This window comes from Croceicoccus sp. (assembly GCF_983967925.1).
This window is the reverse complement of sequence record NZ_CFETID010000001.1, coordinates 1-55,395: the sequence shown is the minus strand read 5'-3', so window position 1 is coordinate 55,395 and position 55,395 is coordinate 1. Positions and strand designations below refer to the sequence as shown.

At 64.4% G+C, this 55,395-nt stretch carries 61 protein-coding genes (1 of these 61 only partly in view); 19 read left to right on the top strand and 42 right to left on the bottom strand.

Features of this window, described 5'->3' with window-relative positions:
* The 3 genes in view from AC4FIJ_RS00305 to AC4FIJ_RS00295 are tightly spaced (each overlapping or abutting the next) and all read right to left on the bottom strand, a layout consistent with a single transcriptional unit that may run on beyond the window.
* Window positions 1-415: the 5' portion of an NAD-dependent epimerase/dehydratase family protein gene (locus AC4FIJ_RS00305; RefSeq protein WP_490334729.1), read on the bottom strand. It extends 641 nt beyond the left edge of the window; only the first 415 of its 1,056 coding nucleotides appear in the window; the start codon lies at window positions 413-415; its stop codon lies off the left edge, out of view.
* Window positions 339-1,196 (bottom strand): glucose-1-phosphate cytidylyltransferase, encoded by an 858-nt coding sequence (gene rfbF, locus AC4FIJ_RS00300; RefSeq protein WP_490334728.1) that lies wholly within the window; start codon window positions 1,194-1,196, stop codon window positions 339-341. The genes AC4FIJ_RS00305 and rfbF overlap by 77 nt, the downstream gene beginning before the upstream one ends.
* Window positions 1,193-2,200, bottom strand: coding sequence for a glycosyltransferase family 2 protein (locus tag AC4FIJ_RS00295; RefSeq protein WP_490334727.1), 1,008 nt, complete (start codon window positions 2,198-2,200; stop codon window positions 1,193-1,195). Before AC4FIJ_RS00295 ends, rfbF begins: the two co-directional genes overlap by 4 nt.
* Window positions 2,201-2,824: 624 nt before the next feature.
* Between AC4FIJ_RS00295 and AC4FIJ_RS00290 the strand changes: the two genes are divergently transcribed.
* Complete coding sequence (locus AC4FIJ_RS00290; protein ID WP_490334726.1) at window positions 2,825-4,141, top strand: helix-hairpin-helix domain-containing protein; 1,317 nt, start codon at window positions 2,825-2,827, stop codon at window positions 4,139-4,141.
* Window positions 4,142-4,198: 57 nt separating this feature from the next.
* Here the strand turns inward: AC4FIJ_RS00290 and AC4FIJ_RS00285 are convergent, their stop codons facing one another.
* From AC4FIJ_RS00285 to AC4FIJ_RS00200, 18 genes are read right to left on the bottom strand one after another with little or no spacing between them, the layout of a single operon-like run.
* Window positions 4,199-4,594, bottom strand: coding sequence for a flagellar export chaperone FliS (locus AC4FIJ_RS00285; RefSeq protein WP_490334725.1), 396 nt, complete (start codon window positions 4,592-4,594; stop codon window positions 4,199-4,201).
* Entirely contained in the window at window positions 4,573-6,009 is a 1,437-nt protein-coding gene (gene fliD, locus AC4FIJ_RS00280) for a flagellar filament capping protein FliD (protein WP_490334724.1), read from the bottom strand. The genes AC4FIJ_RS00285 and fliD overlap by 22 nt, the downstream gene beginning before the upstream one ends.
* A gap of 30 nt (window positions 6,010-6,039) precedes the next feature.
* Window positions 6,040-7,182, bottom strand: coding sequence for an EscU/YscU/HrcU family type III secretion system export apparatus switch protein (locus tag AC4FIJ_RS00275; protein WP_490334723.1), 1,143 nt, complete (start codon window positions 7,180-7,182; stop codon window positions 6,040-6,042).
* Window positions 7,179-7,955, bottom strand: a complete 777-nt coding sequence (fliR, locus tag AC4FIJ_RS00270) for a flagellar biosynthetic protein FliR (protein ID WP_490334930.1) — start codon at window positions 7,953-7,955, stop codon at window positions 7,179-7,181. The genes AC4FIJ_RS00275 and fliR overlap by 4 nt, the downstream gene beginning before the upstream one ends.
* A gap of 5 nt (window positions 7,956-7,960) precedes the next feature.
* Window positions 7,961-8,236: a flagellar biosynthetic protein FliQ gene (locus AC4FIJ_RS00265; protein WP_490334722.1), complete on the bottom strand. Its 276-nt coding sequence runs from the start codon at window positions 8,234-8,236 to the stop codon at window positions 7,961-7,963.
* Between the two features lie 13 nt (window positions 8,237-8,249).
* Window positions 8,250-9,002, bottom strand: coding sequence for a flagellar type III secretion system pore protein FliP (gene fliP, locus AC4FIJ_RS00260; protein WP_490334721.1), 753 nt, complete (start codon window positions 9,000-9,002; stop codon window positions 8,250-8,252).
* Window positions 8,999-9,277: a flagellar biosynthetic protein FliO gene (locus tag AC4FIJ_RS00255; protein WP_490334720.1), complete on the bottom strand. Its 279-nt coding sequence runs from the start codon at window positions 9,275-9,277 to the stop codon at window positions 8,999-9,001. Before AC4FIJ_RS00255 ends, fliP begins: the two co-directional genes overlap by 4 nt.
* A gap of 5 nt (window positions 9,278-9,282) precedes the next feature.
* A complete protein-coding gene (fliN, locus tag AC4FIJ_RS00250) occupies window positions 9,283-9,561 on the bottom strand; it encodes a flagellar motor switch protein FliN (protein ID WP_490334719.1) in 279 nt (92 codons plus the stop codon).
* A gap of 13 nt (window positions 9,562-9,574) precedes the next feature.
* Window positions 9,575-10,471 carry a FliM/FliN family flagellar motor switch protein gene (locus AC4FIJ_RS00245; RefSeq protein WP_490334718.1) on the bottom strand — a complete coding sequence of 299 codons (897 nt, stop codon included), beginning with the start codon at window positions 10,469-10,471 and terminating at the stop codon, window positions 9,575-9,577.
* A 5-nt stretch (window positions 10,472-10,476) separates the two neighbouring features.
* A complete protein-coding gene (locus AC4FIJ_RS00240; RefSeq protein WP_490334717.1) occupies window positions 10,477-11,040 on the bottom strand; it encodes a flagellar basal body-associated FliL family protein in 564 nt (187 codons plus the stop codon).
* Between the two features lie 41 nt (window positions 11,041-11,081).
* Window positions 11,082-12,260, bottom strand: coding sequence for a hypothetical protein (locus tag AC4FIJ_RS00235; RefSeq protein ID WP_490334716.1), 1,179 nt, complete (start codon window positions 12,258-12,260; stop codon window positions 11,082-11,084).
* Between the two features lie 40 nt (window positions 12,261-12,300).
* Window positions 12,301-12,720 carry a hypothetical protein gene (locus AC4FIJ_RS00230; RefSeq protein WP_490334715.1) on the bottom strand — a complete coding sequence of 140 codons (420 nt, stop codon included), beginning with the start codon at window positions 12,718-12,720 and terminating at the stop codon, window positions 12,301-12,303.
* A complete protein-coding gene (locus AC4FIJ_RS00225) occupies window positions 12,717-14,042 on the bottom strand; it encodes a FliI/YscN family ATPase (RefSeq protein ID WP_490334714.1) in 1,326 nt (441 codons plus the stop codon). Before AC4FIJ_RS00225 ends, AC4FIJ_RS00230 begins: the two co-directional genes overlap by 4 nt.
* Window positions 14,036-14,635 carry a FliH/SctL family protein gene (locus AC4FIJ_RS00220; protein WP_490334713.1) on the bottom strand — a complete coding sequence of 200 codons (600 nt, stop codon included), beginning with the start codon at window positions 14,633-14,635 and terminating at the stop codon, window positions 14,036-14,038. The genes AC4FIJ_RS00225 and AC4FIJ_RS00220 overlap by 7 nt, the downstream gene beginning before the upstream one ends.
* Window positions 14,622-15,638, bottom strand: coding sequence for a flagellar motor switch protein FliG (gene fliG, locus AC4FIJ_RS00215; protein WP_490334712.1), 1,017 nt, complete (start codon window positions 15,636-15,638; stop codon window positions 14,622-14,624). The genes AC4FIJ_RS00220 and fliG overlap by 14 nt, the downstream gene beginning before the upstream one ends.
* Window positions 15,638-17,329, bottom strand: coding sequence for a flagellar basal-body MS-ring/collar protein FliF (gene fliF / locus AC4FIJ_RS00210; RefSeq protein ID WP_490334711.1), 1,692 nt, complete (start codon window positions 17,327-17,329; stop codon window positions 15,638-15,640). Before fliF ends, fliG begins: the two co-directional genes overlap by 1 nt.
* A 3-nt stretch (window positions 17,330-17,332) precedes the next feature.
* Window positions 17,333-17,692, bottom strand: a complete 360-nt coding sequence (gene fliE / locus AC4FIJ_RS00205; protein WP_490334710.1) for a flagellar hook-basal body complex protein FliE — start codon at window positions 17,690-17,692, stop codon at window positions 17,333-17,335.
* Window positions 17,680-19,008 (bottom strand): sigma-54 interaction domain-containing protein, encoded by a 1,329-nt coding sequence (locus tag AC4FIJ_RS00200; RefSeq protein ID WP_490334709.1) that lies wholly within the window; start codon window positions 19,006-19,008, stop codon window positions 17,680-17,682. Before AC4FIJ_RS00200 ends, fliE begins: the two co-directional genes overlap by 13 nt.
* 248 nt (window positions 19,009-19,256) lie before the next feature.
* Between AC4FIJ_RS00200 and AC4FIJ_RS00195 the strand changes: the two genes are divergently transcribed.
* Window positions 19,257-20,081, top strand: coding sequence for a flagellin N-terminal helical domain-containing protein (locus AC4FIJ_RS00195; protein ID WP_490334708.1), 825 nt, complete (start codon window positions 19,257-19,259; stop codon window positions 20,079-20,081).
* A gap of 101 nt (window positions 20,082-20,182) precedes the next feature.
* Here the strand turns inward: AC4FIJ_RS00195 and AC4FIJ_RS00190 are convergent, their stop codons facing one another.
* The 15 genes from AC4FIJ_RS00190 to flgB form a co-directional block, all read right to left on the bottom strand.
* On the bottom strand, window positions 20,183-20,716 hold the full coding sequence (locus tag AC4FIJ_RS00190; protein WP_490334707.1) for a hypothetical protein: 534 nt from the start codon (window positions 20,714-20,716) through the stop codon (window positions 20,183-20,185).
* A gap of 68 nt (window positions 20,717-20,784) precedes the next feature.
* A complete protein-coding gene (locus AC4FIJ_RS00185; RefSeq protein ID WP_490334706.1) occupies window positions 20,785-21,087 on the bottom strand; it encodes a PilZ domain-containing protein in 303 nt (100 codons plus the stop codon).
* Window positions 21,087-21,911, bottom strand: a complete 825-nt coding sequence (locus AC4FIJ_RS00180) for a flagellar motor protein MotB (protein ID WP_490334705.1) — start codon at window positions 21,909-21,911, stop codon at window positions 21,087-21,089. Before AC4FIJ_RS00180 ends, AC4FIJ_RS00185 begins: the two co-directional genes overlap by 1 nt.
* 1 nt (window position 21,912) lies before the next feature.
* Window positions 21,913-22,776: a flagellar motor stator protein MotA gene (gene motA, locus AC4FIJ_RS00175; RefSeq protein WP_490334704.1), complete on the bottom strand. Its 864-nt coding sequence runs from the start codon at window positions 22,774-22,776 to the stop codon at window positions 21,913-21,915.
* A gap of 31 nt (window positions 22,777-22,807) precedes the next feature.
* A complete protein-coding gene (flgL, locus tag AC4FIJ_RS00170) occupies window positions 22,808-23,728 on the bottom strand; it encodes a flagellar hook-associated protein FlgL (RefSeq protein WP_490334703.1) in 921 nt (306 codons plus the stop codon).
* A gap of 7 nt (window positions 23,729-23,735) precedes the next feature.
* The gene (gene flgK / locus AC4FIJ_RS00165) at window positions 23,736-25,073 is read right to left on the bottom strand and encodes a flagellar hook-associated protein FlgK (RefSeq protein ID WP_490334702.1); all 1,338 of its coding nucleotides are present in this window, start codon (window positions 25,071-25,073) and stop codon (window positions 23,736-23,738) included.
* A 5-nt stretch (window positions 25,074-25,078) separates the two neighbouring features.
* The gene (locus tag AC4FIJ_RS00160) at window positions 25,079-25,354 is read right to left on the bottom strand and encodes a rod-binding protein (RefSeq protein ID WP_490334701.1); all 276 of its coding nucleotides are present in this window, start codon (window positions 25,352-25,354) and stop codon (window positions 25,079-25,081) included.
* Window positions 25,351-26,448, bottom strand: coding sequence for a flagellar basal body P-ring protein FlgI (locus tag AC4FIJ_RS00155; RefSeq protein ID WP_490334700.1), 1,098 nt, complete (start codon window positions 26,446-26,448; stop codon window positions 25,351-25,353). Before AC4FIJ_RS00155 ends, AC4FIJ_RS00160 begins: the two co-directional genes overlap by 4 nt.
* Before the next feature lie 11 nt (window positions 26,449-26,459).
* A complete protein-coding gene (locus AC4FIJ_RS00150) occupies window positions 26,460-27,107 on the bottom strand; it encodes a flagellar basal body L-ring protein FlgH (RefSeq protein ID WP_490334929.1) in 648 nt (215 codons plus the stop codon).
* A gap of 2 nt (window positions 27,108-27,109) precedes the next feature.
* Entirely contained in the window at window positions 27,110-27,898 is a 789-nt protein-coding gene (gene flgG, locus AC4FIJ_RS00145) for a flagellar basal-body rod protein FlgG (protein ID WP_490334699.1), read from the bottom strand.
* A 12-nt stretch (window positions 27,899-27,910) separates the two neighbouring features.
* Window positions 27,911-28,651, bottom strand: a complete 741-nt coding sequence (locus AC4FIJ_RS00140; protein ID WP_490334698.1) for a flagellar basal body rod protein FlgF — start codon at window positions 28,649-28,651, stop codon at window positions 27,911-27,913.
* 2 nt (window positions 28,652-28,653) lie between these two features.
* A complete protein-coding gene (locus AC4FIJ_RS00135) occupies window positions 28,654-29,460 on the bottom strand; it encodes a flagellar hook-basal body protein (RefSeq protein ID WP_490334697.1) in 807 nt (268 codons plus the stop codon).
* A 6-nt stretch (window positions 29,461-29,466) separates the two neighbouring features.
* Window positions 29,467-29,736: a flagellar hook assembly protein FlgD gene (locus AC4FIJ_RS00130; protein ID WP_490334696.1), complete on the bottom strand. Its 270-nt coding sequence runs from the start codon at window positions 29,734-29,736 to the stop codon at window positions 29,467-29,469.
* Entirely contained in the window at window positions 29,733-30,140 is a 408-nt protein-coding gene (flgC, locus tag AC4FIJ_RS00125) for a flagellar basal body rod protein FlgC (protein ID WP_490334695.1), read from the bottom strand. The genes AC4FIJ_RS00130 and flgC overlap by 4 nt, the downstream gene beginning before the upstream one ends.
* Before the next feature lie 2 nt (window positions 30,141-30,142).
* Window positions 30,143-30,490, bottom strand: a complete 348-nt coding sequence (gene flgB / locus AC4FIJ_RS00120; RefSeq protein WP_490334694.1) for a flagellar basal body rod protein FlgB — start codon at window positions 30,488-30,490, stop codon at window positions 30,143-30,145.
* A 263-nt stretch (window positions 30,491-30,753) separates the two neighbouring features.
* Here flgB and AC4FIJ_RS00115 point away from each other — a divergent pair, with 263 nt between their 5' ends.
* From AC4FIJ_RS00115 to AC4FIJ_RS00050, 14 genes are all read left to right on the top strand, one after another.
* On the top strand, window positions 30,754-31,407 hold the full coding sequence (locus AC4FIJ_RS00115; protein WP_490334693.1) for a MotA/TolQ/ExbB proton channel family protein: 654 nt from the start codon (window positions 30,754-30,756) through the stop codon (window positions 31,405-31,407).
* Entirely contained in the window at window positions 31,407-31,802 is a 396-nt protein-coding gene (locus AC4FIJ_RS00110) for a hypothetical protein (RefSeq protein WP_490334692.1), read from the top strand. The genes AC4FIJ_RS00115 and AC4FIJ_RS00110 overlap by 1 nt, the downstream gene beginning before the upstream one ends.
* A gap of 258 nt (window positions 31,803-32,060) precedes the next feature.
* Window positions 32,061-32,576 carry a flagella basal body P-ring formation protein FlgA gene (locus AC4FIJ_RS00105; protein ID WP_490334691.1) on the top strand — a complete coding sequence of 172 codons (516 nt, stop codon included), beginning with the start codon at window positions 32,061-32,063 and terminating at the stop codon, window positions 32,574-32,576.
* Between the two features lie 94 nt (window positions 32,577-32,670).
* Window positions 32,671-32,958, top strand: coding sequence for a flagellar biosynthesis anti-sigma factor FlgM (gene flgM, locus AC4FIJ_RS00100; RefSeq protein WP_490334690.1), 288 nt, complete (start codon window positions 32,671-32,673; stop codon window positions 32,956-32,958).
* Window positions 32,955-33,281, top strand: a complete 327-nt coding sequence (locus AC4FIJ_RS00095) for a flagellar protein FlgN (protein ID WP_490334689.1) — start codon at window positions 32,955-32,957, stop codon at window positions 33,279-33,281. Before flgM ends, AC4FIJ_RS00095 begins: the two co-directional genes overlap by 4 nt.
* A 73-nt stretch (window positions 33,282-33,354) precedes the next feature.
* Window positions 33,355-34,185 (top strand): transglycosylase SLT domain-containing protein, encoded by an 831-nt coding sequence (locus tag AC4FIJ_RS00090; RefSeq protein ID WP_490334688.1) that lies wholly within the window; start codon window positions 33,355-33,357, stop codon window positions 34,183-34,185.
* 41 nt (window positions 34,186-34,226) lie between these two features.
* Window positions 34,227-36,290: a flagellar biosynthesis protein FlhA gene (locus tag AC4FIJ_RS00085; RefSeq protein WP_490334928.1), complete on the top strand. Its 2,064-nt coding sequence runs from the start codon at window positions 34,227-34,229 to the stop codon at window positions 36,288-36,290.
* Entirely contained in the window at window positions 36,287-37,030 is a 744-nt protein-coding gene (locus tag AC4FIJ_RS00080; protein ID WP_490334687.1) for a sigma-70 family RNA polymerase sigma factor, read from the top strand. The genes AC4FIJ_RS00085 and AC4FIJ_RS00080 overlap by 4 nt, the downstream gene beginning before the upstream one ends.
* Window positions 37,031-37,536: 506 nt before the next feature.
* Window positions 37,537-38,364 (top strand): glycosyl hydrolase, encoded by an 828-nt coding sequence (locus tag AC4FIJ_RS00075; protein WP_490334686.1) that lies wholly within the window; start codon window positions 37,537-37,539, stop codon window positions 38,362-38,364.
* Window positions 38,365-38,624: 260 nt separating this feature from the next.
* The gene (locus AC4FIJ_RS00070) at window positions 38,625-39,422 is read left to right on the top strand and encodes an aldo/keto reductase (protein WP_490334685.1); all 798 of its coding nucleotides are present in this window, start codon (window positions 38,625-38,627) and stop codon (window positions 39,420-39,422) included.
* On the top strand, window positions 39,416-41,080 hold the full coding sequence (locus tag AC4FIJ_RS00065; RefSeq protein ID WP_490334684.1) for an FAD-dependent oxidoreductase: 1,665 nt from the start codon (window positions 39,416-39,418) through the stop codon (window positions 41,078-41,080). Before AC4FIJ_RS00070 ends, AC4FIJ_RS00065 begins: the two co-directional genes overlap by 7 nt.
* The gene (locus AC4FIJ_RS00060) at window positions 41,077-42,270 is read left to right on the top strand and encodes a glycosyltransferase family 4 protein (RefSeq protein ID WP_490334683.1); all 1,194 of its coding nucleotides are present in this window, start codon (window positions 41,077-41,079) and stop codon (window positions 42,268-42,270) included. The genes AC4FIJ_RS00065 and AC4FIJ_RS00060 overlap by 4 nt, the downstream gene beginning before the upstream one ends.
* Entirely contained in the window at window positions 42,267-43,703 is a 1,437-nt protein-coding gene (locus tag AC4FIJ_RS00055; protein ID WP_490334682.1) for an oligosaccharide flippase family protein, read from the top strand. Before AC4FIJ_RS00060 ends, AC4FIJ_RS00055 begins: the two co-directional genes overlap by 4 nt.
* Window positions 43,704-43,838: 135 nt before the next feature.
* Window positions 43,839-45,089, top strand: coding sequence for a glycosyltransferase family 4 protein (locus tag AC4FIJ_RS00050; protein ID WP_490334681.1), 1,251 nt, complete (start codon window positions 43,839-43,841; stop codon window positions 45,087-45,089).
* Here AC4FIJ_RS00050 and AC4FIJ_RS00045 read toward each other — a convergent pair.
* The 4 genes from AC4FIJ_RS00045 to AC4FIJ_RS00030 form a co-directional block, all read right to left on the bottom strand.
* Window positions 45,070-46,338, bottom strand: coding sequence for a hypothetical protein (locus AC4FIJ_RS00045; RefSeq protein WP_490334680.1), 1,269 nt, complete (start codon window positions 46,336-46,338; stop codon window positions 45,070-45,072). The two genes, AC4FIJ_RS00050 and AC4FIJ_RS00045, sit on opposite strands and share 20 nt — an antisense overlap.
* The gene (locus AC4FIJ_RS00040; RefSeq protein ID WP_490334679.1) at window positions 46,335-47,291 is read right to left on the bottom strand and encodes a hypothetical protein; all 957 of its coding nucleotides are present in this window, start codon (window positions 47,289-47,291) and stop codon (window positions 46,335-46,337) included. Before AC4FIJ_RS00040 ends, AC4FIJ_RS00045 begins: the two co-directional genes overlap by 4 nt.
* Window positions 47,292-47,300: 9 nt before the next feature.
* Window positions 47,301-48,329 carry a glycosyltransferase family 2 protein gene (locus tag AC4FIJ_RS00035; RefSeq protein WP_490334678.1) on the bottom strand — a complete coding sequence of 343 codons (1,029 nt, stop codon included), beginning with the start codon at window positions 48,327-48,329 and terminating at the stop codon, window positions 47,301-47,303.
* A 316-nt stretch (window positions 48,330-48,645) separates the two neighbouring features.
* Complete coding sequence (locus AC4FIJ_RS00030) at window positions 48,646-50,832, bottom strand: GumC family protein (protein WP_490334677.1); 2,187 nt, start codon at window positions 50,830-50,832, stop codon at window positions 48,646-48,648.
* A gap of 456 nt (window positions 50,833-51,288) precedes the next feature.
* Here AC4FIJ_RS00030 and AC4FIJ_RS00025 point away from each other — a divergent pair, with 456 nt between their 5' ends.
* Entirely contained in the window at window positions 51,289-51,759 is a 471-nt protein-coding gene (locus tag AC4FIJ_RS00025) for a MarR family winged helix-turn-helix transcriptional regulator (RefSeq protein WP_490334676.1), read from the top strand.
* A gap of 31 nt (window positions 51,760-51,790) precedes the next feature.
* On the opposite strand, the gene AC4FIJ_RS00020 is transcribed toward AC4FIJ_RS00025, so the two are convergent.
* A complete protein-coding gene (locus AC4FIJ_RS00020; protein WP_490334675.1) occupies window positions 51,791-52,159 on the bottom strand; it encodes a PilZ domain-containing protein in 369 nt (122 codons plus the stop codon).
* A 189-nt stretch (window positions 52,160-52,348) separates the two neighbouring features.
* On the opposite strand from AC4FIJ_RS00020, the gene AC4FIJ_RS00015 reads away from it, so the two are divergent.
* The gene (locus tag AC4FIJ_RS00015) at window positions 52,349-53,812 is read left to right on the top strand and encodes an SLC13 family permease (RefSeq protein ID WP_490334674.1); all 1,464 of its coding nucleotides are present in this window, start codon (window positions 52,349-52,351) and stop codon (window positions 53,810-53,812) included.
* Window positions 53,813-54,256: 444 nt separating this feature from the next.
* Entirely contained in the window at window positions 54,257-54,460 is a 204-nt protein-coding gene (locus tag AC4FIJ_RS00010) for a response regulator (protein WP_490334673.1), read from the top strand.
* A gap of 23 nt (window positions 54,461-54,483) precedes the next feature.
* Here AC4FIJ_RS00010 and AC4FIJ_RS00005 read toward each other — a convergent pair.
* Window positions 54,484-55,395: IS3 family transposase (locus AC4FIJ_RS00005; protein ID WP_490334672.1), on the bottom strand; the 912-nt coding region annotated here is incomplete at its 5' end.

The following is a 55,395-nucleotide window of genomic DNA, read 5'->3' as shown; positions in this document are numbered from 1 at the left end:
TGAACGCCGCGTCCTCGGTAATGTAATCATTGCCCGACGCGCCATAGTTCGAGCAGGACGACGCGAACAGGAACCGCGAAACGCCCGCCTGCTTCGCCAGCCGCGCCAGATCGACCGAGGCGGTGCAATTGATCGCCTCTGTCAGGCCGGGACGGTAATCGCCCAGCGGATCGTTCGACAGGCCCGCCAGATGGATGACCGCGTCGAACCCACGCAGCGCCTCCACCGCGTCGCCGCGCGCCACGAAGTCGCGCAAATCGTGCCCGACCAGCGGCAGTTCGACCGGCGCGCCGCTGAAATCGCAGGCGCCGAAAAGGTCGGAATCCAGCCCGTGAAGATCATGCCCCCGCTGCTGCAGCAGGGGGACGAGGACCGATCCGATGTACCCGAGATGGCCCGTCACCAAGATCTTCATCAACTTCGTCCTTCCAGATTTTCCAGGGCGCGCTGCCCGAATTCCATGCGTCGTTCAGCAGCTGCTTCTCGCGCATCGTGTCCATGCATTGCCAATAGCCTTCGTGCCGATAGGCCATCAGCTCGCCGTCCTGCGCCAGCCGGACCAGCGGGTCCTGTTCGAACATCATCGTGTCGCAGGTGATATATTCCATCACCTCCGGCTCCAGCACGAAGAACGCACCGTTGATCCAGCCTTCGCCGATCTGGGGCTTTTCGGTAAAGCTGGTGATCTTGTCGCCCGACAGTTCCAGATGGCCATAGCGGGCAGGGGGGCGCACCGCCGTCAGCGTGGCCAGCCTGCCGTGCGAGCGGTGGAAGTCGAGCAGGCCTGCAATGTCGATATCCGCCACGCCGTCGCCCCAGGTGATCAGCGCGGTTTCCTCGCCAAGAAAAGGCGCAAGCCGCCTTATGCGCCCGCCCGTGCCCGCGTTCATGCCCGTTTCGATCAGATCGACCGACCAGTCGGGAATTTTGGGCAGCGTGTGGCTTGCCACCATGCCCGACCGTGTCGCGACATTGATCGAACCCGACTGGTTGTGCAGGTCGCGGAACCAGCGCTTGATGTATTCGCCCTTGTATCCCAGCGCGATGCAGAATTCCGACAGGCCGTAATGGGCATAGATCTGCATGATATGCCACAGGATCGGCATGCCGCCGATCTCGACCATGGGCTTGGGCCTGATGTCGGTCTCTTCCGAAAGGCGGGATCCCAGCCCGCCGGCAAGGATCCCCACTTTCATCGGGCCGTCTCCATCGTCTCCTTGACGACAGGGGCAGCGGGCCTTTTCGCTGTCGTCTCCGCGGCGGGAAGGGGACCCTTGTGCCCCCGCGTCACCAGATTGCGCATCGCCCGCGCCGTCCGGGGCGAGGCGAGGCTGGTCGCTTCCAGCACATAGCGGCCCAGCTGCCGAGGCTCGAACGCGCGGCGCAGCACGACGCGCCGCAGCGAAGCGGGCGAGGCGACATCCGCGTGCTGGCGGCAGATTTGCAGCAGGTGGCGCAGCAATTGCCAATGTTCCGCCGCTGCCAGCCTGTTCTTCGCGCCGCCCTGCCATACTGCGCGCTCAAGCTTGTCATCGATGTTCAGCGAGCGCTGCTCATGGTCGCGGTTCCACAGCACCGCATCCTCGATCCGCCGCCAGCGTCCGCGCAGCGCCAGTTCGGCCAGCAGCGCCTGATCGGAACCGTAATAGGAGGGATGAAGATCGGTCCGGGCCAGCGCCGAGCGGCGCATCACGCCGAAAATCGGAAAGCACATCCGTCCGAACAGGCCGACGACCTGCTTGAAACGCGCCGCTGCATCCCCGGCGTCGATGTCGGGCGTGTCCCAGCCTGCCGGCGGCAACCGCCGCCCGTTGGGATCGATGCTGACCGTCTTGCCGAAGGCTAGCGAAAGGTCCGGATCGGCATCCAGCGCGGCCACGCAGTCGCCGACGTAATTGGGGCTGAGCAGATCGTCATGCGCGCACCATTTCAGATATTCGCCGTCAGACAGTTCATAGCCGAGATTGTAGTTACGCGACGCCCCAAGGTTCACGCGGTTGCGGACATAGGTGATGCGGTCGTCTTCAGCCGCCAGCGTCCGCACGATATCCTCTGTCCCGTCGGTGGAGGCGTTATCGGTGACGATCAGTCTGAAATCGGCATGATCCTGTTCAAGGATCGATGTAATGGCCTCTCGCACATATTTGTCGCCGTTGTAGACTGGCATGGCCAGAACCACCCGGCTCTTCACGCTACTCATAACGCCCCCGTTATTATCGCTGCCCCGCCGATCCAAGAAACCGGAAAAGCCGAATTGTTGCAATGGCGCATCGGAGGAAAGCTGTTAAACTTTTTCGACGTCTTCATTCAGTCGATTGAAAAATCTGGATCTTAATTTGCCGCGGCCGCCTTGTCGGTGCAGCTTTGATCCATAAGCCACAGTTGACCTATCAGTCCCATGAGAGGCCCAAGTTGCCGCGACAGCGGCAGAATCCACTTGCTTCTTGAACGCCGCCAATCTTTTCGATGGCCCGGCAGCCGACGCGCATCAGGATACTTGCTTCTACCTATTTGGGATAGGAACGCGCATCATCGCATCGGGCGACAGGCATGGCCGGTGAACACCGGTCGGGGCGGGCGGCGTTAACAGATATAGCCTGCACAAATCCGCCGCGGGCTTTTCCGCCCGGGTTCCGGTAGCGATACCTACAGCGCATCCGGGCTGGCTTTCCAATCCATGGGGTTTGGCCCGATAGTCATGGCTTTCCGTCCGGCGGAAACTCGCGCGGTCCTGCCGCCGGGGACTTTCCGCGTCTGCCGATGCCCGTCACCGGGCATGCCGTCATGCCGGAATCCCATCGCGGCTTTCAGCAAGGAGGGCGTCATGTTCGAAGTGGGAGTTCTGCCGATCCTGTTCTGGATATTCGTCGGCATCGCAATCGGCGGCCTGATCTCGTGGTTGATGGGCGGGCGGACCGACACGGCATCGGCGCTTTCGGTGCGCGACTTCGAAGGGAAGACGGTTAGCGTCAAGTACGAACGCGACACGCTTGTCGACCAGCTTGAGGCGATCGAGGGCATCGGTCCCAAGATCGCGGACCTGCTGCATGAAAATGGCATCCACCGCTTTTCGCAGATTGCTGCGATGGACCCGGTCGAGATTGCGGACATATTGCGCAGGGGCGGCAGCGAATTCGCCATTGCACGGCCCTATTCTTGGCCGTTTCAGGCTCGCTTGCTGGACAATGGCTGGCTGAACGAATTCGTGAAGGTCAAACAGGACCTGCGCGCCGGACGCCTTAACGTGAAGGCCGTGCGCGGGATCGGCGAGCCGACCGCGGAGCGCCTCGGCATGCTGGGCATTACGTCCGTCCCCCAGCTTGCCGATGCCGAAGTGGAGAAGCTGACCGGCCAGCTCGTGCAGGCGGGCGATGACGTGACCGTGGGCAATGTCGGCAATTGGATCGACCAGGCCCGCCGCCTGCTGATGGGCGACGGCACCAGCCTTGCCGCCGCGCTGGGCGTCCCTGCGGCGGTCCTGTCGAGACGAACCGGGCGCACCTACAAGGAGCAGCACGTCGTTTCCGGCCCGATCGTCGATGCCGGCCCGCTAGCGGCACTGAGCGCGACCGCCAGCGGAACCGGGCGTCCTTCGCTGCTGCCGTTCTGGCTGGGCCTGATCGGCGCAGCCGTCATCGGCCTGCTTTCCCTGCTGGGTATGGGCGGTGCGAGAGAGGCAGAGATTGCCGCAACCGCCGCCGCGCCCGAAGGGACGCGGGTGCTCACCACCGATCTGGTCAGCGACACGCTGTTCGACACCGACAGCGCGGTGCTGACCGACGCGGGCAAGGCAGCCATCGACGGAGAGATCATCGCCAAGGCGCGCGGCACCAATGTTCGCGGTGCAAGGATCGTCGGCCATGCCGATGTGCGCGGCGACGATGCGGCCAATCTGCTGCTGTCTCAGGAACGCGCGCAGGCGGTCGCCGACTATCTGCGCGAACGCGCGGTGGCAGAGGGGATCGACTGGAACGGCCGCACCGTGCAGGTCTTCGGCGCGGGGGAGAAATTCCCCAATCCGTCCGCCAACACGGCCGAGGATTGCGCCTCATTCACGGCGGCAAACGCCGATCCGGTTGCGGCAGGCGAATGCTTTGCCCCCGACCGCCGGGTGAGCGTGGACCTGTTCGTCGAAAGCTGACGTTTCTCCATTCCGACAGGCCCGTTTCCGTCGCGGCGGGAGCGGGCCCTTCGCATGTCAGCCGCCGCTCAGCGCGGCATGGATGTCGATGAAATCGCGCCGGATGTGATCCAGCCTTTCGGCATCGAAATCGACCGCACAGGACAGGATCGAGGAGCGCGCGCGGCTGTAGAGATCGCGCATCGCCAGCACCACAGGGTCGTCGCCCGACAGGCCCATCTCCAGCGCCAGCAGGCTAGACACCGCGCGCGACAGCGACCGGCTGCGCAATTGCGGATCGCCGATCTCATGCACGTGGATTGCGGTGCCAAGCGCGCCGGTCAGCTGCTCGAAACAGATCCAGACCAGCTCCTGCTGGCTGGCCCCGTGGACGCGCGCGTCGAATTCGACCTGCCGATAGGCCTCCGCCGGATGGACCCTGCCGGACAGCATCAGCCCTTGTCCGCGTTCCATGCCGCGATCTGGTTCTCCAGAAAGCTGAGCGTGGACTGAAAGCCCATGATCCGGCTGTCCGACACCGCAAAGCGCGCCGCCAGCCGTGCGCGGGTCGCTTCCTGATCCTCGACCAGTTCGGCCTGATCCTCGCCGACTTCCAGAAGCTGTGCATTATAGCGCGAGATCGAACCGCCCAGACTGGACGGATTACCGACCGCGCTGGTGCTGCGCGACAGCGAATCAAAGGTGGAATAGATGCCGCTGATGCCCGTGGTGAACATGGCGGCGACGCCTTCGGGATCGCGCTTCATCGCGTCGGTCAGGCGCTGGGTATCCAGCTCGAACGTGCCATAGCGCGTGATCTTGAGTCCAAGGTCCGACAGCGTGCGTGCTTCGCCTTCCGCCGCGCCGGGCATGATGACCCGCCCGGCCAACGCCGAGAAATTCTGTCGCAGCGCCCGTGCGCCCGGATCGCGGGCAAGGTCGCCGGTCTGCGGATCGGTGGCCTCGTTCAGCACGGCGGCAATCTCGTTCAAGGCGGATGTCAGGTCCTGCATCGCGCCGGTGATCGCGGTCGAGGGATCGGCAAAGCGCACGGTTGTCGGCGCGCCGATATTGGTGGCGGTCAGGTTCAGCCTGACACCCGGAATGGCATCGGTCAGCACATTGGTCGCCGATTGCTGCGCCAACCCGTCGATCTTGACCAGCGCGTCCTGCCCCTGTTGCAACAAAGTGCCGCTTCCCGATCCGGGTTGCCATGCCAATGCAGAGAGGCCCGGATTGGCGCCGTCCTCGGCCACATCGATGACGAAACCGCTGGCGGCCCCCTCGGGCCCCTTGATGACCAGCTTTGCCCCGTCCACCGTGTCCGAGACATAGGCCGTCAGCCCCGCGCCGGATGCGCTGATCGCCTGCGCAGTCTGCGCCAGCGTCGCGCCCGGTGCGATGACGATATCGACCGCGGCTTTCGCCGTATCCTCGGTAAATGCGCCGACATCGACGGTGCCGAAGCGGATCGTCATCGTTCCCGCGCCCACGACCGCATCGCGCGAGGCGAAACTGCCGCTCGCCAGCATCTGGCCCTGCGCCAGTCGTTCGACTTCCAGCGAATAGGTGCCCGTGGGCTGGCCGGTGCCCGACAGCGTAGCCTTGGCCACACCGGCGGCATCGACGGCAGGCTGCGCGGACAGATCGCCCATGCGCACCCTGTCGCCCAAAGATGTCGCAAGGCTCAGCATCATGCTCTTGATGTCGGACGCGGCCGAGATCTGCGCCTTCAGCGTCTCGGACTTGGCCGACAGACGGTCGATCCGGCCGGCATATTGCGCGGCGGCAAGGTCGCTGGCCAGCTTGGCCATGTCGATCCCGCTCCCCGCACCCAATGCGGTGATAAGGCTACTGGTGGCGGAGGGAGTGGCGCTGGTCGATGTCATGATGGCATTAACGGCTGCGGAGGCCGGGATTTAAGGGCGTTTGGCCGAAGGACAGCCCTCGGCATCGAAATGCAGCGATACCGGCAGGTCCACCTGCGGCGCGCGCGGCGTTTCCCCGCGCTTCAGCGAATAGACAAAGGCCAGCAGCGAGGCGACGGCGGCATATAGCTCGTGCCGGATCACCTGCCGCTCCTGCGTGGTAAAATAGACCGCGCGCGCCAGCAGCGGATATTCCAGCACCGGAATGCCATGTTCGGCGGCCAGATCGCGCATCGCAAGCGCCTTCTCGTCACGCCCCTTGGCCAGCAGCAGCGGCGCGTGCGCCTTGGCCGGATCATAGCAGAGCGCGACCGAGAAATGGGTCGGATTGGCGATCACGAATTGCGCCTCGCGCATGGCGGGGGCCAGCGCGCCCGCGGCCAGCTTGCGCTGCCGGTCGCGCATCGCGGCCTTCTGTTCGGGCGAGCCGTCGGATTCCTTGTGCTCGTCGCGAATTTCCTGAAGGCTCATCATCAGGCGCTTGTTGCGGCGGAAAAGCTGCACCGGCAGATCGAACAGCGCGATGATCAGCAGCCCCGCGCCCAGCCAGAACACCAGCGAGATCAGCGCGTCCCACGCAAAGCCCAGCTGCTGCATCAGCTCGCCGCGCCCCAGCGAGGCGAAACCCTGATAATGGCTCTTGCCCCATGCCCATGCGATGGCCATCAGAAGCGTGACCTTGGCAAGGCCCTTCGCCATCTCGATCAGCCCGTTCGGTCCGAACATGCGCTTCAGCCCCGACAGCGGGTTCAGGCGCGATCCCTTGAAAGTCAGGTTCTTCGCCACCCAGATCCCGGTTCCGAACCCAAGCTGAGATGCGATGGACGCCGCGATCACCACCAGCCCCAGCACGCAGACCGGCGGCAATAGCGCGATCAGCAGCGCCATCATCGCGCCGCCGGGATCGAATTGCTGCAGATCGGCGCGGTTCCACGACAGGCCAAGGCGAAGCGCGCTCGACAGGCTGTCCAGCATCCATCCGCCCGCCCACAGCAGCCACGCGCCGCCCACCAGCATCGCCGCCGCCGTCGCCAGTTCCTTGGACCGCAGCACATCGCCGTTCTGTGCTGCCTCGCGCTTGCGCTTGTCGGTCGGCGCGAATGTCTTTTCGCCCGCGGTCTGCTCCCCGCTCATGGCGTGACCAGTTCCGCGGTCGCGATGACGGCGGTGGTGGACAAATCGGCCAGCTGCTCATGCAGCACCGGCAGGCTGGCGATCAGCGCGGCCAGCCCCGCCAGCACGCCCAGCGGCAGGCCCAGCGCGAACAGGTTGAGCGAAGGCGCGGACCGGCTGAGCACGCCCGTCACCACCTGCGCCATCAGCAGGACGAAAGTCACCGGCAGCGCGATCACCACGGCGCTGACGAACATGGTGGAGCCAAAGCCCAATATCATGCCCGACCGCTCCGGCCCGAACCACGGCGCGCCCGGCGGAAACGCGCCATAGCTTTCGACCAGCAGGCGGATCCAGTGCAGATGCGCGCCCAGCGCCAGGAAGATCAGCGTCATCACCACGGTGAAATATTGCCCCAGCGCGGGCGATTGCGCGCCGCTGCCGGGATCGACGGCGGTGGCCATCGACATGCCCATGGTGCCCGAAATCATCTCCGCCGCGATGACGGGCGCGGCAAAGGCCATCTGCAGCATGAAGCCCATGGCAAGGCCGATGAAAACCTCGCCCGCCACGATCACCATGCCGCCCACCGACAGCATGTCGGCAGGGGCCTGTATCGCGGGAAACCACACGCACAGGAAAATCGCGACCGCGCCGCCCGCGATCACGCGCACCTGCGCGGGCACGCTGCTCGCGCCGAACAGCGGGGCGGCGGCCATCGCCGCGCCGATGCGGGTCATGACGAAGACCCAGCGCCAGAACTCGGCCTCGATCCCGCCAAGGCCGAAATCCATCTGAATCACTGCGACACCTGCGCGATTTCGGTAAAGATCTCCTGCGCGAATTCGACCACCAGCCCCATCATCGCGCCGCCCAGCAGCACCAGCACCAGCGCGGTGATGGCCAGCTTGGGCACGAAGGTCAGCGTCTGTTCGTTCACCGATGTCGCCGCCTGGATCAGCCCGATCAGCAGGCCCACCGCCAACGAGGCGATCAGCACCGGTGCGGCGACCAGCGCGGTGATCCACAGCATCCGGTCGGCCAGCGCCAGCAGCGGCATGACTTCGCTTTCCATATCGCGGCGCTCCTTACGCAAAGCTCTGGGCGAGCGAGCCCATCAGCATCGCCCATCCATCGACCAGCACGAACAGCAGCAGCTTGAACGGCAGCGAGACGATCACCGGGCTCATCATCATCATGCCAAGGCTCATCAGCACCGACGACACGACAAGGTCGATGACGAGGAAGGGCAGGAACAGCATGAAGCCGATCTGGAATGCGGTCTTGAGTTCGCTGGTGACAAAGGCGGGCAGCAGGATCGAGAAAGGCACCGCCTCCGGGCTTTCGAACTTGGGCGCATTGGCGATATCGGCGAACATCATCAGGTCGCGCTCACGCGTCTGGCGCAGCATGAAGGCGTGAAATTCCTCGCCCGCATTGGCGATGGCGGTTTCGGCGGGGATCTGGTCCGCTGCATAGGGCGCGATGGCGCGCGTGTTCACCTGCTCGATGGTCGGCGCCATCACGAACAGCGAGAGGAACAGCGACAGCCCGATCAGTACCTGATTCGGCGGTGATTGCTGAAGACCCAGTGCCTGCCGCAGGATCGCCAGCACGATCAATATGCGGGTAAAGCTGGTCATCATCAGGATCAGGCTGGGCAGGATCGTCAGCAGCCCCATCACCAGCAGCAATTGCAGCGACAGGCTCAGCGAGCCGCCATTGCTGGCCTCCAGAGACCCGAACGCACGGTCCAGCGCGCCGGGGATCGCCTCTTGCGCGGCGGCGGGCAGGGGCAGGGTGGCCGCGGTGACGGCCAGCCAGATCGCGGCGCGCTTCATCGTGCTTCGTCCCCGGAAATGCTGCGCGCGGGCGCTTCGGCCAGACGGGTCAGCCCCGTGCGCGATGCGGAGACGAGGATCTCGCGCCCATGAAACTCGATCACCGCCAGCTTCAGCGAGGGCGAGAGCATGGTCGTCTCGATGATCCGCGCGCTTTTGCCCTGCACGGGTCCTCCGACGCGGTCCTGCATCTTTTTGGCCAGTTTCAGGCAGCCCCATGCCAGCAAGCCGATGGCCGGCAGCATGATCGCCAGCTTGAGCAGATATTCCAGCACCGCGCTCAGGCCTCCGCCGGATCGGCGAGGGCAGTGGCGGGTTCGTGGCCCTCCATCTCGACGATGCGCAGCGCAAAGCGGTTGCCCTGCACGACGACTTCGCCGCGCGCGATACGGCGGCCATTGACGGCGATATCGACCAGCTCGTCGGTCAGCCGGTCGAGCGGCACCACGCTATCCTCGCGCAGCGCCATCACCTCGCGCAGCGGCATCAGCGCGCCGCCCAGTTCGACCGAGAGGCGGACGTCGACATCTTTCAGGAAATTCAGCGGATCGGATTGCATCTTTATGGGTCCTTCAGGAAACGGAATGGGCAAAGGCGCTGGTGATCTGCAGCGCGACGCGGTCGTCGATCTCGCCCACGGTGCCATGCGCGACGATCTTGCCGCCCAGCGCCAGCGGCACGCTGCGCGCGACCGAAACGGGAATGAGATCGCCCGGCTTCAGCCCGCTGAGGCGCGACAGCGGCATGCGCATGTCGATCAGCGTCGCCTGCAGCCGCAGCGGAATATCGGCAAAGGGCGCGTCCTGCGGCCCGATGGCGGAGCGGCGCGGCCTTTCGGCATGCGCCTCGGCCAGCAGTTCGGCCATGGCGGGGCGCATCGACAGCAGGACGGTCCAGGGCTGCGTCTCGCCGCACTGGATGCTGAGCGCGATGCGGTGAACATGCTCTTCGCGCGCAAAGGCGCGAAGCATGGCGGGATCGCTCTCCCGCCGCCCAATGGTCAGCGCAGCCATCCCGCCCGCAGGCGCAAGCGCGGCAACCGCATCGGCCAGCGCACGTTCAAGCCGCGCAAGGATCGATTGGCCCGAAAGCGGCAGCGCCTCGGGCAGATCGCCCGTAATCCGTCCGTCGCCGCCGAACGCGCGGTCCAGCAATTCGAAAACCGCCCGCCGGTCGATCGACAGCACGAAATCGTCGCTGGTTGAGGCCGACAGCACCACATGGCTAAGGCTCGCATCCTCTCCTTGCAGCATGTCAGCCGGACTGCCGTTCGCGATGTCGCCGCAGGACGCGGCAATGCGCACATCGTCGCAGAACGCCGCCATCAGCCCCGGCAACACCTGCGCGACCCGGCGGCCAAAGCGCGACAGCCCCGCTTCGTGATCGGGCGGCGACCGGCGCGGCGCGGTCAGCTCCGGGCAGTGCTGCGCGGCAATGCGCTCGGCTTTGAAGGAAAGGCTCTGGTCCATGGCAATCACTGCACGATGAAGCTGCGGAAATAGACCTGGTCGACGCCGCCAAAGCCTTCCTGCGAGGTCAGCTCGTCATTGATCGCGGCGGTCAGCCGCTTGCGCAGCGCCTGCTTGCCCTCGATGCTGCCAAGCTGCTCCTCGGGCGTGTCGGCAAGAACGGTCAGGATCGAGGACCGGATCGCCAGTTCGTGCTGCTGCATCCACATCAGCACGCGCCCGTCGCGGCGGGTCGACGCGGCAAGGCTCAGCTGCACCAGCCCGTCCGATCCTTTCAGGTTCGAAGTGAACGGATCGGCAAAGCTGTAATAGGCCGTGCGATATTCGCTGCCCCCGTCGCCATGGACGGCGGCCACTTCCTCGCCCTCGGCAGCGGGGTAGGGGTCGCTGTCGCCCTTGCGCACCAGCCGGGGGGTGTTGTCCTCTTTCGCATGCGAAGGGATCATCCCGCCCGCCATCATCGCATAGGCTCCGCCGCCGCCGGCCGCGACCAGCGCGACGGCGCCCATCACGATGAACAGGCGGCTGCCGCCCTTCTTCTTCTTTTCGGATGTGTCTGGCTTGCTCATGTCAAAATCACTCTTTGCAAATTCGGGTCGGATGAATGGGTTCAGGCGTAGAGGCCGGAAGGCCGCTGCTTCGGCTCGCCGCGATCCTCGCGCTTGTCGGGTCGGCCCGGCTGTTCCCGCGCGGCGTCATGCGGCGCGTCGGGGCGGGGCTGCGAACGTCCTTGTCCGGTGCCTTGCTGGTTGCCGGTCTGGGCACTGCCGGTCTGGCTATGGGCCTGCTGCTGGTCCTGCGCCGCATGATGGCGCGGCTGTTCCTCGCCGCGCTGCTGTCCGAACAGGTTCGCGTCGGCGGAGCGCAGCGCGGCATGGGCGGCAGGCGCGAATGCGGCATCGCTGCTGGCGATCTGCGCCGACATGCCGCTGTCCTCGCGAGTCAGGCGGACCGCCAGCGGACCGAATTCGGCATGCGAGATCGTGGCGCGCACGGGACCCGCATGGCCGCTCTCGCGCGCATGGGCGATGGCCTGCACGAGCTCTTCCAGACGCTGCGATCCCTGGAACGCGTCGATGCGGTCGGGAAGGGCGGCGGAGGCAACGGCGACCGGCTTGGCTTCGTGCACAGGTGCAGCGACCAGTTGCACCTGCATGTCGCCGCCGCTGCGGGCGGTAAGGATCGTCGCCTGCGTTTCGCTTCGCTGGACGGTCGGCGTGGCTGCGGGGCGTTCGCCTTGGGCAGTTTCGGCATTCTCGCCTTCGGCTGGCTGCCTGTCCGGCGACGAACCATCGGGTAGCGCGAAGGGCTTCACTGCGGCGGCAGAGCCAGGCTGGACGGCTGCGGCCATGCGTGCCGGAATGTCGGTCGGCAGCGCCGTGCGCGGTGCCGCGGCAATCACCGGCTTGTCCGCCATTTCGCGGGAAACGACCGCCGCCAGCGCGTCCGGCAAGCCCTTGCCGTCCGTCTCCGAAAAAGGAGTTGCCGCTATCTCACCCGGCAGAGCAATCGTGAAAGCCGAGTCTATCGGTTTCGCCTGCGGCAGAAGGGGAAGCGGCAAATTCTTGCCGGTCCCTCCGGCAGCCGGTGCCGCCTCGGCCATGGCCGGCGCGGCATCCGGCAGAGCCGCCGCCGGCGCGGCCATCAAACCGATCAGCTCTAGAAACGGCTGAAATGCGCCGTTCTCGCCTTCATCGCCGTCAGTGCCCCCCTCGGCAACTGCCGCCCCATCGGCAGGAGTGGCCACAGAGCGAAGGGCGGAAAGCGAGATAAAGGGCAGGGCATTCATGGCGTCGTGATCCGCATGGCAAAGGTTCGCCCATCACCATTCAAGTTCTGTGCCAGTTTCTCCGTCTTGCAGAAGCTTCGGCGGGCTTTTCAGCGGAGAGAGCCTTGCGCTGCGCCTCCACGCGCTCGCTCACATGCGACAGGCGGCGGTCGGCGGTCAGCAGCTCGCCGCGCCGCGCATCGGCTCGCGACCGGGCGATGTCGATATCCTGCTCGGTCTGGCGCGTCAGCCTGCCGACACCGTCGACAAACGCGGTTATGCGCCGCAAATCGCCGCCCTCCATGCCAGCTTCGGCAGTGCGATAGCCGCCCGCCATGTCACGCGTCCTGTCGCGCAGGGTAAGCAGCTGGCCCAGCGTGCCCTCGGCCTCGGCCATCTGCATGGCCGCGCTGCGCCGCGCCACTTCGCGCACGCGCTCCAGCCGTTGCAGGCGGCGCAGGATCGCCGGATCGGGTTTCACGACGGCGCAGGCGAGATCAGCGCATGCAGCCGCTCCACGCTGTCCTCCAGCGAGCAGCCTTCCTCGACCGATTGCGCCAGAAACGCCTGTATCGCCGGCTGCATCGCCATCGCCCGGTCAAGCTGGGCGTCCGCGCCCGCGCGATAGGCGCCCATCAGCACCAGATCGCGGTTCGCTTCATAGGATGCGCACAATGCCCGCAAGGCCATCGCATCGGCGCGGTGCCGGGGTTCGGCGACATCGCTCATCACCCGGCTGAGCGATGCGCCCACGTCGATGGCGGGATATTGCCCGCGCTGCGCGATGGCCCGCGACAGCACGATATGCCCGTCGAGGATCGCGCGCGCCGTGTCGACGACGGGATCGTTCTCGTCATCGCCGTCCGCCAGCACGGTATAGATGCCGGTGATCGACCCGCCGCTCTCCGCGCTGTTGCCCGCACGCTCGACCAGTCGGTTGATGGTCGCCAAAGCCGATGGCGGATAGCCTCGCGCCGCGCCGGGTTCGCCCAGCAGCAGCCCGATCTCGCGCGCGGCATGAGCGACGCGGGTCAGGCTGTCCATGATCAGCAGCACGTTCAGACCCTGCGCGCGGAAATACTCGGCCTGGCTGACGGCCAGCTGCGCCGCGCGCAGCCGCAGGTTGGGCGCGTGATCGGCCGCCACGGCGATGGTGATCGCCCGCTGCCGCTTTGGCCCCGCCATATGCCGCGCGACAAAGCCCGAAACCTCGCGCGCGCGCTCGCCGATCAGGGCGAAGATCACGATATCGGCATCCGCGCCATGCGCGATCATGTCGATCAGCACCGACTTGCCCACGCCCGATCCGGCCATGATGCCGATGCGCTGGCCCTGTCCCATGGTCGCCAGCGCATTGATCGCGCGCACCCCGCAATCGAATCCGCGTGTCACGGAACTGCGATCCAGCGCACCGCTACGCCTGCCGCCGCAGGGCCAGAATGCCGCCGCGCGCACCGGCGGTCCGCCGTCGATGGGATGCCCTTCGCCGTCCACCGCCCTGCCCAGAAAGCCTTCGCCCACCGGCACCATGCCCGGTCGTCCCTCGGGATAGACCCGCGATCCGGGGCAGAGCAAAACGCTGTCGCCCAGCAGCATCATCAGCGTACGCCCGTTGCGAAAGCCGATGACCTCCGCCGTCATATCCTGTCCCTGCGTCTGCTCGATCCGGCACAGGCAGCCGATGGGCAGCGACAGTCCGGTGACTTCCAGCAATCCATTGTCGCATGCCGCGACCCGCCCGAAACACACGGGGCCGGGGGAGAGCGCCGGGATGTGAGGAGCCAGAACCTCGACGTTCAGCACGGTTTCAACGCTTCCGCGATGGCCTTGCGCCAGGTCGAGGGGCCATCCTCGACCCCGCCATCTGCGCTTTCCACCCGAACCTCGCCGCGTTCCAGCGCGGGGTCAGCGCGGATCGTCAGCGTTCCGGCCAGTTCAGGATCGATAAATGCGATATCGTCGGGGTGCAGATGAACGACGCGTTCTTCGGCCTCGCGTAGCATGGCGAGGCAGGCGGCGATCCGCCGGTTCAGCGCGGCTTCGTCCAACGCAATCGGCGCCAGCGTCTCGCTGCACAGCGCCAGCGCGATGTCGCGCAGCCGCTGTGACAGCCACCGCTCGTCCTCGCTGCCGATGATCTGTAGATGCGCGCCCAGTTTCTCGCGCGCCGCATCTTCGCGGGCCGCGATTTCCTCCGCTTCGGTCATGGCCGACTTGCGGCCTTCCTCGAAACCGCGGGCAAAGGCATCGCTTTCGATCCGCTGCCGCTCCGCCAGATCGCGTTCGCGCGGATCGGGCGGCTGCGGCGGACCGCCAAAGCGGACGGCGGGACGGAAACCGCCGCTGCCCGCCAGCGTGTCGAGCCTGGCTCTACGCGGAGCGTCAGACGAAATCATCGTCGCCCGATCCAAAGCTGATCGTGCCCGCTTCCGACAGGCGGCGCGCGGCGGCGATCATCTCACGCCGCGCGGCATCGACATCGGCAAGCCGCACCCGCCCGCGCTCTTCCATCTCGTCGCGCAGGCCTTCGGCGGCGCGTTCGGACATGGCGGCGAAGAACACTTTCAGATCGTCGTCCTGCAATGCCTTCAGCGCCACCACCAGCACGTCGCTCTCGATCTCGCGCAGCAGCGTGCCCATGTTCTGGCGGTCCAGCTTGAGCAGATCGTCGAAGGTGAACATCTCGTCCTCGACCTTGCGGGCAAGTTCGGCGTCGAATTCCTGGATCACCGGCATGATGCGGCGCTCTGCCGCCTTATCGGAATTGTTGATGATCTCCGCCGCCTCGCGCGGGCCGCCGATCTTCAGCACCGCCTGTCCGTGATGCTCGGCAATGCGGCGTTCCAGCACTTCCTCAAGGATGGCCAGCGCATCGCTGCGCACGGGCCCCAGCGTCGCTACGCGGCGCACGACCTCGCCCTGCACATCGTCGGGCAGCTGATGCAGCACCTTGGCCGCGATCTGCGCTTCCAGCTGGACCAGCAGCACGGCAATCGCCTGCGGATGCTCGTCGCGCACCAGCGGGACCAGCGATTCCGGCGTCAACCAACGGATCAGCTGCAGCGGGGAAGGGCGGACCTGTTCGGGCCGGATCCGCTGCATCAGATTGTCGGCCTTCACCGATCCGACCGCGCGGGTCATCAGGCTGCGCACCTTGCCGATCTGGTCATGGGTCGAGAGCTGGCTGTGGCCGATGCGGTCGATGAAATTCATCAGCGCATCGTCCAGATCGCCGCCCTCGACCTGCTCCAGCGCGCAGAGCCTGTTGCCCAGCACCTGAAGCTCTTCCGGCTCCAGCCGGGACAGCAGTTTCGCCGCCTGCTCTTCTTCGAGGATCATCACCATCAGCGCGGCGCGGGTTGCGGCATCGCCTGCGGGCGCCGTCATCATGTCGCTCATCAGATCGCCTCCGGAACCGGGTCATTGCCGCGACTGCCGCCAGTAGCGGCAGGCTTGTTCCCCAACATGTCGCGCAGGGCCGCCAGCGCATCTTCGGGCTTCTCCTCGATCAGCTCGCGCGCCAGCCCGACCTTGCGGCTCAGCTCGTCACGGCGAGCGGCAGCATCCATGATGGCAAGCAGCTTGCCGTCACCTTCCGCCGCGGCACCCCCCGCCATGTCCTGCTGGTTCTGCAGCGCGGGCACTTGCGCTTCTCTCCGTTCCTTCAGGCTCTTTAGGAACGGGCGCAGGCCCAGCAGGACGACCAGAAGCGCGATTAATATGGCCCCGCCAATGCGGAGAAGCCGTGCGAACCAGCCGGTTTCGTAAAATGCGGCGCCGCCGGCCTCGACTGCTTCGAAATTGCGGGCGATCACGGTCACCTGATCGCCGCGTTCGGCATTCGCGCCAACGGCAGAGCCGATCAGCGTCTTGATGTTCTCGATCTCTTGCGGGCTGGCATCGCCCAACGCTTCCTTGCTGAGCGCGACCGCCACCGACAGCCGCTTGACCCCGCCCGGCGCGCTGTTGGCGACCGATACCTCGCGTCCCAGTTCCCACGTGCGGCTCGCGCTGCTTTCCGCCGCGCCGCTGCCGCCCTGCGTCACCTCGCCGCCCTCGGGCGCGCGGTCCTGCGCCTCGGCCGCGGGGGGAGGGGTGTTGGACAGCGCCCCCGGAATGCCCGCCGCATTGCCCGCGGCAGAGGACTGGCTGTTGACGACGTTCTCGCTGCGCAGCGCGCCGTTGCGGTCATAGCTTTCGCTGGCCCGCGTCACCTCGTCCATGTCGATCTCGGCCTGGATCTCGCTGGTGAAATTGCCCTCGCCGAACATCGGGGTGAGGAGATGCGCGACCTGCGTGCGCAGCTTGTCCTCGATCCGCGCCTGCAGATCCAGCCGGTCGTCGGTCTTCAGCACCGGATCGGACAGCAACCGCCCCTGCTGGTCCGCCACGCGCACCGCATCGACCGACATGCCCGGCACCGATGCCGCGACCAGATTGACGATGGCGCGCACCTGCGAATCCGCCAGCTGCCGCCCGCGCCCCAGCCGCACCATCACCGAAGCGGACGGCGGCGTATTCTCGCGCACGAAGGCAGAACGCTCGGCCTCGGCCAGATGGACGCGCACGCTTTCCACGCCGTCGATCTCGGCAATGGTCATCTGCAACTCGCGCTCGCGCGCCACGCGCAGCCGTTCGCCTTCCATCGTCTTGCTCGCGCCCAAAGGCAGGCTGTCGAGCATCTCGATACTGCTGTCGGGCGCGCCGATGGATGTGTTGGAAGCCGCAACCATGCGGGCGCGGTAGAAATCCTCCTCGTCCACGGTCAGCACGCCGGTCGCATTGTCGATGCGCCAGTCGATGCCCTGCGCGTCGAGCAATTGCGTCACCTCGGCGCGTTCCGCATCGCCCAGATCGGAATAGAGCATGCGCTGCGGCGCGGGCGACAATTGCGCCCATGCCAGCGCCGCCAGCCCGACCGCGCTGACCGCGATGAAGGCGGGCATCATGCGCTGCACCGGCTCCTGCGCGGCAAAGCTGCGCAGCCGGGTCAGCACGGGACCGCCCGAACGGTCGAACAAGGGCGCCGTCAGGGTGACAGCGCGCGAACCAAGCCCCGGCTGCGGAACGGCGGGAAGGGTCTCAGCCATCTATCAGACCCCCATCCGCATGATGTCCTGATAGGCGGACAGCAGCTTGTTACGAACCTGCAGCGTGGCCTCGAACGCAACGCCGGCTTCCTGGCGGGCCAGCATCACCTGCGCCACGTCGGTGACTTCGCCGCGCTGATAGGCGGCGCTGACGGTATCGGCCTTCGTTTGCGCGGCATTCACGCTGCCCATCATCGCCTGCAGCGTCGCATCGAACCCCTGCGCCGGACCGGCAGCGCCAGCAGCGGCAGCCTCCGGCGCGTGGATGCCTTGCAGCGCGTCGCTGCGATTGATGATCTGGTTGCGCAAATCGATGATCTGCTGGACGCTCATGGCAGAGCCCGCACCGCTTACCGGCGACATTGCACGCCTCCGCTGGCACGGCGCTCGATCTCGACACCCGCCTCACGCATCGAGGCGAGGCGATAGCGCAATGTCCGTTCCGAAATGCCCAGCCGGTCGGCGGTGCGCAGGCGGTTGCCGCCGCATTCCTCCAGCGCTTCCAGAATGGCGCGCATTTCGGATTCCTGCTTCACGCTCGACAGGCAGGCTTCCTCGCGGGCAGCCGGTTCATGACGAACGGTCTTCAGCGGAATGACCCGTGCGGTCTCGCGCGGTTCCTCGCGGAAAAGGGCGCGGGCAGGGGCGCGGTCGAACATGATGTGGTTCGCGCCAATCGACGGCGCGCCATCGGCCAGCAGCAGCGCGCGGCGGATCACGTTCTCCAGCTCGCGCACATTGCCCGGCCAGTCGTGGTCCTTCAGCATGGCGATGGCGCTGTCCGCGATGCAGGGCACTGGGCCGATCGCGGGGCTGTGACGCATCACCATGGCCTGCGCCAGCAGGGCGATGTCCTGCGGGCGATGCTCAAGCGCTTCCAGACCCAGCGGAAACACGTTCAGCCGGTAATAGAGATCCTGCCGGAACCGTCCCTCGGCCACTTCGCGCGACAGGTCGCGGTTGGCGGCGGCGATGATGCGCACGTCGACCTTGACCGGAACGCTTGCGCCGATGGGCACGACTTCCTGTTCCTGCAAGGCGCGCAGCAGCTTGGCCTGCAAGGCCAGCGGCATCTCGCTGATCTCGTCCAGCAGCAGGCTGCCACCGTCGGCGGCGCGGATGAAGCCCTCGCTTGCTGCATTAGCCCCTGTGAACGCGCCCTTCTGGTAACCGAACAGCATGGCTTCCAGCATGGTTTCGGGCATGGCGGCGCAATTGACCGCGATGAACGGCTTGTCCGCCCGCGGGCTGCGCGAATGGACGAAGCGGCTCAGCACTTCCTTGCCGGTGCCGGTGGGGCCATTGATCAACACGGGAATGTCGCTTGCCGCGATGCGCTGGGCAAGGGCGAAGACCGCAAGGCTTTCCGGATCGCCCGCGATGGGATCTTCCGGCCCCGACATGGCGCAAAGCGCCGCAGCCAGCGCGCCGTCCGACATCGCATCTTCATAGGTGACCGCAACATGGCGCGCGCCCTTGCGGATGATGGACAGCTGCTCGCCGCGCGACAATTCGACGACGCGGGCCCGCGGCGGAGGAGGCGTATCCTCTGCTGCATCGCGGACGAAAATCTCGCCTTTGCCCTCGGCAGCAAGCGTGATGCCGCAGATGGCCGACATTCTCTGTATCAGCGCGCCGTGACGGGCACGCGCATTCTCGGTGTATTGAACAGCGGACACCAGGTTCCCCCCTTAATGCTGCAACGTTCAAGGCCGCTATTAAAGGGGGGATCGGAAACGAATTCCGCGAAACGATTAGGGAAAACCACCTAGTCGTTAAGCATTACATCCGAACCGGACCGAAATTTGGATCCCGCCCCTTAAACTCCCGCCGCATCGTCCGCTTTTCCCCGTGGCAGCCAGGCAATTGGGGCTTGGCCGACCGGGAATACTTCAGACCAGGAAGTCTCAAGACCAGGAGTTTCACTATGTCCGTAATCAATACCAATATCGCCGCGATGAAAGCGTCGAGCGCCTCCGTCTCGGCCAACCGCCAGCTGGGCACCGCCATGGAACGCCTGTCGACCGGCAAGCGCATCAACGGCGCCAAGGACGACGCGGCAGGCCTTGCCATCGCCACCAAGATGACGTCGGACGTGCGCGCCATGAACCAGGGCATGCGCAACGCCAATGACGGCATCGCCCTTGCGCAGACGACGGAAGGCGCGCTGAACGAAGTCACCAACATGCTGCAGCGCGTTCGCGAACTGGCCGTCCAGTCGAAGAACGGCACCTATGTTGCCGCCGACCGCACCAACATCCAGGCCGAAGTGACCGAGCTGACCGCGCAGATCGGCGACGTTCTTGCCAATACGCAGTTCAACGGCGTCGCCCTCTTCAGCACCGATGGCGCGACCGACGTGACCTTCTCGATCGCGACCGGTGCAAAGGCGACCGACGTCGTCACGCTGACCAGCAAGGCGCTGGACATCACCGACATGGATGCGGCCGCGCTCGACGTGACGACCGCCGCGCTGTCCGCGACGACGATCACCAATGTCGATGCGGCCCTGACCGACATCTCCGCCACCCGCGCCACGCTGGGTGCCGGCCAGAACCGTCTGGAAAGCGTCGTAAACAATCTCGCCACCAACTCGACCAACCTGTCGGACGCGCGTTCGCGGATCGAGGATACCGATTATTCGGCCGAAACGACCGCACTGGCCAAGGCGCAGATCCTTAGCCAGGCCTCGACCGCCATGCTCAGCCAGGCGAACCAGAGCCAGCAGAACGTGATGCAGCTGCTCCGCTAAGAAAGGGGGCGTCGCCCGCGTCACTTCCCCCCGATACGGGCGATCGTTCAGGCCCGGCGGTTACAGACCGCCGGGCCTTTTTCGTGTTCGGGTCACACGGATCAGGGCCTTGTGCAGGCCTTGCCCTCATATTCCCAGCGCACGGTTTCATAGGAGCTGCCGTTCCAGCCGATGACTGGGAAGCAGAAACCGGGGCCGCCGACTTCTATATCGGGCCAGCCGTCCGTGCCCGTGGTGTCCAGGAACTCAAGGATGCCGGGCCGCTCGTCCATGATGCGCCACTGCCCGTCCGCCTGACGGCTGACCAGCGTATAGCCCGAACCCGTCATGCCGAAACAATAGGTGCCGCCCTCGACCACCACCGCATCGGGCAGGCCGTCGCCGTTGAAATCGCCGCGCCCCGCAATCTGGCCGGGTTCATAGCTGACCGTGCCGGGGTCGCCGCATTTCGTCCAGCCGCCCGCGCCCTTGGTAAAGCCCGCGGCGGTGAAGATCTCGTCATCTGTGACGGCAGGCGCTTCCGCAGGCTGCGCCGAATTCGCGCCGGTCTCGGCGGACGAATCCTCCCAGCAGGCGGATTGTGACAGGATAAGAACGGGTAAGGCCCAGTAACCGATCAGGCGGCGACGTCGCATGGCGCGTATCCTTGCAATGGACCCCGCGCGTTTTACTGGATTGGCGTCAGACCGGCAATAATGCCGTGTCAGCCGGCCTTCATGTTCGAGAGCAGCCAGTCGAAAACCGACGGGTAAAGCGGATTGTCGAACTTCAGCCCGGCCTCGCGTCCACGGTCCACCCATTTGACGGTGGCGAATACCGGGGCCAGCGGCTCTATGCCGATGGAAATGCGGTCGCCCTCGGCCAGCGCGCGCGGGATCGAGGTGATCTTGCAGCCGCCCTCGGTCAGATCGGAAATGCGCACCGGCACGGCGATCCCGCCGCCGAAGCGATAGCGGCACAGGCCTTCGACGCTCTTGCGCTCCTGCCTTCGAACCAGCGCCCCCATCAGTCGAGCACCGTGATCGAGATCCGGCGATTGCGCGGATCGTTAGGGTCGTTCGCGATCAGCGGCTCGCGGTCGGCAACGCCCTCGATCCGGGCAAAGCGCGATTTGGCGATCCCGCCGCGCAGCAGTTCCAGCCTTGTCGCCTCGGCGCGACCGGCCGACAGCGACCAGTTGTTGCCCGGCACGCCGTCGCGCCAGGGCAGGGCATCGGTATGCCCGCGCAATGTCATCTGCGTGTTCTGCGCCGCCGCCGCCTCGGCAATGGCGTTCAGCAATTCGCGCGCGTCCGCCGTCAGCACCGTGGTGCCAAGGTGGAACATCGCAAAATCGGCATCGTCGACAAGATCCATGCGGATCCCCTCAGTCACCTGCACCAGCCTGACCTGCTTGGCGAGGCGGCGCAGGCGAGGGGTCGATTGCAGCATGCGCTCGACCGCGCGGCGGGTCTCTTGGGACTGTCCGGCCTTGCCCGATTCCAGCGGCGGCGAGATCGACATCTGCCCGCGCTCGGACCTGGCGTTCGACACGCTGTTCATGTCGGAAAACGACGCGCCGCCCAGCAGCCCGTTGCTGCCCGCGCTGTTCTCGCGCATCTGGACGAGCGTAGGGGAGAAATAGTCGGCGAGACCCTGCTTCTGCTCCTCGGTCGTGGCGTTCAGCAGCCACAGCAGCAGGAAAAACGCCATCATCGCGGTCACGAAATCGGCATAGGCCACTTTCCACGCGCCGCCATGATGGCCGCCAGCGACGACAGTGACCTTCTTGACGATGACGGGCCGGCTGTTCCTGCCGTCGAAATTCGGATCGACCGGGGCGCTTGCCATCCTACTTGCCCCGCATCGCGTCGAGCATCTCGTTCATGCCCGGCCGGAACCCGTGGCCAAGCCCCGACCGCGCGCTTTCGACCACCAGCGGCTGCGGCCATCCGTGCAGGCTGGCGATGATGACCTGCTTGACGGCGTGGAAGATCTGCTCGTCCTGCTCGTTGATCTGCTTCAGCCGCCCGGCCAGCGGGCCGATGATGCCATAGGCCAGCAGCACACCCAGAAACGTGCCGACCAGCGCCGACCCGATCATGCCTCCCAGCACCGATGGCGGTTCGTCGATGGACCCCATCGTCTTCACCACGCCTAGAACGGCGGCCACGATGCCCAGTGCGGGCAATGCGTCGGCCAGGTTTTGCAAGGCATGCTGCGGCTCGTGCAGCCCGTGGAAATGGGTCTTCATGGCATTGTCCATGACCTCTTCCACCGCATGCGGTTCTAGGGAGCCCGACGACACCACCTGCAGGCTGATCGCATCACACAGCAGGTCGATCAAAGGCTTGTTGGCAAGAAGCCGGGGGAATTCATTGAAAATCGCGGAGTTCTTTGGGTCCTGCACATGGCTCTCGACCGCGACGGGGCCTTCGTTGCGCAGCATCTTCATCAACCGGCTGCTCAGCACGATTACGTCGATGTGATCCTGTTTCGAATGCTTCGGTCCCTTGAACACCTTGGCGAATGCGCCGCCGATGGCCTTCAGTTCGTGCATCGAATTGCCCGCGACGACCGCGCCGAGCGCTGCGCCGCCGATGATCAGCATTTCATGCGGGACGGCATGCATGACAGGCCCCAGCGCACCGCCGGTGAGGGCGAACCCGCCGAACACCATAACAAGCAGGATGACGATACCGATGGCTGCGAACATGATGCTATTTCCGTAGCTTGCGTTGAAGAGTTCAGCGAATGTGATCGAACAGGCTCAGGCCCGACAGGCGCGTAAAGCCTGCCTGGCTGGCCTGAAGAACGGTCATGGTTTCCTGCAGGCGGATCATGCCCTCGGCGATGTCGACCCCGCCCTTGTCGGCTTCTTCGGTGGCGCGCATTTCGCCCAGATCGACCTGCCGTTCGCCGACGAAATCCAGCCAGACGAGGCGCGCGCCCAGCACGGTCTGGTTGGTCGCGATATTGTCGATTCCCGCGGTCAGCCCGCCCAGTGCGTCGCGCGCCGCCTGCGCCGTGTCGGGAACCGCGCCGCCCAGTGCGAGCGACAGGTCCTTCACCACGTTCAGCAGGTTCGCCGGCGTGCCCCCGACATCGATCTGGAATATCTCCGGCCCGGTGATCGAGCGGATGACGGTCTGCCCTTCGCCAAGCTCGACTTCGCCCGACGCGGCGGTGCCCAGATAGACCGCCTGTCCCGTGCCATCGACAGCATAGGCATCGCCTGTCGCCTCGCCGGCGAACAGCGCATGCCCGCCCGCATCGCGCGCATTGGCAAGCGAAACGAGCTGGTTGTGGATCTCCCCGATCTCGATCCCGATGGCGGCGCGCTGCGTGTCGTTCAGCGTTTCCGAACCCGCCTGTATCGACAGGTCGCGGACACGCGTCACCAGATCCGCGATCGACCGCAGCGCCGCATCGGCAAGTCCAAGATCGCCCGCCGCGCGATTGGTGTTCGACACGTCGACTTCGCCCAGCCGGTCCTGCCGGTCCAGCGTGCGCAGGCGCGAGGCCGCGACCGGATCGTCGGAGGATCGCTCCAGCCTTTTGCCGCTCGACAGCTGGCCCTGCGTCTTCTCGGCCTGGCTGCGCAGCGCGGCCATGTCAAAGCGCGACCGTGCGTAAAAGGCCGAGGTGCCGGTTCCGTAAATGCTCATGCGTGCCTCACCTGATGCCGAGGATGGAATCGAAAATATCGCTGGCGACCTGCATCACGCGGCCCGAGGCCTGGAACGCCTGCTGGAAACGGACGAGATTGACCGCTTCCTCGTCGAGATCGACGCCCGCCTGCGCCTGCAGCGCGACGCTGGCGTTGTCCGCGATGGTCGCCAGGGTGTCGCGCGTCGTGGTCCGCCCGTTCACCAGTGCGGACACATCGAACAGCAGCCCATCGAGATTGGCCGCCACGCCGCCTGCCGTCAGGGCATTGCGCAGCGCGGTCAGGTTCGACAAATCGCGGCTGTTCGCGGGCGATCCGGCAGGGGCGGTGGCGATCAGCGATCCGTCGGACAGGTTCAGCGTCAGGTCGCCCGCGCCGGTCCCGCCGAACATCGCCAGACCCGCGCTGCCGTCCAGCGCCGCGCCATTCGCCTGCGCCGTGTTGGCGGCGCTCATCATGTCCATCGCCAGCGCGTCCAGCCTGCCCGACACATCGGCCAGCTCGTCCAGTGCCTGCGCATGACCCGCCAAAGATCCCGCGCCCGGCACGATACCGACGCCGCCCACGGCAAAATTCAGGGTCCCGTCCGCCGCACTTGTCATCGAGACTGCGCTCGCCGTATCGCCGTTCAGCAGCAGCGGCCCGCTGGCATCGCCCGCGCGGATCTGCACGGTCTGGTCAGGCGCGATGGCGGTATGCACGCCGATCTTCTGCGACAATTCGCCCAGCAGCAGGTCGCGCCGGTCCAGCAGTGTCGCCTGATCTCCCGATCCTCCGGCGGCGCGGGCCAGCTTGGCATTGATCGTCGCCAGCTCGCCCGTCAGCAGATTGAGCTGATCGACCTCGGCCCCGGCTTCGAAGGTCACGCCTTCGCCCGCGGCCTTCAGCGCGGCATCGGCAAGGTTGAACACATCGGCCATACCCCGCGCGGCTTCGAGAGCGGCGGCGCGCAGCGAGCGGTCGACGGGGTTCGACGACAGGCGGCTCAGCGAGGCCTCGAACCCCACGACCGCCTCGTAGAGCCCGCTCTGTTCCAGCGCGTTCTCGATATGCGTCAGGCCCGACAATTCGGCATTGGCGCGGGCAAGGTCGGAACCGGTGCGCCGCACTTCGGACTGGCGGAACGCGTCGGCGTTGCGCACCACCGCGTTCAGCCGCACGCCCGCCAATGTCAGATTGCCGACGCCCGACATGCCGCCGGTCGCCATGACCTCGTTCATCTGGGCGGTGCGGCGGACATAGCCCTCGGACGAAGCATTGGCGATATTGTTCGCCGTCACGTCCAGCGCCTGCCGCGCCGTGCGCGTGCCGCTGCGGGCAATCGAGATGAGATCTGAAGCCACCGACCTTAACCCTTGATGCTCTTGGACATTTGAAACTCGATCATGTCGGCCAGTCCCAGCACGCCGCGTTCGGAGGCGATGTCGGCAAACGCGTCGTCGCGCATCTGCCTGAAGGTGTCCGACCCGTTCGATCCGAACAGATCGCTGCGGATCGAGCTGTCGCGCGCGGCGGACAGCATCTGGCGCAGGAAGATCGCCTCGAAATTCTTCGCCGCCTCGCGCAGCTGCGCGCGGTCGCCAAGCGGAGCAGGGCTGCCGCCATTGTTGATCGAAATGCTCACAGGATCACCATTTCGGCTTTGAGCGCGCCCGCCTGCTTCAGCGCTTCCAGGATTGCGACAAGGTCCGACGCGCCCACGCCCAGCAGGTTCAGCGCATCGACGATCTCGGACAGTGAGGCGCCGGGTTCGAACAGGGCGACCTGTCCGCCGGTCTCGCCGACATAGATCTCGGAATTGGGCTCAAGCGCGGTACGGCCGTCGCTGAACGGGCCGGGCTGGACGATCATCGGGTTCTCGTCGATCCGCACCGTCAAAGTGCCGTGGCTGATCGCGGCGGGCGACAGGCGGACCGCGCTGTTGATCACGACGGTGCCGGTGCGCGAATTGACGATCACGCGCGCGGGCGTCTCGGCGGGCGAGATCTCCAGCATCTCGATCGCGGCCATCAGGCTGGCGCGGCGGTCGCTGCCCGCGGGCAGTCGCAGCGCCAGCGTCACCCCGTCCTCTATGCTCGCGGTGCCCGGCAGCATGCGATTGATCGCATCGCGCACCCGGCTCGCAGTCAGGAAATCGGCGTTGAACAGATTATAGCGCAGCACCTCGCCGCTATCGAAGCCGGTCGCGACCGCGCGTTCGACGCTGCCGCCATCGGCGATGCGGCCCACGGTGGGAACATTGACGGTCAGCTTCGATCCGTCGGCAGCGGACACGCCCAGACCGCCCACGGCCAGATTGCCCTGCGCCATCGCATAGATCTGCCCGTCCGCCCCGTACAAGGGCGTCATGATCAGCGCCCCGCCGCGCAGCGACTTGGCCTTGCCCATGGTCGACACGGTCACGTCGATTCGCTGGCCGGGCTTGGCAAAGGCTGGCAGGTCGGCGGTAACGATCACCGCGGCAGCGTTCTTAAGCGCGGGCTGCACGCCCGGCGGCAGCTGCAGGCCCATCCGGCCAGAAACGCCCTTCATCGCCTGCGTCACATATTCAAGATTGTCGTCGCCCGTGCCCGGAAGCCCGACCACGATGCCGTATCCGGTCAGCTGGTTGGAACGCACGCCCTGGAACTGGCCAAGGTCGCGAACACGCTCCGCCTGCGCCGTCGCGGGCAGCAGGCCGGTGCAAAGGGCGGCAAGGATAAGGAAAAAGCGGCGCATCGCGGGCCTCGTCAGAAAGGGCTGATGATGGAGAAGAAGCGCGACAGCCAGCCGGGCTTGCTCGCCCGCTGCAACGCGCCCTTGCCAGAATATTCGATGCTGGCATCGGCCACCCGGCTCGACATCACGGTGTTTTCCGCGTCGACATCGGCCAGCCGGATGATGCCGCGAAAGCGCACCCATTCGTCCCCCTGGCTAAGCAGCATGTCCTTGTCTCCTTGCACCAGCGCGGTCCCGTTCGGGAAAACCTCGACGATGGTCACGGCCAGCGCGGTGGCGATCGTGCTGGTCTGCCCCGCGCTTCCACTTCCAGAGAACGACGCGGAGCCCGCGGCTTTAAGGTCGCTGGGGGAAAGAAACGCGAACGGACCGGTCACCGGGGGGATCAGCGCAAGGCTGCCGCTGCGGTCGTTTTTGGACCGCACGGACTTGGACGTGATCGTGCTTTCGATCAGCAATATGGTAACAAGGTCGCCCACCCGGTGCGCACGCGTCCCTTCGTACAGCCCGACATAGCCGGTGTAGGGCTGAAAGATCCCGCCATTCGCCGCGGGCGGCGAGGGCGGATAGGGCAGGGCAGGCTCGTACGCCATCTCGGCATCCTGCGCCTGCAAGGCCGATGCGCTGGCAAGCGCGACGAGCGAAAGGACTAGGCGCATGGTCACAGCGTCTGGTTCGCATTCTGCAGCATCTGGTCGACGGACGAGATCATCTTGGAATTGATCTCGTAGGCGCGCTGCGTCTCGATCATGTCGACCAGTTCCTGCACGACATTGACATTGCTGCCCTCCAGCATCCCCTGCTGCACATGGCCGCGCCCTTCCTCGCCCGCGACGCCCAGCAGGGCGGGGCCGCTGCCCGCGGTTTCCTCAAGATAATTGCCCGCAATCGGCCGCAGCCCGCCCGGATTGGCGAAATTGGCGATGGTCAGCTGGCCCAGTTCGACCGGCTCCGCATCGCCCGCCACCATGGCGGAGACGGTGCCGTCGTCGCTGATGGTCAGCGAGGTCATGCCCTCGGGAATGGTGATCTGCGGCTGCACCGCATAGCCCTGCGACGTCACCAGCAAGCCATCGGCAGAGCGCGTGAAATTGCCCGCCCTTGTATAACCCATCTGTCCGTTGGGCATTTCGATCTGGAAATAGCCGTCGCCGTCCAGCGCCAGGTCCAGCGCATTTCCGGTGTTGTTCAGCGTGCCCTGCGTCACGATCCGGCTGGTCGACTGGATCTGCACGCCGGTGCCAAGGTTCAGCCCCTCGGCATATTCGGTCTGGTTGCTGCTCTGCTGACCCGCCACCCGCGCGGCCTGATAGGCAAGCGTCGCGAAATTGGCGCGGTCGCGCTTGAAGCCGGTGGTGCCGACATTGGCGAGATTGTTGGCGATGACGCGCATGCGCGCATCCTGCGCCTCAAGCCCGGTGCGGGCGACGTGGAGTGCTGAACTGGGCATCGAAGAATTCCCTTATGAAAGACGCATCAGCCGCGCCGCGCTCTCATCCAGATCGCGGGCGGTGGAGACGACATTGGTGCGGATTTCGAACAGGCGCTGCGCCTCGATCATCTCGACCAGCACTTCGGAAGAGACGACATTCGACCCCTCCAACGCGCCGGTGATCAGCTTGGCGTCGAGGTCTTCGGGCAGTATCCCGCCGCCCCGAACGCGGAATTGTCCGTCGAGGCCCTTGACCAGATCGCTACCCGCGGCGCTCGCCAGCTTCAGCCGGCCGATCCGTTCGGGCGCGGCTTCGGGCACGGCGGGATCGGACAGCAGGATCGCCCCGTCGGGCGCAATCGCGACATCGCCGCCCAGCGGCACCGTCACCGGCCCGGCATCGCCGATCACCGGCAATCCGTCGCCCGTCTGCAGCACGCCGGTGGGCGAAATCGACAGATCGCCGCGCCTTGTATAGGCCTCGCTGCCGTCAGGTGCCTGCACCGCCAGCAGCACATCGCCCTGCATCGCGATGTCGAGCGGATTGCCGGTGTCGTTCACCTCGCCGTCCGCCATCTGCGCGCCGCGCACCTCGGTCCGGTTCTGGGCGCGAACCTCGACCGGCCCGCCGTCGAGGGTGACGGGGCGGGAATCGAAGATCTCGGCCTTGAAGCCGGTGGACTGCGCGTTGGCCATGTTGCTGGCGATGGCGCGCTGACGCACCATGCTCGCGCTCATGCCCGACACGGCGGAATAGATCAGCCGGTCCATGATTAGGTCCGCAGGTTGATGATCGTCTGGCTGATCTGGGTTGCCGTATCGATGGCCTTGGCATTCGCCTGGAAATAGCGCTGCGCAGTGATCAGGCTGACCAGCTCTTCCGACAGGTCGACGTTCGACCGCTCGATCGCGCCTGACATGATCCCCCCGTTGCGACCCACATTGGGTGCGCCATAGGTCGCCACGCCCGAAATGCCGGTGGAGGTCCAGTTGGACGACCCCATTTGCCGCAGCCCCGTCGGCGTCGTGAAATTGGCGAGCGCCACGGTGCCCAGCGCCGTGGTGGTGCCGTCGGCATAGGATGCCAGCATCGAACCGTCGCGGTTGACGGTGATGCCCGCAAACTCGCTGCCCGCGCCGTTCACCAACGGAACGAGAGCCCCGACCGGCGCATCGACGGCAGGATCGGCGCCGGGCGCGAAGACCTGCAGCACATTGCCGTCGCCGTCCTGCACATTGCCAGCCTCGTCGATGCCGAACCCGCCATTGCGCGTGTACATCGTCTTCCCGTCGGCCAGCGACACGGTGGAGAAGAACCCGTCGCCCGTGATCGCAAGATCGAGCGATGCGCCTGTCTGCTCGATCGGGCCGACGTCGAAGTTCTGCGTGATCGAATCCACCGATGATCCGATACCCACCAGCATGCGCGGATCCGCATTGGCCGAACCCGCGACCAGATCGGCGAAATTGGCGGAGGATTTCTTGAACCCGCTCGTTTCGGCATTGGCGATGTTATGGGCGGTGACGTTCAGGCCGGTCTGGGCGTTCTTCAGCCCGCTCAGCGAAGTGTAGAAGGACATGCGAGATTACTCCTTTTCGGCGGCCAGCGCCGCGAGGGCATCAAGTTTTGCGGAAATCTGTTCGAGCACGCTGGTCGTCTCGGAACTGGCGGACAGCTGCGAGAACTGCGCCATTTGGGCCAGCATCTCCTTGTTATCGACCGGGTCGAACGGGTCCTGGTGCTGCATCTGCACCGTCATCAGCTTCAGGAAATCGGACTGGTCGAGCGAGGCGAAACCGCCGCCCGAAGACGCGGGCGCAGGCGCGCTGGCGGAATTTACGGAGGAAATCGTCATTTGAGCCTCATCGTGTCGAGCATCAGCTGCTTGGTGGTGGAAAGGGCCTCGACGATGTTTTGGTACTGGCGCGACGCTTCCAGCATCTCGACCATCTCGGCATTCTCATCGACGGGCGACACCCAGACCTCGCCATTGGCGTCGGCCAGCGGGTGGCCGGGTTCGTAGCGGCGGGGGGGTGCAGTATTCTCGCGCACGACCGAGCGGACGCGCACGGTCGACTGGCCGCTCGCGCGGTCGAGATCCTCGGCGAACACGGCGCGCACGGGGCGATAGGCCTCGCCCTCGCTGGCGGCGACCGAACCGGCATTGGCAAGGTTCGATGCCGCCGCGTTCATGCGCACCATCTGCGCCGACATGCCGCGCTGGGCGAGGGAGAAGGCATTCAAGGGACGGTCGGCCATGCTCACTCTCCCCGGATGGCGCGGGTGACGGTCTCGACCCGTCCGCGGATCAGGTCGAGCGTGGCGGCATAGCCCACGGCGTTTTCGGAAAAGGCGATCTGCTCGTTCTGCAGCTCGACCGTATTGCCGTCGAGAGAGGCGATCACCGGCACGCGAAACAGGGTCGCGCCGTTTGCGGCCTGGTCGACGCTGCCGCCGCCCTGCATGCGGGCCAGCGCGGCGGTGACGTCGATGTCGCGCGCCTTGTATCCGGGGGTTCCGGCATTGGCGATGTTCGACGCCAGCACGCCCATGCGCTGCGAACGCAATTGCAGCGCGGCCCCATGAATTCCGAATAAATCGCCGGGCATGATCCCTGCCTTTCCTGCTGCGAAAGATTTCGCCTATCTCGCAAGGGGTAAAAGCAAGAGCCGTGCCAATTGCCAAGAATGGCAGGAAAACCGCGGCTTGCACCGTTCGCGCGGGGCGAAGCGGCAAGCGGCGGCAAACGCGCGGCAACATCTTGCCGCTGGCATTGCCGCAAAACGCGGCCCCTCTGAAAAAATCGCCGCGCGATCCGTCTTGCCCGTCACGACCGATGAGTCACCACGCCGGCAGAGGGCAGCATTCTTCGATGGATTTCAGCGCGCTTGTCGATCCCCTGTCCGCCGCCGTCGTCATTGGCGGCACGGCGCTGGCGACCTTGCTGCGTGCAGGGCTGGGCGAATGCCGCGCGACGATCGCCACCGTGCGCCATCTGGCGACGCGCGAATTCGACGAGGACGCGCTGCGCAGCGATCTCGCGCGCATGGTGCAGGATGTGCGCGTCGACGGGCTGGTGCGCACCGAACCCTATTATTTCCGTGACCGTGCCAGCCAGAAGGCAGCCAGGGCGATGGTCGATGCGCGCAATATCGCGCTGTTCCACAAGCAGATGGCCCGCTTTCGCGCCTTGCGCATGGCCGACAACCGCCGCGCCCATGCAACGCTGGCGATGGCGGCGGAGAACGCGCCTGCCTTCGGGCTAGCAGGCACCTTGCTGGCGCTGTCGCAATTGCCCGCCGATCCGGGGCAGGGGATGAACACCGCGCTGGCCGGGGCGGTGCTGACCACGCTCTACGGCGTGCTGCTGGCGCAGCTGGTGCTGACCCCGCTGGCCGAGGCGATCCGCCGCTCGGGCGAGGCCGAGGAACAGGCCCGCGACGAGCTGATGCGCTGGACCGCATGGCAGCTGGAAGGCGCGGTGGTGCACCCCCTGCCGCTGCCTGACGCGGCAGAGGCGGCCTGATGCCTGCCGCTCTGCCTATGATCGGTCACGCCAAGGCGGGCGGCGCGGGCTGGGCAATCATGCTCGCCGATCTGGCGCTGATCCTGTTCATCGTCACCGCGTCCTATGCGGGTGGAGGCAAGTCCTCCGACGCGTCCAATCTCGACCCTATCCCCCAGGCCATCTACCGCGCATCGCCCGATGCTCCGCCCATCGCCGACTGGATCGCCGCGCAAGGGCTGGGCAAGGGCGCGAGACTACAGATCACCATGGGCTATGACCCGGCCCACCCCGAAACGGCCATGTCCGCCGCCGCCGCACTGGCCGCACAGGCGGTCGCGGCGGGCGCAGTCCCGCGCATCGTCCTGCAACCCGACGGCGGCCAGCCGAGCGCCGTGCTCGCCTATGATGGCTAGGTCGCTGTTTTCACTGTCCTATAGTTTTCACTGTCCTACAGGCAGGCGGCGGGTTAGCTCCTTCCTGCTCTTTCAAATGCGTGAAATTTCTCCGCAGGTCCCTGCTGTCACTTTTGGGCCGAAACCCGCGCATTTCCGCGGTGCAGGGCCGGGTTACAACCGTTGTAGGACGTGTCACCTTTGTCACTTTTCGGCGCGGGTTCGATGCATCTGGCACGGGCTTTGCAGGAGCATGGCAAAACCCGAAAGGCCATTGTCATGATCTCCGCATACGCCCTTATCTCCCTGCTCCTGTCCGCTCCCGGTTCGGCCGCGGCGCAGGATGTGCAGGATCTCGCCGCGCTCGACCGCCGGATCGCCGAGTTCACCGGCGCGCCGATCGGCGAGGAAGGCGGCGCAATGCAGCCGCTCGACCGCAGGCTGAAACTGCGCCCCTGCCACGTGCCCGTCGACATAGCCTGGCGCAGCGAGCAACGCGATACGGTCATGTTGCAGTGTCCCGACGCGGGCGGATGGCGGCTCTACATGCCCGTCCATGCCCGCCCGGCGGCTCAGGCAGCGGCGGCGCGGCAAGACGCGGTGCAGCGCGGCGATGCGGTGTCGATCTCGGTCGCGGGGCAGGGCTTCTCGATCTCCCGCCCCGGCGAGGCGCTGGAAAGCGGCGCGGTCGGCGACTGGATCAAGGTGCGCCCCGCCATGACCGGCAATCGCCGCGCCGACATCATGCGCGCCCGCGTCACCGGCCCCGGTGTCGTCACTCTGACGACAGGATAGGGGCCGACCGGACAGGGGCAATTTGCAAGCGGCCCTTAAAGATCTCTTTCAGCGTCCGTCATGGTGTTCGGACCGCTTTTAGGGAACCCGCGAAATGGCATCGTACGATATCGGACCGATCCGTCCCCACATTCCGGGCGAAACGCGCCTTTCGTCCGTGCGCGCACCGGCAGGCGCCCCGACCGAACCGCGAAAGCAGGTAACATCGGGCATCGTCATGTCCGAAACGCTCGATGTCGGCGAAGCGCCGGTCGACAAGGACCGCGTGGCCGAAATACGCAAGGCATTGGCGGATGGCACCTATTCCATCGAACCGCGCAAGATCGCCGACGCCATGATGGCAATCGGGATCACGGGCGGCATGACAGGGACCGAACGATGACCGTCAATGCAAGGCTGAAGGACGCGCTGCGGCAGATGCTTGCCGTGCTGGAAACCGAACGGCAGGCGATTGCCGGTCTCGACCTCGACGCCATCACCGAAGCGACCCGCACCAAGCTGGGCCTGTGCGACCGTCTCGACGAAGCAGACCTCGCATCGTTCGACGAGGAATGCCGTGCGATGAGCCGCGCCGCCCGCGACGCGAACGAGGTGAACCGCCAGATGCGCAATCTGGTCGCCGCCAATATCGCCGCGCGGATCGACATGCTGAGTGGATCGCCGCGCCTTTACGGCGCGAAACGCTATGCCGACATGCGGGCCTGACACGGCATGAGGTGAAACTGGCACGCTAATTGCTTTGTCAATCCTGTCACGACAACCGACAGGATCGACCCCGATGAGTGGACCGCCCGTTTCAGCCGCGCATGTGCCAGCACCCGCCGGCACCGGTGCCTCGATACGCGCCGACATAGCCCGCGCCGCCGAACGCACCGGTGAGGATTTCAATTTCCTCTTGGCGCAGGCCAAGATCGAATCCTCGCTGAACCCGCAAGCAAAGGCCGCTACCTCCAGCGCGGCGGGGCTGTTCCAGTTCACCAATGCGACCTGGCTGTCCACGCTGGAACGCCACGGTGCAAAGCACGGGCTGGGCTGGGCCAGCGCCGCCATCGCGAACGGGCGGATCACCGACAGCAGCTTGGCGGGCCACATCATGGGCCTGCGCTATGACCCTGCCGCCTCGGCCCTGATGGCGGGCGAACTCGCGGGTGACAACCGCGACGAGATGATGCGCACGCTGGGCCGCCAGCCGAACGCCGCAGAGCTTTATCTCGGCCATTTCCTCGGCAGCGGCGACGCGACGCGCTTCATCTCGGCGCTCGCCCGCAATCCCGATGCCTCGGCAACCGCCCTGCTGCCCGCGGCCAGCGCGGCCAATCGCGGCATATTCCGCACCGGATCGGGCACCGAACGCAGTCTTGCCGAAGTCATGGCCATCATCGAAGCGAAGGTCGAAGGCGCGATGACGGGCGAGCTCGGCGCAGGCTTGCCGCCAGTCGAACGCGGCATTCCCGCCCCGCCGCCAGCGCGCGCCATGCCGGTCACCACGCAAATCGCGGGCGGCAGGTCGATGAGCGACAGCCTGCAGTCGATGTTCGGCAACAACCCGCAGGCGGCGCCGCCAGCGGTGAAGGCTGCCTATGCGCGCTTTGAAAGATTCGGCCTGTGACCGCCGCAGGAAGCGCAAGGCGCAAAGCGGACCTGGCCGCCATGGCGCTGCCGGGCGGCATCATCGCCCTGATGCTGCTGATGATCGTTCCGGTTCCTGCGATCCTGCTCGACATCTCCTTCGTGCTGAACATCGCGCTTTCGGTCGCCGTTTTGATGGCGGCGATGAATGCGCAAAAGCCGCTGGATTTCTCGTCCTTTCCGTCGGTCCTGCTATTCGCGACACTCCTTCGCCTCGCGCTCAACGTCGCGTCCACCCGCGTCGTGCTGGTCCACGGCCACGAAGGCGGTGCGGCGGCAGGCCATGTGATCGAGGCGTTTGGCGCGTTCCTGATCGGCGGCAATTTCGCGGTCGGCATTTTCGTCTTCCTGATCCTGATGATCATCAACATGGTCGTCGTGACCAAGGGCGCGGGCCGCGTGTCCGAGGTTTCGGCCCGCTTCACGCTGGATGCGCTGCCCGGCAAGCAGATGGCCATCGATGCCGACCTTGCCGCCGGCATCATGACCGCCGATGAAGCCAAGGCCCGCCGCCGCGAAGTGGCTACCGAAGCGGATTTCTACGGTTCGATGGACGGTGCGTCGAAATTCGTGAAGGGCGATGCGATCGCGGCGCTGCTGATCCTGGCGGTGAACATCATCGCGGGCCTGTGCCTTGGCATGATCACCCACGGGCTCTCCGCCGGCGAGGCGGCAGAGACCTACATCCAGCTCGCAATCGGTGACGCGCTGGTGGCGCAAGTGCCGTCACTGCTGCTGTCGATCGCGGCGGCGGTGATCGTGACCCGCGTGTCGGATGCCCGGGATTTGGCGGGCCAGATTGGCGGCCAGTTCGCCGACCCGCGAAGCTGGCTGCCGGTGGGTGTGGTGCTGGCCGCGGTGGGGATGATCCCGGCGATGCCGCAGTCGATCTTCCTGCCTGCCGCGGGGGGCGCGTTCTGGCTCGCGCGCAGTCTGAAAAAGCGGGCCGACAAACCCGCGATCGAACCGGTGGCCGCAGCACCGGCGGATCCGCACAGGATCGATCTGGGCGATGTGTCGGATATGACGCTGGTCAGCCTCGAACTGGGTTACGGACTGGTACCTCTCGTCGACGAGAAAAAGGGATCGCCGCTCATCGCTCGTATTACCGGCGTACGCAAGCAGCTGTCGCGCAATTTCGGCTTTGTCGTCCCTCAGTTCCGGCTGCGCGACGCGCTCGACATGGCGCCTTATGATTATCGGATCATGCTGGGCGGCGTGGCACTGGGCGGCGCGTCGGTAGAGCCCGACCGCCTGCTCGCCATCGACACCGGCGAGGCGTCGGCCACGCATCGCCTGAAGGGCACGGAGACCCGCGATCCCAGCTTCGGCTGCCCCGCGCTGTGGATCGATAAAGGCAATCGCGATCATGCTACGGCCGCCGGGTTTCTCGTCGTCGATCCCGGAACGGTGGTAGCGACGCATCTCAACCAGCTCCTCGGCGAAAGGGCGCATGACCTGCTGGGACCGGACGAAGTGCGCGAATTGCTGGAAGCGACGAAGCAGCACTCGGAACATCTGGTCGAAACCTTTCACCCTCAGCCGTTGTCGCTTGCCGCGGTGACGCGGGTTCTGCGCAGCCTGCTGGAGGATGGCATTGCCATCAGCCACCCGCTGCCGATCTTCGCCAGCCTGTCCCGCGCGGTACAGGGCACGCAGGAACACGAAGCGCTTGTCGACAGGGTGCGCTCCGATCTTGGTGCTACGATCGTAGGGCGGATCTGTCCCCCGACGCGGTCGCTGCCCGTGATCACGCTGGACGGCGCGCTGGAAGGCGCCATCCTGCAGGGGCTGCGCGATCCGGTGACCGGTTGGCCAGTGATCGAACCCGGCCTTGCCACGACGATCGCGCGGCGGGTGAAGCAGCTGGTCGACGAACGCGGGCCCGGCGCTTTGCCGCCTGCGCTGGTGGTGCAGCCTCAATCGCGCCGCGCCATCGCCTCGCTGGTGCGTCAGCGGACCCCCGAATGCGTGGTCATCTCGATCGGCGAGCTGCCGGCCAGCCAGCCGATCGAGGTGATCGAGATCATTGGATCCGACGCAGCCATTCCTGAAACCGAAACCCCCATGGAGATGGCCGCGTGAAGCACGATCATTCCGCTTTTTCGTATCCTGACCGCGCACAGGCGCGTGTCGCCTATGGCAGCACCCCTGCAGAGCTGATCAGGAAGTTCATGCCGATGGTCAAACGGCTCGCCTGGCATGCCTATGGAAGCGGCCGGCCGGGCATGGAGGTGGAGGATCTGGTGCAGGCGGGCCTTATGGCGCTCACCGAATGTATCCAGCGGCACCAGGGGCAAGGCGATCACGCTTTTGCCGCCTATGCCAAGACGCGCGTGCGTGGGGCGATGTTCGACCTTATCCGGCGGGAGGCCCCGACGACGCGAACGGCGGCGCGGAAGCGGCGCGAGATCGAGAGCGAGACGCAAAGGCTGGCTGCGGTGCTCGGACGGACACCCGGCGAGGCCGAAGTGGCTGATGCCATGGGCATGGACGCACAGACGCTTTCCGCCATGCGGTGCAGCAGCCAACCTATGCGGTTCGACCCCATCGACCTGTGCTATTCCGACAGCAATAGCGCCTTTGCGGACGACGCGCCCGATGCCGATGACGAAATGGTCGCAGCGGAACAGTCGAACCGTCTTTCGGTCGCGATCGGCTCGCTTTCCGAACGGCTTCAGCTGGTGGTTCAGCTCTATTTCGTCGAGGAACTCAACCTGTCGGAAATCGCGCAGGTACTGGAAGTCAGCATTCCGCGTGTTCACCAGCTCAAGGCGCAGGCGCTCGGCCAGCTCAATGCCGCCATGCAAGTCGGCGATGATTAGGCGAATCGCGCCATTTTTCAGTGCGGATTCGGCGGCGGCTTGACAGGTGGATCGGGCCCGCAATTCGGGGCGTCCACCTACTCCTACGGATTAGTTCCACGCTTCGTGGCATTCCTGCCTCATCCGATCGGGTTAACAATGCGTCAACTCATCGCATTTATCGGACGTTAAGCATCCTGTGGCCTTTTCCGCACATGACCGCCACAAAACACTGTTATGAACGCGCCATGAGCAGCGTATGCCTAGCCCTGATCCTCACGGCCTGTGGAGGAGGAAGCGGGTCGGAGACCTCTGCGACTGACAAACCGCCCGTGGTGATCGCGCCTGATTCTTCAGGCAAGTCACCATCACCCACACCGGCGCCATCACCAACACCAACACCAACACCAACACCAACACCGTCTCCGAATCCAGCGCCGACCCCCACTCCTTCACCCGCACCCGCACCTGCACCCACACCTTCCCCGGCGCCTTCGCCCGCGCCAAGCGGCAGCAGCAACATCACCGTGAATTCGGTCTATGTCGGCAATCAGCCGGCTGCGCTCGGTAGCTATGAGGCATGGCTCGGCGCCCGGAGCGAGGCGGTTCAGCTTCATACCGGCCGGGCAAACTGGACCGATTGGGAAAGCTCCATCGGCTGGCTGGCCAATGAGTGGAAGGATGTGAACCGCACGAAGTACTGGACCATCCCGCTGTTCGAGCAGGGCGGCAATCTCTATGCAGCCGCCGCCGGCGATTACGATGATCACTATCGCAATGCCGCGCGGACACTGCTCGACGCGTCGCCGGGTAACGGGCCGATCCATGTCCGTACGGGCTGGGAATTCAACGGCAACTGGCAGCCCTGGGCGGCCGCCGGCAAGGAAGCCGAGTACCGCAACGGCTTCCGCAAGTTCGTCGAGGCATTCCGTTCGGTCTCGAACCGTTTCCGTTTCGAATGGGCGCCCAATATCGGCGATCTCGGCATGAACCCCGAGGATGCCTATCCGGGCGACGACGTGGTCGATATCGTCGGCCTCAGCTTCTATGTGCATCCGGACGATCCGGGCGGGCCCGACAAGACATGGGATTTCGCGGTCACGCGCAGCTATGGCCTGCAATGGCAGCAGGATTTCGCGCGTTCGCACGGCAAGAAGACGGCCATGTCCGAGTGGGGCGTAAGATCGAACGATTCCGGTCTGATCGTCGACAAGGCAGCGGAATGGTTCGACCGCTATGATTTCGTCTATCAATCCTATTGGGATTCGAACGCCGATTATCCGGGGCAGTTGAGCCGGGACCAATATCCAAGCGTATCGGACGATTACCGGGAACTGGTCGAACTGCTGGAGTGATGCAGACCGGCATGGGCGTGGGAAGGGCCCGTTGCGGCACGAAAGAGCGAGGCATCTAGCCCCTTTGAATGCTGCAACTGCGTCCTCGCCGTCTTGACGGCATTTCCCGGAATGGGCGACAACGGCCGGAACGCAGGGCCAGCACCCCGGGATTTTGCTTTGTTCCACTGTCGCTTATCTCCATTCCTATGGCACGGCCCGGCGCATTGCGGGCGTCGCGGCCATGCCCGGTCTGCCACTGGCCATGAGAAGCGGACATCGTGACGACAATCGGACTGGGTTGCAGTCGCTTCGGTTCGCTCGTCGGCGGGACGGATGCGCAGTCGGCGCGCGGCCTTGTCGAAGCCGCGCTCGACATGGGGGTTCGGCATTTCGATACGGCCGATATCTACGGACAGGGGGACAGCGAGAGGTTTCTGGGCCGCTTGCTTGCCTCCACGCCGGACGCGGTCATCACGACCAAGGCGGGTCAGCGGTTCCCCTTGGCAAAACGGCTTGTGCTGACCGCAAAACCGATCCTGAAGCCTTTGATGGACCGGCGGGCAGGCCTGACCAGGGCTGCGGCGGCCAGCAGGGCAGGGCTCCTTCCACAGGACTGGAGCCGGGGGCATCTCGAAAAGGCGATCGTTGGTTCGCTTCGCCGTTTGCGGCGCGAAACGGTCGATAATTTCCTGCTGCACAGCCCATCGGCAGACGTCCTGGGTAAAGGCGATGCCATGGACCATCTCGTCAACTTCAAGGATCGCGGCATGGCGCGGCGGGTCGGTGTCTCGATCGACGACGCCGCAGCTTTCGAAGCTGCGCTTGCGGACAGCAGGGTGGAAGTCGTGCAATTGCCGCTGCAAGTGCTGCTGTTGGATCCGCGCCTCAAGCAAAAAGCCATGGCCGGCGAGGTCGAACTGATCGTGCGCGAGTTGTTCGCGGGCCGGACCGACCATGACATCGACGCGGCGATGGGTTCCGTACCCAATGGGGTGAGCGTGGCTCTTGTCGGTACCGGCAATCCCGATCATCTGCGGCAGGCGCATGACGCCATGGCGAAGGCCCGGTCATGCTGACCGACCTGACGCGGCAGAAGCTGCCCGACGACACCGCATGCGACATCTGCATCGTCGGGGCAGGACCCGCCGGAATTGCCATTGCCCTCGAACTGATGGGCAGCGGCAAGGACGTCATCCTTCTCGAAGCTGGCGGCGAGAAGCCAGATCCCGACAGCCAGTCGTTTCTCGAAGGGGAAAGCCGGAACCCCGCGCATCCCGAACCGTCGCTGTACCGGCACCGGCGTGCGGGCGGGGCGTCCGCAATCTGGGGTGGGCGATGCCTCCCCCTCGATCCCGTCGATTTCGAAAAGCGGGACTGGGTGCCGCTGTCCGGCTGGCCGATGGATTACGAGGAACTCGTGCCGTTCTACCGGCGGGCTCAGAACGTTCTCGATGCCGGTGAGTTCGATTATCGATCCGCATCCGCCCTGCCGGATGGCCAGCTGATCGACGGATTCGCCGACGGCGCGATGAAGACCGATGTGATCGAGCGGTTCAGCCTGCCGACCGACGTTTTCGCCAAGTATCGCGAGAAACTGGTGGCGGCAGCCGATGTCAGGATGGTCACCAATGCAGCCTGCGTCGATCTGCCTCCGCGCGGCGATTTCAGCGGCGTCACGGGCTGCGTGGCGACGGCACCTGACGGAACGCGGCAAACGATCAGGGCCGCGCAGGTGGTAGTGGCTGCGGGGGGCCTCGAAACCTATCGCCTGCTGGCCAACAGCTGGTTCGATCAGGGCGGGATCGGTAACCATTCCGATTTTCTTGGCCGGACCTATATGTGCCACCTTGAACTGTCGGCGGGAACCTTGAGGCTGACGCCGAAAGGCAGGGCGGTGAGCCATGGCTTCGAAATGACGCGCGATGGCGTCTATGCCCGGCGCAAGTTCACGCTGTCGCCGCAGTTTCAGCGGGATTACCAGGTCTTGAATGCGTCGGTACGGTTGCACCATCCGGGGATCGTCGATCCTGCGCATCGCGACGGCATCCTGTCGCTGATGTATGTGGCCAAGAATACCGTCATTCCCGAATATCGCAGGAAACTGGCGATGGTGGATCATGTGGCCGCCGCCGCGATGGAGCATCGCACCGCTTTCTGGACGGGGCACATGCGCAATATCGTCGCCGGTGCGCCGCGCGTGGCAGGATTCGGCATCGACTGGATCAAACGCCATATGCTGGCCCGGCGCAAGCTGCCCTATGTCGCGCTCAAGAACGGCGAGGGACGGTACGCCCTCGACATGAACGTCGAGCAGGAACCGCAGCGCGCGAGCCGCGTCACCCTTTCCAGCGAACGCGACCGGCATGGCATGTTTCGCTTGCAGATCGACTGGAAGCCGTCGGAACTTGACGTGGCCAGCGCAAGGGCAGCCTATCGCGCCTTGAACGACAGCCTTGCGGAAAGCGGCGTTGCGGAGATCGAGGAGAGCCTGCCCGAACTGGCCGAGGCGGCGCAGAATCCGGTTGCCGTTGGCGGTCACCACATCGGGCTAACCCGCATGGCGCAGGATGCCTCGAACGGTGTGGTCGATCAGCACTGCCGTGTCCACGGGCTCGATAATCTGCATGTGGCGAGCGCGTCGGTATTTCCCACCAGCGGCCACGCGAATCCGACCCTGACGATCGTGGCTCTGGCCTTGAGACTGGCTGATCGGCTCAAGGCGGTGGCGGCGTGAGCGGCCCCAGAGTCCTGTGGCTGGCGCGCGCCATGCCCCTGCCGCTAGACGCGGGGGACAGGATGTACACCGGCTTTCTCGCGCAAGCGCTGGCAGAGTCGGGCGCGCATGTCTGTTTCGTCGGGCTGCCGAGCCCGGACGCGCCCGATGCAAATCCGCAGGACTACCTTTCTTCTCTTGAGTTCAGGATCGTGCCGGGAAAACCGGCATCGCAATATCGCGCGCTGGCCTCGTCCCTGCCGCTTGTCGCGGGCCGTTTCGGTACGGGCGAATACAAGCGGGTTCTGATCTCGCTGCTGGAGGAGCAGTGGGACGCGATCGTACTCGACCAGTATGCCTTGATCTGGGCACTGCCGATCCTTCGGACGAGGGCGGGCAAGCGTCCTCCCGTGATCCATGTGGCTCATGATTTCGAGACGCAGGTTACCCGCGATCTCGCCGCAGCCTATCGCGGCAACCGGCTGCGTAAGGCGGTGCTCGCGCTGAATGCCCGCCGTACCGCAAGGGCAGAGCGTGCGCTGGCCGAAGCGTGCGAGGCAGTCGTCACGCTGACTGCAGAGGACGCCGACGCCTTCCGTTCGATCGGTGCAGGCGGCGATCTTGCGGTCATACCGCCGGGCTATAACGGCACCCGCGTCGGGGCGCGCGGGATAGACCGGGATACTCCTAGGCGCGTTGCCATAGTCGGATCGTATCAGTGGATCGTGAAGCAGCATAATCTGCGCGCATTCCTCGATGTCGCCGACGCCTTGCTCGACCGGGCGGGCATCGAACTCGCTATCGTCGGCGGCGCTCCCGACGATTTTCGGCGCAAGCTTGAGGCAAGCTGCAAGGCAAGCCGTTTCCTGGGCTATGTCGATGATTTGCCAGCTTTCCTTCAGGCATGCCGGATGGGATTGGTGATCGAAGCTGTCGGCGGCGGCTTCAAGCTGAAGGTACTCGATTATGTCATGACCCGCACGCCTGTCGCCGGACTGGAATCGGCGCTTGCCGGGCAGGCCAGCGAGGTGGTCCGCCATTGCCTGAAGGCGCCGAACAGCGCAGCGCTTTGCGACGAGATCATTGCCGCCATCGACGATTTCGACCGGTTGAACGCGATGCAGGAGGCAGCGTTCGAGGCTGCATCGCGGCAATATGACTGGGCCGAAAACGGCAAGCGCCTGCTTTCCCTGATACGGTCCCTGTCGTGAAGAACCTTCGCGGATCGATTGCGTGGGGTTCGGCAGAAGCGTTCGTGGCACTGTTCACCGCCATCGTGGTCAGCCTCGCGGCGGGCAGGATCATCGGCCCCGCCGCATTCGGCCTCGGCAGTCTGGCCTTTCTTATCGTATCGCTGGCCGAAACAATCATCGCCATGCCGTTTAGCGAGGCGCTGGTCCGGCGCCGCTATTGGTCGGTACGGATCATCGATGCCGCCTTTGCCGGCGCGATGATCGCCGGAACCGCCGTGTTTCTGCTGCTGTTCCTGCTCGCGCCGCTGTTTGCCGACTGGCTGGACGAGCCGGACCTGACATGGCTGATCAGGGTTCAGGCGCTGACCTGTCTGCTGCTCGGCATCCGCGGCATTCCCGAGGCGGTGTTTGCGCGCAAGCTGCGTTTCAGGATCCTGTCGCGTTGCAATATGACGGCGAAACTGGTCGGTGGATCGCTCACCATTGGGCTGGCACTGGCCGGGTTCGGTGCCTGGTGCGTCGTTCTGGGCAATGTCGGATTTGCGTTCGTGGCAGCGGTGACCATGCTGGCGTCGCAATCGCGCATGCCCCGGTTCAGGCCGCATTGGGGCTATACGAAAGAGCTGACCTCGTTTGGCGTGTTCAGCGTGACCGATGCGTTTCTGGGGGCCGCCACGCCCCGCGTGTTCAATGTCCTGCTGGGTTATTATTACGGCGTCGTGCCCGTCGGTCAGACAAGCATTGCATTCAGGATCAACGACGGTGTCGGGGCCTTGCTGGCGATGGTGACGCAAAGGCTGGCGCTGCCGATCCTGTCGCGTGTCGCGCATGACCGGGACAGGCTGGCCGCGATGATATCGCAGGGGTCGCGCATGGCGTTTCTTGTGACCGGACCGGTGTTCGTCGGAATGGCGTTCGTCAGCGCCGATCTGATTGCCGTGCTGCTTGGGCCGGGATGGGAAGGGGCGGCGATCGCGCTTGTGGCGGTCAATATCTGGAGCCTGCTCAACTTTTCCTGCGTGGTCTGGGGCGCTGCGGTGAAGGCGCTGGGCTATCCGGGGCGCTGGGTCATGGTACAGGCGCTTGGGTTGCCGATCACCGGCATAGGAACCATTCTGCTCGCATCGGTCGGGCTGGACATTCATTGGACGCTGATGCTGTGGCCATTGTTCGGCCTTGCCTATTTCACCGTCGGGGCGCTCGTTCTCCATCGCAGCGGCGGGATCGCATATGTGGATCAATTCAGGCCATTTATGCGGATTGGATTGGCCTTGCTGGGGATGGGGGCCATGCTGTCCTTCATCGATCTAGAATTCGAGATTGACGGGATCATGGGGCTGGCGACGAAAATCGTGACCGGCGCAGCGGTTTACGTGACCCTGATCCTGCTGCTGGAAAGGAGAACCGTCATGCAGATCGTGCGGCCCAATGCGGCTCAAAAGGCTATTTGACCCATGACGATTTCGCGCACGTCGCCGTCTTGCTGCGATGCAAAATAGATTGCTGACATTGCCCTTGAAATGCGCCACCATCTTTTTCGCTGAATGGGCCACGCCCAGCCGTGTCGTATGGCCGGAGGTACTGCAGTGCAAGATCGGCTACTTCTTCTCGATCCCTTCCAGCGTTTCGTCCAGCGCGGCGCCCCGCCGCAAGGCAGGCTGGCGGCAGAGCGGGCTGACGTGACTTTGCCCGGACGCCGCATGAAAATCCTGATGCTTTCCCATGTCGCCAACAATCCCAATGGGGGCGCATCGCGGATCTATCACATGCTGTCGGACGCGCTGCGCGCGCGCGGACACGAGGTTGCTCTTTACCACGCCGAAGATGCGGGCGTGCAAGGCAAGGGTGTGGGCGACCTTCTCAAGATACGGCTCGTGCTCCCGCGGCTGATCAGCGCCATGGGCGAGAAGAAGAACCCTTCCGATTTCGATGTGATCATGTCCTCGTCCGGCATGGCCGCCCCCCTGTTTGCCCGCTTGCGCAAGAAGGGGGGCAGACGGCCCTTGCTGGTGAACCATCTCCACGGACTTGCCGTGTACGACGACCTGGCCAACCGGGCCGAAGATTGGATCGGCAACTGGTCGACCAGCACGATGTACCGGCTGATTACCGGCCGAATGCAGAGGCGCTGGGACTGGCAGGGTATCGCGACGTCCGATCTTACCGTCGTCCAGAACCGCAAGGACCTCGACTGGGTTGGCGCGCGTATGCCGCCCGGTCACGAGCTGTGCCTGATCCCGGCGGCCATTCATCCCGAATTGCTCGCGGCCAGCATGGAGCAGCATGACACGCCACGCGATCCCGACCAGTTGCTCTGGCTTGCCACGTGGGAGGCGCGCAAGGGTGCAGCCTATGTCCCCCGCGCATTCCGCAAGCTGAGATCGGTCTTTCCGGCGGCCAAACTCGTCGTGGCGGGCGCGAAGCAGCATGCCGACGAAATCGTGGCCGAGTTCGACCCTGCCGATCGCCCGAATGTGAAGGTCATGGGGCGCTATGATCCGGCAGCGCAGGCGACCATGTTGCGTCAAAGCTCGCTGTTCCTGTTTCCCAGCATATCGGAAGGTTTCGGGCTGGCCTTGCCGGAAGCGATGGCATTCGGCGTGGCGGCCATTACGACCAATATGGGATTCGGCGGCGACTGGCTGAGCGATGGCAAGGACGCCCGCGTCGTGGCGCCCAGTGCGGAACATCTGGGTCAGGCGATGATCGACCTTATGCGCGATCCAGAGGGGCGCGAAGCCATGGCCGAGCGTGGCCGATTGCTGGCACGCGAGTTCACGCTGGAACGCATGGTCGAAAACTACGAAACGGAATTTGCTAGGCGGCTAAAGGTCTGACAGGCGGCAGCGGGTCCGCTGCCGGCGCTTCATCGGCCAGCCTCTCCGGAAGCGCGGGTCTGCGCGGTTTCAGATTTGCCGCAAGCAGGGCAGGCAGCAGGACATAGACGGGGACGCTCAATCCCCCGCCGCCAAGATTGTAGTAGAGGAACAACAGCGTAGCGATCCTCGCGCTCGACCCGCCCCCGAACATCGCCGTGACCATCAAGGCTATCAGAAGCAGGGTGGCGACGAAGCCGTATTCATAGGCCATCTTCGACAAAGGCAATGTATCGTCGCCCACATCGCCTATCGGTGCCCGTCCGGCGCCATGACCGACGATCACGCGTTCGGGCTCCTCCACCAGTTGACCCAGCTGCTGCATGGGCCGGACATAGCGGTTATAGGCCGAGGAGCCCGGCATGCTGAATTCCTCGATGCGCCGACCGGTCACCTCGGTCCACCCAAGCGCCCCGGCGACTACGCCCGTAGCGGCAAGCAGAATGGCGGCAGCCAACCAGATCCTGGCGGGGGCACGGACAGCCAAAACAGGTGCCGCAAGCGCCAGAATAAGCAGTCCCGAGCCCGCCAATGACGCGAAGATGGCCGCGACAAAGATGGCCATGAACCAGATCCGCCGAAACATCACCAGTTCGACCACAAGCGCGATGGCGAGGAACTGCGAAACGAAGCTGGCCTCCAGGAAGAAGAACCCGTTCGGCTTGATGTAGGGAGAGCCATAGTCGAATGGCTGAAGATAGTTATATCCCGGAAACAGCAGGCTGGCCGGCACGAGTTCGCGAAGGCTGGGCCAGGCGGCAGGACCCAGCGTGAACTGGACCGCATGTTGCAGGAAGACCAGAGCGGCCACACCCATCATCGTGGCCTGAAAAAACCCGAAGACCCGTTTCAGGGTTTGGGAATCCACCGGTATCTCGATCACGAATGCCGCATAGAGCACGAGCACGAGCATCAGCGCGGGCGCGTCGGCAATCGCCCCGCTGAGCATTTGCGAAACGGCCATGGCCGCCACCATGGCTCCGTACAGCAACAGCCGAACCGGCGAGATCGTCAGTCCCAATCCGAAGACGATCAGGCAAAGGCTGGCAAAATAGATCGGAAGACACAGTTGCACCGACGATCCGGCGAAGGGAACGCCGAAGCCTTGCAGGATGACCAGCGCAACAATGTTGGCCGCACCGAAACCGAACGCCGCATTGCGCGACAGCTGCGCCTGCCGGTCGGTGGTTTCGGGGTGAATCGCGGTCACGGCATTGGAACCGGTAAGTCATGCCACGCAATCCGGGCAAGCCATGCCTCGCAATCCGCCCGTCCATAGCTGATCAGCAGGGCGCCTTCATGCTCGACCATGCCGCCCACAAAATGGATCGCCGGGCGGCCGATAACGAATGGCGGCCCTTTTCGCATGGTTTTGAAATCTCGCGAAATCCAGACGCAGTAGTGCACATAGATCGTGCCGGAAATCAAAGGCTGCACCCGGCGCCTGTGAAAGATGAACAGCCAACCGCCCTTGTGCGGAATGCCTTGGGATGATCCTCCGGTCGTGAAGGATATATCGCTCGCATCGCAGCCGGCACCGTTCACGATGTCATATCCCGCAGCATTATCGGCCGCGCGCAGAATGATCAGCGGATCGATGGAGTAGACGAAGTATAGCTGCCCATCCTTTTCGAACGGAGCCCAGTTCTTCTCCTGCCCGAATCCGAATGGCGAGGGCATGTCCCGCGCGCGCAGCAGGGACAGCGTTTCGTCGAATTCGAACGATTTCATAACCGCCCGCCCGCCCGCATGATGCGTTCCGCTGGCAAACAGCCGGTTTTTGATGACCAGCATCCGGATATCCTCGACGCCCGCGAAGCAGTCCGACATCTCGCTCAGCTCGACATGATTGGCGGGATCATCGCTCCAGCTGATGACGCGGTTGCGGCTTTGCCAATCACTGCCGACAAGGAAATCGCTTTTCAGCGTCCGTTCGTTCCGGAGGCGGTAATTGACGCAGCGGATATTGGCGACGAAGCGATTGCCCAGTCGGGCCAGGGACGGATTCGTCGGAAGAAAGTCCTTAGGCGGGGCGACCAGAGCACCGAGATCGATTTCCTCAACCGGGGTAACGGTACGATAGCGTAGCGGCGCGAGACGCGCCATTTTCTGTACCGATTTCATCATTTCTAAGGGACTGGTCCGTTCGTCATTTACCGGCAAAGCGCCGCATCATAGCTGGCTTTGTAGCGGCAAATTTCGTCTGTACGTGGTCAACCCGGTAATGAAACCGGCACCCCAGGAAAAATGCATGATGGGCGCCGCGATGATCCCCGCCAGCGCGCAGCGGGCCTTCAACTTGTTGTAGATGAGTATCGTCGCAAACCCGACGGCGAGCAGGTAGATCAGCGGCACGATCAGGAACCACGGCGACGACAGCGAAAGCGCCATGCACATCGAGACGACGAGCACCGTGAGAGGGGGGAGCAACTGGCGCAGCCGCAGCCCGTTGCGGTGTTTCATCAGATTGCGCGCACGCCCCGCACCATAGGCGAAATATTGGCACGCCAGAGCCTTGGGCGTCGAGCGGGGGAGGTAGGTGATCGTCGAATCGTTGCTGAACCAGATCTTCCCGCCAGCCGCGCACAGGCGCACGTCGAATTCGGCATCCTCGTTGGTGGCGAAACTCTCGTCATATCCGCCGATGGTCGCGAAATAGTGCCGGTCGAACAGCGCATGGTGACCATGATCGACAAAGCGCGAATCCCCGCCCACGCGGTGAATGGCGCCGCCCGTGCCGATAATGCTGTTCGATACCATTCCAACCGCGCGCTGAAAGCACGTCTGTCCTTCGGCCTTCAGGCGCGTGACGACGCTTTGCGCGCCCGATGAAACAGCCGCATTTAAAAGCTTTTCGACGAAATCCTCGGGATAGACGGAATGCGCGTCGGCCCTGATGAAATAGCGCGTGTCCGGATCGAGTTGCGACACGGCCAGATTGATGCCGGAGGATTGCAGGCGATTGGCATTATGGATCAGCCGAACCCGGTCATCCCTGTCGGCATAGTCGCGAACGATGGCGCAGGTGGCGTCCGAGCTTCCACCGTCGACGACGATGATTTCCTTGCAATAGCCCAGCGACTGACGGGCAAGCGCATCAAGGGTTGCCTCGATGTGATCCTCCTCGTTCAGTGTCGGGATGATGATCGCAACCAGTGCGGTTTCGGCATCGGTGGCGAAGTCGAATGCAAGATTACCCATAAGCACCCCGCATCACGGAAGAGATCGCCCGCCGCCCGATGACGAAAGCCGCCGGCACCGAAATGCCGGTAGCGTCCGGTCCGGAAAATCTGGCGAATCTCAATGCCACGTCACACGACCTCCAGTTCAGTGTCAGAACAACCGCAAGCGTATCGGGGCTAATTCTTGCGCACGCTAAAACATTTACAAAGCATGCATTTAGGCAATGCTTGTCATGCAATACGCGATACGTCGAAAATCTCTTTGAATGCCCCAGAACTCGAATAATACCGTCAAATTAACCTGATGTTCAATTCATATTGCAGTGCAGCAATCGTCAATCCGAAAAATAATCGTCATACTTTCCGTAATCCTGCCCCATAGCGGCCTTTGCGGCCTTGCCGGCCTTTCGGAAGGTCAGGATGGCGCCAAGGTTTGTGATGCCATCCGCTTCCAGCCGCGCGACCGCTGCGCGAGCGGTTGCCGCGGGCGTCGAATCCGCATCGATTGAGAAGATGGTCCCGTCGGCGAGAGCCGCCACGGTGCGTGCGTCTGCGACTGCCAGCAATGGCGGCGTATCCAGAAGCACCATGTCGAATTGGCCACGCAGTCTTGCCAAGAGCTGGGCCATCGCCGCGCTCCCAAGGATATCGCGCCCGACATTGTCCGCCTCGGAAGCCGGGAGGACATCGAGGCCCGATGCGGTATCGGTCAGGATCGCCTCATTCAGCGACACCCGTCCGTGAATGACATCGCTGAGCGAATGGGGCGAGCTGAGACCGAGATCGCTGGAAAGAGACCGCCGCCTCAGGTCGCAATCGATGACCAGAACTTCATCGCCCGATAGCGCGGCAATCCTGCCGAGGCTGATCGCCAAAGTCGTCTTGCCTTCGCCGGGCACGGCCGAAGTAATGGCATAGACGCCGGTCTTGCCTCTGACATCGGCGCGGATCGCCCGACGTATCTGCCGCAGCGATTCCGCATATTTCGACGTGGGGCGGGCTATCACATAGTCCCATACATTCTCGCCCGAACCGGCCTTGCGCCGCTGCTTTGCCGTCACGGGGGGCAGGACACCGCCGCAGCCGATTCCCACACGCTTTGCCACGTCGTCCGGCGACAGGATCGTTTGCCCCGACATCTCGCGAAAGCCGACCACACCGGCGCCAAGCAGCCCTCCGACGAGCGCGCCCAGAATGGCGAACAGCGGTCGGTTCGGAAAGCTGGGATCGTCCGGGGCGACAGCCTTTTGCACGATCACGCCTGCCGGAATGGCCCCCTGCTGCAACTGGCGCGCATATTGGGCCGCCTGGGTCAGCTCCTGATAGGCTTCCCGCTGGGCCAAGGCTTCGCGTTCCAGCCCCTCCGCAGCCACGGACTGCCGCGCATCGCTGGCCTGCCTTGCGCGCAATTCGTTCAGCTTGCTTCGCAGGCTGGCCGCGCTCGCTGCCGTCGATCGTGCGTTGGCCGCGAGATTGTTCTCGATGCGGGTCGCCTCGGCCCGCAACTGGGCATCGATATCAGCCAGTTGCTGGTTCGCCTCGATCATGGCGGGATGGTTGGGACCGTATTTGGTCACGATCTCGCCGCGCTCGCGCATGATGTCGGCGCGCTGACGCTGCAACTCGGTCACGACGTCCGAGCGCATGTTTTCCGAAAGCGCCTCGATACCGCCGCGCGCGATTTCGCGCTGCGCCGAGGAGAGCCGCGCCGCCGCCTCGGCGGCCTGCGCCTCTGCCGTTGCCAGCTGCATCGAGATCGGGGCGATCTGCTGCTGGGTTATCGTGCCCGCGCTGTCGTCCGAGACGATGCCGCGCGAGGCACGATACTCGGCCGCGGCGCGCTCCGCACTGTCGAGATTGGAACGGACCTCGGAAATCTGGTCCTCGATATTTTCCAGCTGCTCGCTGCCCGTGGTTTCGTTGCTGCTGTGCCGCAGGTCGAGGTAGGATTGGGCGATGGCATTGGCGAGGCTGGCCGCCAGGTCGGGGTCGGGCAGGGTTGCGGATATGCCGACCAGATAGCTCTGCCCCTCGCGCTCGACATCGATCGCATCGCCCACCGCCCGGATGGCGGCATTACGGAATCCGGCTTCATCGAGCGGAGCATCGGCCTTGACGATTTCCGCTACCCTGTCGGATCCGACGCTGTCTATTGCAGCGCCGAGTACGGAGCGCGAGCGAATGAGATTGACCTCGGTCTCGATCAGGGCTTGATCCGGTGGTCGATCCGGATTGTTCGCGATTTGCGCGGTGCTGCCGGGATTGGGCTCGATGCGCAGCTTCGCCTCGGCAGAATAGCGCGCGGGAAGAACGAAGCTTGCCAGGATGACCAGCAGCGTGACCGCGACGAGGATTGCCGCAAACAGCATCCAGCGGTGGCGAAGCGCCCGCGCAAAGTCGCCCAGCGAAAGCGACGAACGTTCCGGATGTTGGCGGGATTGGGTTCCGATCCAGCCTGTGAGAAGGCTTTTCGGACTACGGTGCGGAAGCACGATAGACTGTGCGACAGTTCCATCGTTCATGTACCGGCCCCGATCGTTGGCTGGTCGTCAAAAATCGCCAGCACGCATTGCTAATAACCATATGTTTACCAAGTCCTTCGCCAACGCAGCAAGAGAAATTGCGGCGCAGTCGGGCGGCACGGCCTCATCCCATGTGGTTAGTTAGGTGATGCCAATCGCGGAGGTCATTCATCTCTGTCGGGTCGCTTTTTCAATCTGGATAGGACGTTTGATCGACTGAAAATCGATTGTGCAAGGCCGAACGGACGCACCGCGGATCCAGCACCTGAGATCTTGTATAACTTCATGAAATTCAGCGATAAATATCGAAGGCTCGCGAATCGAAGGGTTGCGCTATCGTTGCGTTCGTGTCTTAGCTTGCGTGGTCCCGCGGCGGCGCAGGCACGATGTCTGTAGCGGTCACGCGATCTCCAGATCGAAAATTCCGATTGTTGGTAGTATAAATTGATTTCTGCGATGACGAATGAAGCACATGGAAAGCAGGCTGCGGACCGCGCCGTCCGAGAAGAGGAGCAATTTTTCGAAAGTTCGCTCGCTTTCAATTTGCGACGCAGCTTTAACAAGATCGTCGATAATATCGATGCAGCGTTATCGGACTGTGCGTTGAGTTCCCATCAATTTGGCGTTCTCACTACAATTTATTTCGGTCGCGCCTCGACGCCCAGTGAAGTTGCCAGGCTGCGCTTCCAGAATGGCGCTGCCATTACCTATACGCTTGATCGGCTAGAGCAGCGTGGCTTGCTCCGCCGGTCCCGCTCAACCGCCGACAAACGCGTCATCACGCTTGTCCTTACCGAGGAGGGACGAGAGGTTACCCGGCAATGCATGAACAAGGCACTTGCAGCACAGGATCGCATGGCGGCGGGGCTTCGGCCCGATGAACAGGCGATGTTGCTTTCGCTGCTCCGTCGCATTTGCGAGGAATAGCGAGATTTTCTCGTCGCAGAGAATATGCTTCTTACGGGTTCTCCCCGAAATGTCGGTCGTTTCGCGGAAGGCGAGGTAGGGCTCTTCCAAATCGGTCGGTGGGCACGATTGGCTCGCCTTTGGCTGGGTCATAGCCCAGAAAACGAACGACCGCTTCATGCAAGGGCTGATCGAAACGCAGGCCGGCATTCCTTTCGTCATGCCAGACCACCAGGCCCGACATGCGAATACTGCCATCCTTCAGGTGAACGCGGTCACCTTTGATGATCCGGTTCAACGGCATTTCGATCAGGCAGCCCGAGAGCGACACGTTGTAAAGAACGGCCGTGAACGTCCGGCCGTCGACGCGGCATTCGACTTGTCGATCCGAATTAAATCTTTCATGCCCCCGACGAGACATCGCAAAATCCTGTTCTGCTGCGCTTCCGTCTCTATCAGATGCTGGTTAAGGACAGGTTCCCAACACCTGCTGGCTGATTGGGATGGCCGAGAGGTACTTGTCGGCAGGTTCGCCTGATCGTTACTTTGTAAGAATAGAAGATGGCGTTGACGGGGGGGGGCAATTTCGGAGCAACAACGGTCCCGGCCATTGATCTGGCTTTTGCGTGCGTCCGGTCCTGTCGCCGCCATTGTGGTCTGGATCCTGCTGGCGAATGCGCAGGATCTGGATGAACAGGCCCGCATTGTCGCTGCCGTGGGCACGATGATGGCGATCTGGTGGATGACAGAAGCCATTCCGCTCGCGGCGACATCATTGCTTCCGATTGCCTTGTTTCCCACCCTTGCGGGCCTGCCGGTTGCAGAGGTGACGGCACCTTATGCCAATCCCATCGTGTTCCTTTTCCTTGGCGGGTTTCTGCTGGCGATCGGCCTCGAAAAATGGAACGTGCATCGACGTTTCGCGCTTGTGGTGATGCGCGTGATCGGTACCGGGCCACGCAGCATCATATTGGGCATGATGCTGGCGACTGGGTTCCTGTCGATGTGGGTGTCGAATACCGCCACCACATTGATGATGCTGCCGATCGGCGTTTCCCTCATATCGCTTGTCACGGACGGCCTTGGTGAAAACGAGGAAAAGTCCACCCATGTCGAGCAATTCGGCGTCTGCATGATGCTGGCGATCGCGTGGTCGGCCAGCATGGGAGGGCTGGGGACGCTGCTCGGCAGCCCGCCCAATGCGATCATCGCGGCCTACGCCCTGACCGAGCTGGGCATCAGGATCGGCTTTCTCGACTGGATGGTGATCGGCCTGCCGACGGCTTTCGCATTCATCCTGATCGGCTGGTTCCTGATGACGCGGGTGTTGTATCCGTTTCGGCTGGATGGGCTGAGCGATGGTCACGATACGCTGGACCGCGAAATCGCCGCACTCGGACCCGTTCGCAGGGGAGAGAAGATGTCGCTTGGCGCCTTTGCCGCTGCGGCGTTCTTCTGGATCGTACCCGGTCTTGCCGCAGGCATTATCGCGATGCCGCCATGGCTGGCGGCGATCGACGATGCCGTGATAGCAATCGCGGCGGCCTTGTCCCTTTTCCTTTTGCCCGCGAACGCAGACGGGGACGCGGTGCTGGACTGGAAGGATGCGGAGGAAAGCCTTCCCTGGGGCGTCCTTCTGCTGTTCGGGGGAGGATTGAGCCTGGCGTCGGCAGTGTCGGCGACCGGTCTCGACGGCTGGATGGGATCTTTCGTCGGCGATATGGCTACGCTTCCCGTCGTCCTGCTGATCGCCGCAATCGTTGCCCTGGTCATCTTCCTCACCGAAGTCACCAGCAATACGGCGACCGCTGCGACCTTCATCCCCATTCTAGGTGCAGTCGCGATAGCGATGGACATGGATCCGATGTCTTTGCTTGTCCCCGCAGCCCTGGCGGCCACATGTGCCTTCATGCTTCCGGTGGGGACGCCGCCCAATGCAATCGTGTTCAGCACGGGAAGGGTGGGCATCGAGCAGATGGCGCGGGGCGGGGTGGTGTTGAACCTTGTCGGCGTGGTTCTCATCACGCTTGCATGCTATCTTCTGGGAGATGCCGCCATGGGTCTGCGATACTGACCTGTTTCAAGTGTAGCGAGCGGGTCACTGCCTTCATCGCGCGATACGCCCGGGCAGCCGAGGGACATTCGCGGTCCCATCAAGGCGAATTGGATCTCGCAGGCTCACGGGTAGTGCGGGCCTCATACCGGCCGCCGTACGGCCAGATTACATGGGCTTGCGTCAATAGCGCGGCCGGCGTGGATCAAGAGGAGCAGTTGCGTTCGCCCCGCCCCCAGATTCGCATACGATCGAGTAAATCCGCATCCTCATTCGCCACGGCCATCTTGACGCAGGTGCCTAGATTGATGGAAGGTTCAGCGGTGCAGCAGATCGAACGGGGCCTAAGGGCGATCTGGCGCCGCTCTCAGGGAAAACCCTGATGTGCCAGAGGCGCACCATGCACGATGATGACACGATGAATTCAGCCGCAAGACCAGGGATCGTCATCCGGGGGGCAGTGACATGAGCAGTCCTATTCGCCGAATAGTATTGGCCGACGATCACGAAGCCATTCGCCTTGGTGTCCGCTCGGCGCTCTCCGTTCATCCGGACTGGCGCGTGGTGGGAGAGGCTTCCAACGGGCGCGACGCGCTGGAACTGATCCGGACGCTGCAGCCCGATATCGCCGTTCTCGACTATTCGCTGCCGATGATGAACGGGCTGTGACGTGCTCCCCTGATTGTTACCATTCAGAGGTAGAGTCTCGGTCCTTCATGATTGATGTTTGATGGGATGGCAACGTGTCTGGGGGCATGCCCCCAGACACGTTCGCCGGCGATCTCGGCGGGGGTCTTCCCGCCCAGTTTCGAGTGTGGCCTGACCGTGTTGTAGTCGTGCCGCCAGGCGGCCAGCACGAACCGGGCATGGGCCAGCGAGGTGAACAGCGTCTCGTTGAGGCATTCGTCCCGCAGGCGGCCGTTGAAGCTCTCGACGAAGCCGTTCTGCATCGGCTTGCCCGGTGCGATGTAATGCCACTCGACCCGCCGCTCCTGCGACCAGCGCAGGATGGCCGACGAGGTCAGTTCGGTGCCATTATCGCTGACCACCGTGTGTGGCTTGCCACGCACCCCGATCAGGCTGGTCAGTTCCCGGGCCACCCGTGCACCGGAGAGCGACGTATCAGCCACCAGCGCCAGACACTCCCGCGAGAAGTCGTCGACCACGCACAGGATGCGGAAGCGCCGACCGCAGATCAGGCTGTCGGAGACGAAGTCGAGCGACCACCGCTGGTTCGGTCCATCGGGCAGCACCATTGGCCTGCGCGTGCCCAGTGCCCGTTTGCGACCACCGCGGCGGCGCACCCGCAACCCTTCCTCGCGGTAGATGCGCAGCAGCTTCTTGTGGTTGGGCGTCATGCCTTCCCGCGCCAGCAGGTAGCCCAGGCGGCGATAACCGAACCGACGACGTTCTGCCGCCAGCTCGCGCAACCGTTGCCTCAGCGCCTCGTCATCCGGCCTCGTCGGCTCGTAACGGATCACCCTGCGGCTCACACCGACCAGACTGCACGCCCGACGCTCGCTCAGCCCGTGCTGCTCACGGGCATGGACGACGGCTTCCCGCTTCGCGCCGGGCGTTACCATTTTTTTGATGCCAGATCCTTC

Bases quoted from the DNA above. Each gene is read 5' to 3' on its own strand.
- rfbF (WP_490334728.1), bottom strand. From the start codon at position 1,196: ATGAAAGTGGGGATCCTTGCCGGCGGGCTGGGATCCCGCCTTTCGGAA.
- AC4FIJ_RS00295 (WP_490334727.1), bottom strand. From the start codon at position 2,200: ATGAGTAGCGTGAAGAGCCGGGTGGTTCTGGCCATGCCAGTCTACAAC.
- AC4FIJ_RS00290 (WP_490334726.1), top strand. From the start codon at position 2,825: ATGTTCGAAGTGGGAGTTCTGCCGATCCTGTTCTGGATATTCGTCGGC.
- AC4FIJ_RS00285 (WP_490334725.1), bottom strand. From the start codon at position 4,594: ATGGAACGCGGACAAGGGCTGATGCTGTCCGGCAGGGTCCATCCGGCG.
- fliD (WP_490334724.1), bottom strand. From the start codon at position 6,009: ATGACATCGACCAGCGCCACTCCCTCCGCCACCAGTAGCCTTATCACC.
- AC4FIJ_RS00275 (WP_490334723.1), bottom strand. From the start codon at position 7,182: ATGAGCGGGGAGCAGACCGCGGGCGAAAAGACATTCGCGCCGACCGAC.
- fliR (WP_490334930.1), bottom strand. From the start codon at position 7,955: ATGGATTTCGGCCTTGGCGGGATCGAGGCCGAGTTCTGGCGCTGGGTC.
- AC4FIJ_RS00265 (WP_490334722.1), bottom strand. From the start codon at position 8,236: ATGGAAAGCGAAGTCATGCCGCTGCTGGCGCTGGCCGACCGGATGCTG.
- fliP (WP_490334721.1), bottom strand. From the start codon at position 9,002: ATGAAGCGCGCCGCGATCTGGCTGGCCGTCACCGCGGCCACCCTGCCC.
- fliN (WP_490334719.1), bottom strand. From the start codon at position 9,561: ATGCAATCCGATCCGCTGAATTTCCTGAAAGATGTCGACGTCCGCCTC.
- AC4FIJ_RS00245 (WP_490334718.1), bottom strand. From the start codon at position 10,471: ATGGACCAGAGCCTTTCCTTCAAAGCCGAGCGCATTGCCGCGCAGCAC.
- AC4FIJ_RS00240 (WP_490334717.1), bottom strand. From the start codon at position 11,040: ATGAGCAAGCCAGACACATCCGAAAAGAAGAAGAAGGGCGGCAGCCGC.
- AC4FIJ_RS00235 (WP_490334716.1), bottom strand. From the start codon at position 12,260: ATGAATGCCCTGCCCTTTATCTCGCTTTCCGCCCTTCGCTCTGTGGCC.
- AC4FIJ_RS00220 (WP_490334713.1), bottom strand. From the start codon at position 14,635: ATGATTTCGTCTGACGCTCCGCGTAGAGCCAGGCTCGACACGCTGGCG.
- fliG (WP_490334712.1), bottom strand. From the start codon at position 15,638: ATGAGCGACATGATGACGGCGCCCGCAGGCGATGCCGCAACCCGCGCC.
- fliF (WP_490334711.1), bottom strand. From the start codon at position 17,329: ATGGCTGAGACCCTTCCCGCCGTTCCGCAGCCGGGGCTTGGTTCGCGC.
- fliE (WP_490334710.1), bottom strand. From the start codon at position 17,692: ATGTCGCCGGTAAGCGGTGCGGGCTCTGCCATGAGCGTCCAGCAGATC.
- AC4FIJ_RS00195 (WP_490334708.1), top strand. From the start codon at position 19,257: ATGTCCGTAATCAATACCAATATCGCCGCGATGAAAGCGTCGAGCGCC.
- AC4FIJ_RS00190 (WP_490334707.1), bottom strand. From the start codon at position 20,716: ATGCGACGTCGCCGCCTGATCGGTTACTGGGCCTTACCCGTTCTTATC.
- AC4FIJ_RS00185 (WP_490334706.1), bottom strand. From the start codon at position 21,087: ATGGGGGCGCTGGTTCGAAGGCAGGAGCGCAAGAGCGTCGAAGGCCTG.
- AC4FIJ_RS00180 (WP_490334705.1), bottom strand. From the start codon at position 21,911: ATGGCAAGCGCCCCGGTCGATCCGAATTTCGACGGCAGGAACAGCCGG.
- motA (WP_490334704.1), bottom strand. From the start codon at position 22,776: ATGTTCGCAGCCATCGGTATCGTCATCCTGCTTGTTATGGTGTTCGGC.
- flgL (WP_490334703.1), bottom strand. From the start codon at position 23,728: ATGAGCATTTACGGAACCGGCACCTCGGCCTTTTACGCACGGTCGCGC.
- AC4FIJ_RS00155 (WP_490334700.1), bottom strand. From the start codon at position 26,448: ATGCGCCGCTTTTTCCTTATCCTTGCCGCCCTTTGCACCGGCCTGCTG.
- AC4FIJ_RS00150 (WP_490334929.1), bottom strand. From the start codon at position 27,107: ATGCGCCTAGTCCTTTCGCTCGTCGCGCTTGCCAGCGCATCGGCCTTG.
- flgG (WP_490334699.1), bottom strand. From the start codon at position 27,898: ATGCCCAGTTCAGCACTCCACGTCGCCCGCACCGGGCTTGAGGCGCAG.
- AC4FIJ_RS00140 (WP_490334698.1), bottom strand. From the start codon at position 28,651: ATGGACCGGCTGATCTATTCCGCCGTGTCGGGCATGAGCGCGAGCATG.
- AC4FIJ_RS00135 (WP_490334697.1), bottom strand. From the start codon at position 29,460: ATGTCCTTCTACACTTCGCTGAGCGGGCTGAAGAACGCCCAGACCGGC.
- AC4FIJ_RS00130 (WP_490334696.1), bottom strand. From the start codon at position 29,736: ATGACGATTTCCTCCGTAAATTCCGCCAGCGCGCCTGCGCCCGCGTCT.
- flgC (WP_490334695.1), bottom strand. From the start codon at position 30,140: ATGGCCGACCGTCCCTTGAATGCCTTCTCCCTCGCCCAGCGCGGCATG.
- flgB (WP_490334694.1), bottom strand. From the start codon at position 30,490: ATGCCCGGCGATTTATTCGGAATTCATGGGGCCGCGCTGCAATTGCGT.
- AC4FIJ_RS00115 (WP_490334693.1), top strand. From the start codon at position 30,754: ATGGATTTCAGCGCGCTTGTCGATCCCCTGTCCGCCGCCGTCGTCATT.
- AC4FIJ_RS00110 (WP_490334692.1), top strand. From the start codon at position 31,407: ATGCCTGCCGCTCTGCCTATGATCGGTCACGCCAAGGCGGGCGGCGCG.
- AC4FIJ_RS00105 (WP_490334691.1), top strand. From the start codon at position 32,061: ATGATCTCCGCATACGCCCTTATCTCCCTGCTCCTGTCCGCTCCCGGT.
- flgM (WP_490334690.1), top strand. From the start codon at position 32,671: ATGGCATCGTACGATATCGGACCGATCCGTCCCCACATTCCGGGCGAA.
- AC4FIJ_RS00095 (WP_490334689.1), top strand. From the start codon at position 32,955: ATGACCGTCAATGCAAGGCTGAAGGACGCGCTGCGGCAGATGCTTGCC.
- AC4FIJ_RS00090 (WP_490334688.1), top strand. From the start codon at position 33,355: ATGAGTGGACCGCCCGTTTCAGCCGCGCATGTGCCAGCACCCGCCGGC.
- AC4FIJ_RS00085 (WP_490334928.1), top strand. From the start codon at position 34,227: ATGGCGCTGCCGGGCGGCATCATCGCCCTGATGCTGCTGATGATCGTT.
- AC4FIJ_RS00065 (WP_490334684.1), top strand. From the start codon at position 39,416: ATGCTGACCGACCTGACGCGGCAGAAGCTGCCCGACGACACCGCATGC.
- AC4FIJ_RS00035 (WP_490334678.1), bottom strand. From the start codon at position 48,329: ATGGGTAATCTTGCATTCGACTTCGCCACCGATGCCGAAACCGCACTG.
- AC4FIJ_RS00030 (WP_490334677.1), bottom strand. From the start codon at position 50,832: ATGAACGATGGAACTGTCGCACAGTCTATCGTGCTTCCGCACCGTAGT.
- AC4FIJ_RS00025 (WP_490334676.1), top strand. From the start codon at position 51,289: ATGACGAATGAAGCACATGGAAAGCAGGCTGCGGACCGCGCCGTCCGA.
- AC4FIJ_RS00020 (WP_490334675.1), bottom strand. From the start codon at position 52,159: ATGTCTCGTCGGGGGCATGAAAGATTTAATTCGGATCGACAAGTCGAA.
- AC4FIJ_RS00010 (WP_490334673.1), top strand. From the start codon at position 54,257: ATGAGCAGTCCTATTCGCCGAATAGTATTGGCCGACGATCACGAAGCC.